This window comes from Quatrionicoccus australiensis (genome assembly GCF_020510425.1).
In the GTDB taxonomy this organism is placed as follows: Bacteria; Pseudomonadota; Gammaproteobacteria; order Burkholderiales; family Rhodocyclaceae; genus Azonexus; species Azonexus australiensis_A.
Genome location: NZ_JAHBAH010000002.1, coordinates 57,672 through 113,870, shown reverse-complemented (window position 1 = coordinate 113,870; position 56,199 = coordinate 57,672). Strand labels below are relative to the sequence as shown.

The 56,199-nt window shown below is 57.8% G+C and carries 52 protein-coding genes and 4 pseudogenes (2 of these 56 running past the window's edge); 29 read left to right on the top strand and 27 right to left on the bottom strand.

The features are described from left to right. The 8 genes and pseudogenes from KIG99_RS20485 to KIG99_RS20450 form a co-directional block, all read left to right on the top strand. Positions 1–640 carry the 3' portion of a radical SAM/SPASM domain-containing protein gene (locus tag KIG99_RS20485; RefSeq protein ID WP_226461957.1) on the top strand. The gene continues 797 nt to the left of window position 1, outside the view, so the window shows 640 of its 1,437 coding nt (coding positions 798–1,437); the start codon falls outside the window, past its left edge; its stop codon occupies positions 638–640. Beyond that, positions 630–1,994, top strand: coding sequence for a radical SAM/SPASM domain-containing protein (locus tag KIG99_RS20480; protein ID WP_226461956.1), 1,365 nt, complete (start codon positions 630–632; stop codon positions 1,992–1,994). Before KIG99_RS20485 ends, KIG99_RS20480 begins: the two co-directional genes overlap by 11 nt. Beyond that, the gene (locus KIG99_RS20475; protein ID WP_226461955.1) at positions 1,987–3,105 is read left to right on the top strand and encodes a radical SAM/SPASM domain-containing protein; all 1,119 of its coding nucleotides are present in this window, start codon (positions 1,987–1,989) and stop codon (positions 3,103–3,105) included. The genes KIG99_RS20480 and KIG99_RS20475 overlap by 8 nt, the downstream gene beginning before the upstream one ends. 2 nt (positions 3,106–3,107) lie before the next feature. Next, on the top strand, positions 3,108–3,845 hold the full coding sequence (locus KIG99_RS20470) for an ABC transporter ATP-binding protein (protein ID WP_226461954.1): 738 nt from the start codon (positions 3,108–3,110) through the stop codon (positions 3,843–3,845). Then, entirely contained in the window at positions 3,842–4,603 is a 762-nt protein-coding gene (locus KIG99_RS20465; protein ID WP_226461953.1) for an ABC transporter permease, read from the top strand. Before KIG99_RS20470 ends, KIG99_RS20465 begins: the two co-directional genes overlap by 4 nt. A gap of 17 nt (positions 4,604–4,620) precedes the next feature. Then, a complete protein-coding gene (locus KIG99_RS20460) occupies positions 4,621–6,516 on the top strand; it encodes a TonB-dependent receptor (protein WP_226461952.1) in 1,896 nt (631 codons plus the stop codon). A 17-nt stretch (positions 6,517–6,533) separates the two neighbouring features. Beyond that, on the top strand, positions 6,534–7,883 hold the full coding sequence (locus KIG99_RS20455; RefSeq protein WP_226461951.1) for a virginiamycin B lyase family protein: 1,350 nt from the start codon (positions 6,534–6,536) through the stop codon (positions 7,881–7,883). Between the two features lie 45 nt (positions 7,884–7,928). Continuing rightward, positions 7,929–8,113: pseudogene (locus KIG99_RS20450) on the top strand (nucleotide-binding protein); the annotation flags it as partial. A 202-nt stretch (positions 8,114–8,315) separates the two neighbouring features. Here the strand turns inward: KIG99_RS20450 and KIG99_RS20445 are convergent. Continuing rightward, on the bottom strand, positions 8,316–9,218 hold the full coding sequence (locus tag KIG99_RS20445) for a LysR family transcriptional regulator (RefSeq protein WP_226461950.1): 903 nt from the start codon (positions 9,216–9,218) through the stop codon (positions 8,316–8,318). A 332-nt stretch (positions 9,219–9,550) separates the two neighbouring features. Between KIG99_RS20445 and gdhA the strand changes: the two genes are divergently transcribed. The 4 genes from gdhA to KIG99_RS20425 are packed head-to-tail and all read left to right on the top strand — an operon-like array spanning position 9,551 to position 12,171. Then, positions 9,551–10,894, top strand: coding sequence for an NADP-specific glutamate dehydrogenase (gdhA, locus tag KIG99_RS20440; RefSeq protein ID WP_226461949.1), 1,344 nt, complete (start codon positions 9,551–9,553; stop codon positions 10,892–10,894). A gap of 28 nt (positions 10,895–10,922) precedes the next feature. Further along, on the top strand, positions 10,923–11,153 hold the full coding sequence (locus KIG99_RS20435) for a YdcH family protein (protein WP_226461948.1): 231 nt from the start codon (positions 10,923–10,925) through the stop codon (positions 11,151–11,153). Between the two features lie 7 nt (positions 11,154–11,160). Beyond that, positions 11,161–11,418 (top strand): hypothetical protein, encoded by a 258-nt coding sequence (locus KIG99_RS20430; RefSeq protein WP_226461947.1) that lies wholly within the window; start codon positions 11,161–11,163, stop codon positions 11,416–11,418. A gap of 9 nt (positions 11,419–11,427) precedes the next feature. Next, a complete protein-coding gene (locus tag KIG99_RS20425; RefSeq protein WP_226461946.1) occupies positions 11,428–12,171 on the top strand; it encodes a Crp/Fnr family transcriptional regulator in 744 nt (247 codons plus the stop codon). On the opposite strand, the gene KIG99_RS20420 is transcribed toward KIG99_RS20425, so the two are convergent. Next, positions 12,128–13,030 (bottom strand): LysR family transcriptional regulator, encoded by a 903-nt coding sequence (locus KIG99_RS20420; protein WP_226461945.1) that lies wholly within the window; start codon positions 13,028–13,030, stop codon positions 12,128–12,130. The genes KIG99_RS20425 and KIG99_RS20420 overlap by 44 nt on opposite strands. Positions 13,031–13,141: 111 nt before the next feature. On the opposite strand from KIG99_RS20420, the gene rnk reads away from it, so the two are divergent. The 3 genes from rnk (at position 13,142) to KIG99_RS20405 (ending at position 14,319) form a co-directional block, all read left to right on the top strand. Further along, positions 13,142–13,552: a nucleoside diphosphate kinase regulator gene (gene rnk, locus KIG99_RS20415; RefSeq protein ID WP_226461944.1), complete on the top strand. Its 411-nt coding sequence runs from the start codon at positions 13,142–13,144 to the stop codon at positions 13,550–13,552. An 86-nt stretch (positions 13,553–13,638) separates the two neighbouring features. Further along, the gene (locus tag KIG99_RS20410; RefSeq protein WP_226461943.1) at positions 13,639–13,836 is read left to right on the top strand and encodes a hypothetical protein; all 198 of its coding nucleotides are present in this window, start codon (positions 13,639–13,641) and stop codon (positions 13,834–13,836) included. Between the two features lie 174 nt (positions 13,837–14,010). Next, entirely contained in the window at positions 14,011–14,319 is a 309-nt protein-coding gene (locus KIG99_RS20405; RefSeq protein WP_264180625.1) for a DMT family transporter, read from the top strand. Positions 14,320–15,650: 1,331 nt separating this feature from the next. Here the strand turns inward: KIG99_RS20405 and KIG99_RS20400 are convergent. After that, on the bottom strand, positions 15,651–15,926 hold the full coding sequence (locus KIG99_RS20400; RefSeq protein ID WP_226461942.1) for a type II toxin-antitoxin system RelE/ParE family toxin: 276 nt from the start codon (positions 15,924–15,926) through the stop codon (positions 15,651–15,653). Next, positions 15,923–16,375 (bottom strand): antitoxin PaaA2 family protein, encoded by a 453-nt coding sequence (locus KIG99_RS20395; protein ID WP_226461941.1) that lies wholly within the window; start codon positions 16,373–16,375, stop codon positions 15,923–15,925. The genes KIG99_RS20400 and KIG99_RS20395 overlap by 4 nt, the downstream gene beginning before the upstream one ends. Positions 16,376–16,492: 117 nt before the next feature. On the opposite strand from KIG99_RS20395, the pseudogene KIG99_RS20390 reads away from it, so the two are divergent. The 6 genes and pseudogenes from KIG99_RS20390 to KIG99_RS20825 all read left to right on the top strand — a co-directional run. Further along, positions 16,493–16,568 (top strand): annotated as a pseudogene (locus KIG99_RS20390) (transposase); the annotation flags it as partial. Positions 16,569–17,302: 734 nt separating this feature from the next. Next, positions 17,303–17,437, top strand: coding sequence for a hypothetical protein (locus tag KIG99_RS20715; RefSeq protein ID WP_264180624.1), 135 nt, complete (start codon positions 17,303–17,305; stop codon positions 17,435–17,437). Positions 17,438–17,657: 220 nt separating this feature from the next. Continuing rightward, positions 17,658–18,005: a type II toxin-antitoxin system RelE/ParE family toxin gene (locus tag KIG99_RS20385; RefSeq protein ID WP_226461940.1), complete on the top strand. Its 348-nt coding sequence runs from the start codon at positions 17,658–17,660 to the stop codon at positions 18,003–18,005. Beyond that, positions 18,002–18,334: a helix-turn-helix domain-containing protein gene (locus KIG99_RS20380; protein WP_226461939.1), complete on the top strand. Its 333-nt coding sequence runs from the start codon at positions 18,002–18,004 to the stop codon at positions 18,332–18,334. The genes KIG99_RS20385 and KIG99_RS20380 overlap by 4 nt, the downstream gene beginning before the upstream one ends. Positions 18,335–18,553: 219 nt before the next feature. Further along, positions 18,554–18,742 (top strand): annotated as a pseudogene (locus KIG99_RS20375) (transposase); the annotation flags it as partial. 367 nt (positions 18,743–19,109) lie between these two features. Next, positions 19,110–21,020 (top strand): tyrosine-type recombinase/integrase, encoded by a 1,911-nt coding sequence (locus tag KIG99_RS20825; RefSeq protein ID WP_319002425.1) that lies wholly within the window; start codon positions 19,110–19,112, stop codon positions 21,018–21,020. Here KIG99_RS20825 and KIG99_RS20360 read toward each other — a convergent pair. The 5 genes from KIG99_RS20360 to KIG99_RS20340 form a co-directional block, all read right to left on the bottom strand. Next, entirely contained in the window at positions 20,948–21,334 is a 387-nt protein-coding gene (locus KIG99_RS20360) for a hypothetical protein (RefSeq protein WP_226461938.1), read from the bottom strand. The genes KIG99_RS20825 and KIG99_RS20360 overlap by 73 nt on opposite strands. 1 nt (position 21,335) lies before the next feature. After that, positions 21,336–21,554, bottom strand: coding sequence for a hypothetical protein (locus tag KIG99_RS20955; RefSeq protein WP_455431262.1), 219 nt, complete (start codon positions 21,552–21,554; stop codon positions 21,336–21,338). A 431-nt stretch (positions 21,555–21,985) separates the two neighbouring features. Then, a complete protein-coding gene (locus KIG99_RS20350) occupies positions 21,986–22,969 on the bottom strand; it encodes a ParB/RepB/Spo0J family partition protein (protein WP_226461936.1) in 984 nt (327 codons plus the stop codon). A gap of 11 nt (positions 22,970–22,980) precedes the next feature. Then, the gene (locus KIG99_RS20345) at positions 22,981–24,060 is read right to left on the bottom strand and encodes a ParA family protein (RefSeq protein WP_226461935.1); all 1,080 of its coding nucleotides are present in this window, start codon (positions 24,058–24,060) and stop codon (positions 22,981–22,983) included. 114 nt (positions 24,061–24,174) lie between these two features. Continuing rightward, complete coding sequence (locus KIG99_RS20340) at positions 24,175–25,509, bottom strand: replication initiation protein (RefSeq protein WP_226461934.1); 1,335 nt, start codon at positions 25,507–25,509, stop codon at positions 24,175–24,177. Positions 25,510–26,533: 1,024 nt separating this feature from the next. Here KIG99_RS20340 and KIG99_RS20335 point away from each other — a divergent pair. Next, positions 26,534–27,334: a hypothetical protein gene (locus KIG99_RS20335; RefSeq protein ID WP_226461933.1), complete on the top strand. Its 801-nt coding sequence runs from the start codon at positions 26,534–26,536 to the stop codon at positions 27,332–27,334. Positions 27,335–27,541: 207 nt separating this feature from the next. Here the strand turns inward: KIG99_RS20335 and KIG99_RS20330 are convergent, their stop codons facing one another. The 3 genes from KIG99_RS20330 to KIG99_RS20320 form a co-directional block, all read right to left on the bottom strand. Beyond that, complete coding sequence (locus KIG99_RS20330) at positions 27,542–27,871, bottom strand: hypothetical protein (protein WP_226461932.1); 330 nt, start codon at positions 27,869–27,871, stop codon at positions 27,542–27,544. A gap of 190 nt (positions 27,872–28,061) precedes the next feature. Beyond that, positions 28,062–29,327: a hypothetical protein gene (locus tag KIG99_RS20325; protein WP_226461931.1), complete on the bottom strand. Its 1,266-nt coding sequence runs from the start codon at positions 29,325–29,327 to the stop codon at positions 28,062–28,064. Positions 29,328–29,354: 27 nt separating this feature from the next. Next, positions 29,355–30,560, bottom strand: coding sequence for a Fic family protein (locus KIG99_RS20320; RefSeq protein ID WP_226461930.1), 1,206 nt, complete (start codon positions 30,558–30,560; stop codon positions 29,355–29,357). Between the two features lie 758 nt (positions 30,561–31,318). On the opposite strand from KIG99_RS20320, the gene KIG99_RS20315 reads away from it, so the two are divergent. After that, positions 31,319–37,366 (top strand): ATP-binding protein, encoded by a 6,048-nt coding sequence (locus KIG99_RS20315; RefSeq protein ID WP_226461929.1) that lies wholly within the window; start codon positions 31,319–31,321, stop codon positions 37,364–37,366. A gap of 246 nt (positions 37,367–37,612) precedes the next feature. Here the strand turns inward: KIG99_RS20315 and KIG99_RS20925 are convergent, their stop codons facing one another. From KIG99_RS20925 to KIG99_RS20915, 6 genes and pseudogenes are all read right to left on the bottom strand, one after another. Continuing rightward, a complete protein-coding gene (locus KIG99_RS20925; protein ID WP_226461991.1) occupies positions 37,613–37,711 on the bottom strand; it encodes an SEC-C metal-binding domain-containing protein in 99 nt (32 codons plus the stop codon). Between the two features lie 1,237 nt (positions 37,712–38,948). Next, the gene (locus KIG99_RS20305; protein WP_226461928.1) at positions 38,949–42,209 is read right to left on the bottom strand and encodes a hypothetical protein; all 3,261 of its coding nucleotides are present in this window, start codon (positions 42,207–42,209) and stop codon (positions 38,949–38,951) included. A gap of 11 nt (positions 42,210–42,220) precedes the next feature. After that, positions 42,221–44,275, bottom strand: a complete 2,055-nt coding sequence (locus KIG99_RS20300; RefSeq protein WP_226461927.1) for an N-6 DNA methylase — start codon at positions 44,273–44,275, stop codon at positions 42,221–42,223. 4 nt (positions 44,276–44,279) lie between these two features. Further along, positions 44,280–45,839 carry a hypothetical protein gene (locus tag KIG99_RS20295; protein ID WP_226461996.1) on the bottom strand — a complete coding sequence of 520 codons (1,560 nt, stop codon included), beginning with the start codon at positions 45,837–45,839 and terminating at the stop codon, positions 44,280–44,282. 42 nt (positions 45,840–45,881) lie between these two features. Then, positions 45,882–46,100, bottom strand: a pseudogene (locus KIG99_RS20920) (DNA methyltransferase); the annotation flags it as partial. A 148-nt stretch (positions 46,101–46,248) separates the two neighbouring features. Further along, positions 46,249–46,404: a DUF4113 domain-containing protein gene (locus KIG99_RS20915; protein ID WP_404817914.1), complete on the bottom strand. Its 156-nt coding sequence runs from the start codon at positions 46,402–46,404 to the stop codon at positions 46,249–46,251. Between the two features lie 355 nt (positions 46,405–46,759). Between KIG99_RS20915 and KIG99_RS20280 the strand changes: the two genes are divergently transcribed. The 6 genes from KIG99_RS20280 (at position 46,760) to copK (ending at position 52,118) form a co-directional block, all read left to right on the top strand. Continuing rightward, the gene (locus KIG99_RS20280; protein ID WP_226461926.1) at positions 46,760–47,437 is read left to right on the top strand and encodes a LuxR C-terminal-related transcriptional regulator; all 678 of its coding nucleotides are present in this window, start codon (positions 46,760–46,762) and stop codon (positions 47,435–47,437) included. Next, complete coding sequence (gene gmtX / locus KIG99_RS20275) at positions 47,398–48,006, top strand: gamma-mobile-trio protein GmtX (RefSeq protein WP_264180623.1); 609 nt, start codon at positions 47,398–47,400, stop codon at positions 48,004–48,006. Before KIG99_RS20280 ends, gmtX begins: the two co-directional genes overlap by 40 nt. Next, the gene (locus KIG99_RS20270) at positions 48,003–48,473 is read left to right on the top strand and encodes a VPA1267 family protein (RefSeq protein WP_226461924.1); all 471 of its coding nucleotides are present in this window, start codon (positions 48,003–48,005) and stop codon (positions 48,471–48,473) included. Before gmtX ends, KIG99_RS20270 begins: the two co-directional genes overlap by 4 nt. Next, the gene (locus tag KIG99_RS20265) at positions 48,470–50,743 is read left to right on the top strand and encodes an AAA family ATPase (protein ID WP_226461923.1); all 2,274 of its coding nucleotides are present in this window, start codon (positions 48,470–48,472) and stop codon (positions 50,741–50,743) included. Before KIG99_RS20270 ends, KIG99_RS20265 begins: the two co-directional genes overlap by 4 nt. Before the next feature lie 590 nt (positions 50,744–51,333). After that, a complete protein-coding gene (locus tag KIG99_RS20260; RefSeq protein ID WP_027458812.1) occupies positions 51,334–51,726 on the top strand; it encodes a CzcE family metal-binding protein in 393 nt (130 codons plus the stop codon). 113 nt (positions 51,727–51,839) lie between these two features. Beyond that, the gene (gene copK / locus KIG99_RS20255) at positions 51,840–52,118 is read left to right on the top strand and encodes a periplasmic Cu(I)/Cu(II)-binding protein CopK (protein WP_027458813.1); all 279 of its coding nucleotides are present in this window, start codon (positions 51,840–51,842) and stop codon (positions 52,116–52,118) included. Positions 52,119–52,127: 9 nt separating this feature from the next. Here the strand turns inward: copK and KIG99_RS20250 are convergent, their stop codons facing one another. From KIG99_RS20250 to KIG99_RS20210, 9 genes are all read right to left on the bottom strand, one after another. Continuing rightward, positions 52,128–53,435: an HD-GYP domain-containing protein gene (locus tag KIG99_RS20250; RefSeq protein WP_027458814.1), complete on the bottom strand. Its 1,308-nt coding sequence runs from the start codon at positions 53,433–53,435 to the stop codon at positions 52,128–52,130. Continuing rightward, entirely contained in the window at positions 53,432–53,980 is a 549-nt protein-coding gene (gene flgB / locus KIG99_RS20245) for a flagellar basal body rod protein FlgB (protein WP_226461922.1), read from the bottom strand. The genes KIG99_RS20250 and flgB overlap by 4 nt, the downstream gene beginning before the upstream one ends. 125 nt (positions 53,981–54,105) lie before the next feature. After that, a complete protein-coding gene (locus KIG99_RS20240) occupies positions 54,106–54,348 on the bottom strand; it encodes a hypothetical protein (RefSeq protein ID WP_027458823.1) in 243 nt (80 codons plus the stop codon). 44 nt (positions 54,349–54,392) lie between these two features. Then, entirely contained in the window at positions 54,393–54,641 is a 249-nt protein-coding gene (locus KIG99_RS20235; protein WP_027458824.1) for a hypothetical protein, read from the bottom strand. A 76-nt stretch (positions 54,642–54,717) separates the two neighbouring features. Continuing rightward, entirely contained in the window at positions 54,718–54,975 is a 258-nt protein-coding gene (locus tag KIG99_RS20230) for a hypothetical protein (protein ID WP_226461921.1), read from the bottom strand. A gap of 5 nt (positions 54,976–54,980) precedes the next feature. Further along, complete coding sequence (locus KIG99_RS20225; RefSeq protein WP_027458825.1) at positions 54,981–55,277, bottom strand: hypothetical protein; 297 nt, start codon at positions 55,275–55,277, stop codon at positions 54,981–54,983. Positions 55,278–55,422: 145 nt separating this feature from the next. Continuing rightward, complete coding sequence (locus tag KIG99_RS20220; protein ID WP_226461920.1) at positions 55,423–55,680, bottom strand: hypothetical protein; 258 nt, start codon at positions 55,678–55,680, stop codon at positions 55,423–55,425. A gap of 56 nt (positions 55,681–55,736) precedes the next feature. Next, the gene (locus KIG99_RS20215; protein ID WP_027458827.1) at positions 55,737–56,126 is read right to left on the bottom strand and encodes a c-type cytochrome; all 390 of its coding nucleotides are present in this window, start codon (positions 56,124–56,126) and stop codon (positions 55,737–55,739) included. Then, on the bottom strand, positions 56,123–56,199 hold the end of the coding sequence (locus KIG99_RS20210) for an efflux RND transporter permease subunit (RefSeq protein WP_226461919.1). Its footprint extends 3,058 nt past the window's final position; the window shows 77 of its 3,135 coding nt (coding positions 3,059–3,135); its start codon lies off the right edge, out of view; the stop codon is at positions 56,123–56,125. Before KIG99_RS20210 ends, KIG99_RS20215 begins: the two co-directional genes overlap by 4 nt.

Genomic DNA, 56,199 nt, shown 5'->3' with positions numbered 1-56,199 from the left:
TATCGGCATTGTCGATGTCGACGCGCCCAAGGATGGCCCGCTTTATATCGGCGATGCCGACTACCAGCGTTTCCTGAAACAGGTTGTGGACATCAACCGACGCGGTCTCGCCAGCATCATGGATGGCGAAGCGCCGGTGGCTTTCGAGTATCCCTTCTACATCCTCTATTACTTTGTTTCCCGCCGCCATGCCTACTATCACTGCAATGCCGGGACCAACCTGCTGGCGGTGACGGCTGAGGGGGATGTCTATCCTTGCCACCGCTTCGTCGGCCTGGAGGATTTCAATATGGGCAACGTCAGCGATCCCGAACTGAAGTCCAGCGAACGTTACCAGGGCATCCGCCAACAGTTCATAGATGCCACGGTGGACAATCGCGAGGGCTGTCGCGACTGCTGGGCGCGCTACCTGTGCGGCGGTTCATGCGCCAAGTTCTCATTCTCCGAGCATGGCAGTATCTCGCCACCGGTAGCGCGCCATTGCCAATACATCAAGACCGTCGTCGAGGAACTGCTGCCCGATCTGGTGGCCTTGATGGAGCAACCGGAACAGCGCAGCAAACTGGTCACTCGGTTGGGCAATGCGATCCGTGGTGGTGCAGCGGATAGCCGGGCGCAGGGCGAAGTGCATGGCGCCTGATTGCCATGTCATCGTCGAGGCCGGCATCGTCTATTTTCCCGAGAGTGGCAAGTTCTATGCCGTGCCGCAAGGCATCGGCGAACGCCTGAAATCCTGGCTGGCCGGGCATGGCGAGGTGCCACCGGAGGCGGCTGCCATGCTCGCGGCGGAGGCGGGCAGGGGGAAAGCCGATCTGCCGCCCGTTGGAGGTGATGAAGGCGAGGTGCGCAGCCTGTGTTTGTACACCGCCCACGATTGCAATCTGGCTTGCACATATTGCTACAACCAGCGCGGGCGGGCGGTGGCGCCGTTGGCCATGATGTCCTTCGCCACCGCCAAGGCGGCGATTGACCGCTTCTTCTGGCGACCGGGCGTGCTCTATGCCATTGCGCTGTATGGCGGCGAACCCCTGCTGAACGTCGGCCTGATCGAACCCCTGGTCGACTACGCCGAACGTTTGCGGCGGGAACGGGATATTCGCATCGACTTCAGCCTGACCACCAACGGCACGGTCATGAACCGCGAGATACTGGCCTTGCTGGATCGTCATTTCGTGGCGGTGACGGTGAGTCTGGACGGCATCAAGGCGGTCAATGACCGGCATCGCCATGCAGAAAAGGGCGAACACAGCGTTCACGACCGGGCGGTGGCGACGATTCGTTTGCTCAAGGAAAACACCGGCTTGCGGGTTACTGTCAAGGGAACGCTGACCGCCCAGGGGGGGGGCCATTATCAGGAATCCCTCGCCTACCTGCGCAGCCTGGGAGCCGACAATGCCGCCCTTACCCCGGCTTTCGGGCCGGCAGAGGCCGATTGGGCGCTGGCCGGCGAGGTGTTCGAGCGTTACGTGGCGATGCAGGCCGGGAACGCTGCGGCGGACCTGGCCGACCTCGACGAAGCCGCCGAACCCTGGCACGAATACACCTTCCAGATCGTCGCCGGCCTGCTGACCAAGCGGCGCCTGCTGCGCCACTGCAACATCGGGCGCGACCTGGCGGTGATGGCCGATGGGGCTATCTATGCCTGCCATGGCTTGGCCGGTCAGTCGGCGTTTGCCATGGGACGGGTGGACGATCCGGCCAGTCCGGATTTCCAGCGCCTGCACGAAGATTTCGCCGGCCTTGATCTGCGTTCGGTCGACGGCTGTCAGCGGTGCTGGGCGCGTTACCTGTGTGGTGGCGGCTGTTATGCCAATGCCTGGTTCCAGAGCGGTTCCGTCCGCCAGCCGGATCGCGGCCATTGCGCTGTTTTCAAGGCCGTGGCCGAGAAGGTGCTGGTGGCCTTTGTCGACACCGTGGGACGGCCTGAGCAGGCGCAAGTGTTGTTGCGCAAGGTGCGCGGCATGATCGGCGCGCCGCCGCCTTCCCATGTCTGAAGTGTTGCGCAATCTCTATCTGGTGGTGGCCCAGGAATGCAATCTGGCCTGCACCTACTGTTACGCCGCCGGAGGCGGCTTCGGCCAGGCGGAACGCCATATGCCGGAGGCCATCATGCGGCGAGGCCTGGAGCGCCTGCTGCCCTTGGCCGGCGAACGGCTGACCCTGTCCTTCTTCGGCGGCGAGCCGCTGCTCAATTTCCCCTTGCTAGAGGAAACCGTTCGCCACGCCAGCCGCCTCGCGGCCGAAAGCGGGCGCGGGCTGTCCTTTGCCCTGACCACCAACGGAACGCTGCTCGATGAAGCGATGCTCGATTTCATCGAAAGGCACATCGCTTACCTGGCGATCAGTCTCGATGGCGATGCCGTGGCGAACAGCGGGCGGGTGTTCCGCGATGGTCGGCCGGCATTCCCGGTTATTCTGGACAATCTCGAACAGCTTCGGCAACGGCGCATCCCGTTTGCCCTGCGGGCCACGGTGACGCCGGCCAATGTCGGGCAGGTGGTGGGAACGGTCGCTTTTCTGTCCACGCTCGGCGCCCAGTCGGTGCGTGTGTTGCCGGCCCAGGGTGTGCACTGGTCGGTGGTCGAGCGGCAGCAACTGAGCCGCGTCATGGTCGAACTCAACCGGCGCGGCCTGCGGGCGCTGCTGGCCGGCGAAACGTCGACGGCTTGCGAGCATGCCCTGCGTCTGGCCGTTCACACGGTGGCTGGTGAAGATGCGGAGCGTCCATGCCTGGCCGGGGGCGGCATCCTGGCCCTGGCTGCCGACGGCATGCTCTACCCGTGCGAACATTTTGTCGGGGTCGATGAATTGGCCATGGGCCATGTCGATGACTATCCCGATGCGCGTTCGCGCCGCATCGTTGCCCGTTTTGCCGCGGCGACCACGGCGGGCCGGCCGCGTTGCCAGGCGTGTGCGGTGCGGGGCGTCTGCGGCGGGCAGTGTTATGCCGAGGCCTCCCTGGCGAACGGCAATATCGAGCTGCCGGCGGCGGATTACTGCGGGCGAATACACGCCACTTTCCGGGCGCTGGCGCCGGATTTGGCGCAAGGCATGGCCGATGTCGAGCAGGCCGGTCGTCTGCGCAGGGCCATCGGGGTGGAGTAGGAATGTCACCCGCTATCGTTGTCGACAATCTGGGGGTCGTCTATCCCAATGGGCAGCACGCGCTCGACGGTTTGTCGTTGCAAGTGCAAGCGGGGGAAGTATTCGGCTTGCTTGGCGCCAACGGCGCCGGAAAAACCACGCTCATCAAGATTCTGGCCAGCCTGATGCGGCCGAGCCGGGGGATGGTGCGCGTGCTGGGGCTGGATCCCGGCGAGCAGCCGGAAACGATCAAACGCCAGTTGGGCGTGGTACCCCAGGAGAACAACCTCGACGTGGATCTGGATGTGCGTGCTAACCTGGTTTTCCATTGCCGTTATTTCGGCCTGCGCCGGGCTGACATCACGACGCGGGTCGGTCACTGGCTGGAGCAACTCGGCCTCACCGACAAGGCCGCTGCGGAAATCATGCACCTGTCCGGCGGCACCAAGCGCAAGGTGATGCTGGCCAAGGCCTTCCTCACCTCGCCGCGCTTGCTGGTGCTGGATGAGCCGACCAGCGGTCTAGACCCGGAAATCCGGGCGAGCATCTGGCGGCATATCCGCGACTTTCGCGATGGCGGCGGCACGGTTTTCCTGTCTACCCACCACATGGAAGAGGCGGAGCGCCTGTGTGACCGGGTGGCGTTGCTGCGCCGGGGCCGGATTGTCGCCTGCGATACGCCGACGGCGTTGGCGACCGGGCTGAATGGCGGCCTGGAAGCCTTGTTTCAGGAAGCGGCGGGCGCGGAGGATGGGCGATGAGTTTTGTCTGGGCCATGCTGGCCCGCAATTTCGCTGTCGAGTGCCGCTCGTTGCGGGTCAGCTTCACGCGCATGGTGCTGCAACCGGCGATCTATCTCTTCGTGTTCGGCTATGTCGTGGGCCGCATGCTGCCGGCAGGAAATTCCGGCAACTATGCAGCGGTGATGGCGCCGGGGGTGGTGGCGATTTCGCTGATGAGCGCGCCGTATCTGGTGGTCGGCAGTTCCATCCTGTCCGGCTTTTACTTCCGGACCATGGAAGCCTGGCTGCTGTCTCCGGTCGGCGTGCGCGCGCTGTTGCTGGCCCTGCTCGCCAGCGGCACGCTCTACGGCATGGCCAGCGCCGCCGTGGCGGTCGGCCTGATCTGGATCATCCTCGGCATCGTCCCGGAAAACTGGTTGCTGATCGCCTATTTCTGCTTTTTCGGCTCGCTGCTATTTTCGTTGCTGGCGGTGGTGGTGTTGCTGGCACCGGCCACGCCAAAACAGGGGCAGGACATTTTTTCCCTGCTGATGATGCCGATGACTTTTTTCGGCTGTACCTTCTACTCCTTCGCCATGCTGATTCCGCCTTTCGACAGCGTGGCGCTGCTCTTGCCGACCACCTATCTCAGCGAGGGGCTGCGGGCGGCCTATGCGACCGGTGGCGGCAGTCTGCCGACCCACTGGGTGGCGGCGGGACTGGCGGCGACCACACTGCTTCTCGTGCCGCTGGCCGATTGGGTGGCGGCGCGTCGCCTGCGGAATTTCACCTGGTGATGCGGCGGAGCTGGTGCTTGGTTTTTCTGCTGGCGAGCTTGCCGGCGAGTGTGCTGGCGCAGGGCGAAAACACGGCTGAAACCGACGTCTCGGTTATCACCGCCGCCGACATCGCCCGCGAGAAGCCGGCCAGCTTGCTGGAGATGCTGAAGCGGCGAGTCGGGCTGGACGAGAACAACAGCGTCATCAGCATGCGCGGGGTGCGCGGCATTGCCGTGGTGGTCGATGGCTTCGTTTCTTCCGTCAGCGAGTTGTCTGCCTTGCGCCCGGAGCAGGTGGAGCGCATCGAAGTGTTGCGCGGCGCGGCGTCGGCGCGTTTCGGCGCCGAGGCGATGGGCGGGGCGATTGCGGTGACGACGCGGCCGGCCGGCGGTCGGCAGAATCCTGCGGTCAACCTGACGCAGGGGCTGGATTCCCGTGGCGGCAGCTATACCCGGGTGGGCGGCAGCGGCGAACGCGCCGAGCTGGCCTGGGCGCTGCTGGCGGAAAGCCGCGAGGACAAGGGTTTCCGCACCGTGCCGTGCTCGCCTTTTCCCTACCAGATCACAGTGGCCGACGAGCATGGCCGAGGCACTTCCGTGGACGGCAAGCTGGCCTGGAACGGCAGCGATTTTGCCAGTTCGTTGAACCTCAAGCACTCGGACAACCGTTCCTTTTTCGGGCGCCCGAACTGGGCCTTCGACTGGCAAACCGATACTGCCCGCAGCCAGTTTTCCTGGAAGGTGAACGAACGCTGGTCTCTGGAGGCCGCCTTGGGCGAAGATCGTTACGCCACGGCCGGGGTGCGGGATCGCGGTAGCGGTATCGACGCCGCCGGCCTGGCGGCGGACCAGTGGCTGACCCAGAATTCCCGCCAGCGCGAGGCCTCGGCGGCGCTGGTTTGGCAGGACGGCGGCTGGCAGGGGCGGCTGGGCGGCAGCCTGATCGAACTGTCGGAACAATTCAGCGCCAGCGATTACGCCAGCCGCGCTTTGCGCACGCAGGCCGATTCGCTGATCCGCAAGGAGGCGCTGTTCGCTGCCGGTGAAATGCCGCTCGGCGCCGGTCGTCTGGAACTGGGCCTGCGCCGTGACTGGCAACGCTACGTGTCATCACGCGTGGTCGATGCCGGCCCGCCCTGGCAGGAGACGCTGGGCGGCGGTGTGGTCAAGGCGGCGACCAGCCCGAAGATTGCCCTTTCCTGGCCGCTGGGCGAAGCCACCCGCCTGCGCGGCAGCCTGGGCAGCGGCTTTTCGCCGCCGCAGGCGACGCAGTTGTACAACGGCTTTGTCAGCGCCGGCTCGGTGACGCTGGCCAACCCGGCCTTGAAGCCGGAGCGCTCGACCACCGCCGACCTCGCCCTGCTCGGCAACTTGGCCGGCGGCAACGGCGGCATCACCCTGTTTGCGACGCGCTGGCAGGACAAGATCGCCGTGCGCATCCTCGATTACGGTTCGCCGGTGGTGCAGCAGGCGCAAAACGTCGGCGAGGTGCGGGCGTACGGGCTGGAAACGCACTGGTCGCAGCCGCTGGCCGAGCGTTGGCAGCTCAACGCCAATTACACCTACACCCGGACCCGTATCGTCCGCGACCAGTCGGCGCCGCAACTGGTCGGCAACGCGCTGCCGGACATGCCCCGGCACAAGGCAAATTTTGTCCTGAATTACGCGTCGACCGCAGGATTTTCCGCCCGCGCCAAATGGCGCCTGGTCGGCAGCGCCTACACCGACGAAGCGAATACCGTGGTCGATAGCCAGGGCTACCGCTGGAAAAAGGCGGCCTACGACGTGCTCGACCTGGCCACCAGTTGGCGGGCCAAAGGCTGGGAAGCGACGCTGGCGCTGGACAACGTCTTCGACCGCGACTACGTCAGCGGCTTCTTCTGGCATGGCGAACCGCGCACCCTGCGCGGCGAATTCATTTTGCGTTTTTGACTGGCAAGGAGTTGTGCATGCGCAAGCAAGCGATTTTCCCCGTTCTCTTCAGCCTGAGCATGCTGCTGGCGACGCCGGCGCAGGCCTGCCGGCCTTTCGGCTCCTACCAACTGGTGGAGGATAAAACCGGCGGCATCTGGTTCACCGAAGGCGACAACAATGCCGTGTCGCGGCTGGCGCCGGACGGCAGCGTCAAGGCCTATCCGCTGCCGACGAAAAATGCCGAACCCAGCGCCCTGACGCTGGATCGCCGGGGCAACCTCTGGTTTGTCGAAATGGACGGCGGCAAGATCGGTCGTCTGGCACCCGACGGGCGCATTCGGGAATTTCCTACTCGTGACGGCCATCCCGGCATGGTCGCGGTCGACCGCCGGGGTGAAGCGTGGTTCACGCAGATGTCCGGGCATGAAAACGACAGTGACGAACACGCCGGCCATGGCAGCGCGATGCTCGCCAAGGTCGGTCGCATCGACGGTCAGGGAAAGATGCACGATTTTCCCGTGCGCGAGGGCTGGCCGACTTCACTGGCCTTCGACCGCCAGGACCGCGCCTGGGTGACCATCCTCGTGCCGGGACACAATGGAGCGCGGCCCAAAGGGCAACTGGCGACGCTGTCGCACGATGGCCAGTGGACCACCGTGGCGGCGTGGGAGAACAGTTGTCCGAGCAACCTGACGCCGGTCGCCGGCGGCCTCGCCTTCTCCGATCACTGCCGTTTCGTGCTGGGGCGCATCGCCGCCGATGGCAAACTTACCGAGCAGAAACTGCCCGACGCCACCTACATCCAGCAAATGTCGGCGGCAGCGGATGGCGTGCTGTGGTTTTCCGGCGACGAACGCGGCCGTATCGGGCGCATCGCCCCGGATGGCGCCGTCGCCTACCTGCCGGAACGGCCCGATAGCGACGACCAACTAATGGCCGTCAAGGTGCTGCGCAACGGTGACGTGGTGTTTTCCGAGTTCTACAACTACAACATCAACCGCCGCACGAAGAACGGCGACTACGTCGAACACCTGGTCAATATCGAGGAACGGCGGGGCAGCCGCGAAGTGCGCGACGGTGAAGTCTGCTACGTGCAGTTCGCCTCACGCATCGCCGGCAAGGCCGAGATGGACCAGAAACGCGCCGCGGAAGTGCGCAGCGGCCAGTTCAAACCCGACGGTGCTGGCACGGAAAAACTGGTCGAACAAAAATGCCTGGCCTGCCACGACGCACGCCGTCTGCTACTGTCGCGGCGCAGCGACTGGACGCCGAGCCTGACACGCATGCACTCCTACCGCCAGCTACGCGGTGTGGAGTCGCTAACGCAGGAGGAGACAACACGGCTGGTGCGTTATTTAAATGGTTATTACGGCTTGGCACGGTGAACTAAGGGCAATGTGATAATGCGCCTCCCGTTTCACGAGGCCGCCATGACCGGTTCTGCCCTGATAGTGCAAGGCACCACTTCCAACGCTGGCAAATCGACGCTGGTCGCTGCCCTGTGCCACTTTCTCAAGCGGTGCGGGATTTTCGTGGCGTCGTTCAAGCCGCAGAACATGCCCTTGAACTCGGCGGTGACGGTGGATGGTGGCTGATTTGGCGGGCGCAAGCGCTACCCCCCCCAGATCGCGCCCGGTTGAGCGGCAGCTAATTGCTGCATTGCCGTCGGATGCCGACCGCCAGCCCAAGGTCGGCTTTGGCCGAGGTGCTGCCATTTGTTGCTGACAGAGATATTTTAGAGGCAGGAAATAACTGTTTTATGGACTCAAGCTAAGTTTCAGACCTGTTTTTTCAGTCTCCAAGCTGCTACTTCTATATTAAAGATCCCAATACGGTGTAGGTCCAAAACGATCTAGAAGGAACTCAATAAACGCGCGGACTTTTAAAGGCAAATGCCGATTCGGCAGATGAACGGCAAAAATAAAACGCTCGGTTGGCACATAGCCTGGCAAGACCTCGACCAGGCGGCCTTCCTGCAGATCCTTGCCGACGATAAAGGTCGGCAGCAGAGCCAGCCCGAGGCCGCCGAGCACGGCCTGGGAAAGTGCCTCGTCGTCATTGATGCGCAGGCTACCGGTGACCGGGATCGAGACATTGCCGTTGTCGCCCTTGAGATGCCAGACCCCTTGGGTATCCATGAAGCTGTAGTCCAGACAATTGTGCTGGCCAAGATCCTCGGGATTTAGCGGAATTCCCCGGCGGGCAAGGTAGGACGGGCTGGCGCAGATCTTTCGACGGATCGGGGCCAATTGACGGGCAACGAGATTCTGTCCGGGTTCGCGGGTAATACGCAGGGCGATGTCATACCCCTCATCGGCCAGGTCGACCAGTCGGTCGCTGATGGTCAGATCGACGTTCAGGTCGGGATAGCGGACCATGAACTCCGGCAAGGCGGAGGCCACATGCATCGTACTGAACGCCACGGGAGCACTGATCTTCAGTTTCCCGCGCGGCTCCTGGTGCAGACGGGAAATCGTCGTGTCGGCCAAGCTCAGTTCTTCCAGTATCCGGTCGCAGTGCTCGAAATACGCTTCGCCGACATCGGTCAGGCTAAGGCTGCGCGTGCTCCGGTGTAGCAGCCGGACGCCCAGATCGCTCTCCAGCCGGGCAATCGCCTTGCTCACCCGCGACTTGGAGACATCGAGTCGTCGAGCCGCCGCGGAAAAGCTCCTGACCTTGACCACGTGGGCGAAGAACAGCATGTCATTGATATCGTGCATGGCGCCCACCAACTGTTATCAAAATAGAAACAGTTTTGTTCAAAAAGGATGGCTTATCAAGCACCGTATCCAACCCTATCATCAAAGCCTTCAAAAACGGCCGAGCCACCTTATCAACACGACGCCCAAACATGACCAGACCAGCTCGTTCGGCATGGTCGTTGGGACCCCCAGCTGAGTCCGCTCACGTGTCACCTTAATTCTACGCCCCAAACCGGGGCGCCGATTGTCGCCGTTCGAATATCAATCAAGGAGGGGTTTGCCAAGGTACGACGGCATGGGCTTAACCCGATTTCAAAAAATTCATCAAGCAATCAGACAGGGAAGAGACAATGCGTTACCGGAATTTTGAGGACTTCATCCAGCACGTGGCCAGCCGGAATCCGGGGCAGCCTGAATTCCTGCAAGCGGTCAGCGAAGTCATCGAAAGCTTGTGGCCGTACATCGCACGCCATTCGAAATATGCCGAACACGGGCTGCTCGACCGCCTGATCGAACCGGAACGGATCATCATGTTCCGCGTCGCCTGGGTCGACGACCATGGCGAGGTTCAGGTCAATCGCGGCTACCGCATCCAGCACTCCTCGGCCATCGGCCCCTACAAGGGCGGCATCCGCTTCCACCATTCGGTCAACCTTTCGATCCTCAAGTTCCTGGCTTTCGAGCAGACCTTCAAGAATGCCCTGACCACCTTGCCGATGGGCGGTGGCAAGGGCGGCTCCGACTTCGATCCGAAGGGGCGCAGTCCGGGCGAGGTGATGCGTTTCTGCCAGGCATTCGTCAGCGAGCTGTTCCGCCATGTTGGCTCCGATACCGACGTTCCGGCCGGCGACATCGGTGTCGGCGGACGTGAAGTCGGCTTCATGGCCGGCATGATGAAGAAGCTCTCCAATCGCGCCGACTGCGTGTTTACCGGCAAGGGCCTGAGTTTCGGCGGCTCGCTGATCCGTCCCGAAGCGACTGGCTACGGCACGGTCTATTTCGCGGAGCAGATGCTCAAGCAGCGCGGCCGCAGTTTCGAGGGGCTGCGCGTCAGCGTTTCCGGCGCCGGCAATGTGGCCCAGTATTCAGTCGAGAAAGCCATGGCCCTTGGCGCCAAGGTCGTCACGGTGTCAGATTCGAGTGGAACTGTCGTCGACGAAAGCGGCTTCACGCCGGAAAAACTGGCCGAACTGATGGAGGTGAAAAACCATCTTTACGGCCGCGTCAGCGATTACGCCAAGCGGGTCGGTGCCGCCTTCCACCCGGGCTTGCGCCCGTGGCATGTGCCGGTCGATGTCGCCCTGCCGTGCGCGACGCAGAACGAAGTGGACGGCGAAGATGCCAGGATGCTGGTCAAGAACGGCGTGATCTGCGTCGCCGAGGGTGCCAACATGCCATCGACGGCCGATGCCGTGAAGATCTTCGAAGGCAACGGGGTGCTCTACGCCCCAGGCAAGGCCAGCAATGCCGGCGGCGTGGCCACTTCCGGCCTGGAAATGAGCCAGAACGCCATGCGTCTTTCTTGGCAGCGCGACGAGGTTGATGCCCGCCTGCACGAAATCATGTGCAACATCCATGAAGCCTGCCTGAACTATGGTCGCGATGCAGGCGGCAAGATCAGCTACGTCAATGGCGCCAACATTGCCGGCTTCGTCAAGGTGGCCGATGCCATGCTCGCCCAGGGCGTAATTTAAAACCATTTCAATACCGAAGGAGCTCCCCATGTTTCCTGAATATCGCGACCTGATTTCCGAATTAAAGACCAGCGACAGGTACTTCCAGTCCCTGTTCGAGAAGCACAACACGCTTGATCAGCGGATCAAGAACATTGAGTCCCGGCTGGAGTCCGGCACGCCCGATGAGATTGAGGTCCTGAAAAAGAAAAAGTTGGCGATTAAGGACGAGCTATACGGGCTGCTCCAGAAGATCAGCCTCAGTCGCGTCAAACCCTGAAGACAGCATGCAAGGCTTCCGCAGCAATACGATCGCCCCTGGTTATCGACGGTACGAGAGGTACCCCGTCAGCTGTGAAATAGATGGCGAGATCATCACCGGCAACTACTGGATTGCCGGGATGATTCTTGTCGTTTCGACTGCAACGGGGGGCACAAGCCGGCAACTAGCCAACAGCAAGCCGGCAGATTTGGCAAAAATCCTGCTGAAAAGACTTCTGCTGACTAACCGCGAACGCAGATTTGCTGCCGTCCAGGCGCCGTAAGAACCCCGTATGCGCGATCTTCAGAGGGTCAATATCGAAACGCACCTCAAGAATAGCGCCATCTTCAATGAACTCGGTGAGGAGGCCATCGCCCAGATCGCCAAGGTCGCCCGCGAGGTACGCTGTGACAGGGGATTCACCATCTTTCATCGCGGGGATTCCTGCACCGGGTTTCATATCGTCGTTTTCGGGCAGGTCAAGCTGTCGTTCACCTCGGCCCAGGGCGTCGAGAAAATCCTAGAAATAGTTCAACAAGGCCAAAGCTTTGGCGAAGCCATGATGTTCCTGGAGAAACCCTACGCTGTTTCGGCCCAGGCACTCAACAGCTGTTTGCTGTTGCACATCTCGAAATCGGCAGTCTTCAGCGAAATGGAGCGTAATCACGGCATCATGCGCAAAATGATCGGCAGCCTGGCACACCAGACACATCACTTGATGCTTGATGTCGAAGGCTACACCCTGCTCACCGGCAAACAGCGCATCATCAGCTACCTGCTCGATCAGCTGAAGAATGGCGAGCCGGGCAGTGAAACAGTGTCTATCGACCTTTCGGTCAGCAAAGGCGCCATCGCCTCACGGCTAAATCTGACCAAGGAGCATTTCTCGCGCATCCTGCATGAACTGAGTGATCTCGACCTGATTCGGGTCGATGGGCGGCACCTGACGATTCCCAGCATGAAACGATTGAGCATCTACCAATTCGAACAGCCTAGCGGTCCCAGTACGGCTCCTCGCCAATATGGGAAATCATGAAATCAATGAATACCCTGACCTTACTGGGCAGGTGGCGTGTCGGCAAATACATTGCATAGACATAGCGCTCGACCGGGATGTACTCGGATAAAACAGCCTGCAAGTTGCCACTTTGCAGATCCTTGCCAATGATGAAAGTCGGCAACAGGCCTACCCCTAGCCCACCGAGGACGGCTTGCGATAGCGCCTCGTCGTCATCGACATGCAACGGGCCATTGACCGGTACGGCAATCTCACCTTCCGGTCCGGTAAAGCGCCAGCGCCCTGGCTCTCCAGAGCGCGTGTAGTCCAGACAGTTGTGAGCAACCAGATCGGCGGGAGTCTGAGGAATACCCTTCCTACGAAAGTAATCCGGTGTCGCGCACAACTTCCGGCGGACCGGTGCCAGCGGACGTGCCACGAGATTCAACTGGGGGTCGCCGGTAACATGGATAGCTACGTCATATCCCTCCTCGGCCAGGTTCACCCAGCGGTCGGTGATGCTGAGGTCTATCTTGAGTCCCGGATGGAGCGGCAAAAATTTGGCGAGGGCGGGCGCGACATGCAGCGTGCCGAAAGCAACCGACGCGCTGACGCGAAGAACCCCCCTCGCTTCGCTGTTCAGGCTGCCGACCAGTTGTTCCGCTTCCGTTGCTTCCTCAAGGATACGGGAACAATGCTCTGCAATCGCGGCGCCGATTTCAGTCAGGCTGAGGTAGCGGGTTGTCCGGTTCAGCAGGTGAGCGCCAAGCGATTTTTCCAACTTGGCAACAGCCTTGCTGACCGCCGACCGCGAGCACCCCATCCGCCGCGCCGCTTCCGAAAAACTACCTGCCTCGACCACACGGGCGAAAACTGCCATCAGATTCAAATCAGCCATTGATGCTTTCGCTCCCTTGATAAACCCCAATCATTGTTGCCTGATCGGCTACATTGTGATGCCATTTTTCTGCCTAGTCTGATGGTGAGGCGAGTATTAACATTCCCTCACATGACACATCAAAATTTTGCTTTAGCCCAGAAAATACCCAGCAAATCCGACGGATTTGAAACTCCAATTGTCGGCACAGCAGACTATCTGCGCTTACGTCAATATGTAATGAGCGACAAATTGGCAGACGAGCTGGATCGAGCGATTGTAGTCGAAACAGAACAGGTCCCAGAGGACGTGGTTCGCATGCACGCCCGTTGCACTTATATCGACTGCCGTATCGGAACACAACGAGAGATCGAATTGGTTTATCCGGATGAATCAGACCCGGCGATGGGCAAAATCTCCGTGTTGACACCAGTGGGTAGTGCGTTGATCGGACTCCGGGTGGGGCAGGAAATTGCCTGGGAGTTTCCCGATGGTTCCATGCGCTACCTAAAGGTCGCAAGCGTTACCCAGAGTGCTGAATAGCCCTCCCAACCGCATAGTACTGTTTGATATGGCCAGGGCCAGCGGCAGACTATGTCAATGATGTTTTATAACAACGGAGAAGTCCAATGGAAGCATTTTTCACTACTATCGCAGAGACACAAAAGAACGCCTTGGAGGCGGCTGCATGTTTTAGCGATAACTGCTTGATCGCAGCCGAGCGGATTACCCAACTCAATATCGAGGTAGCCCGTATTGCATTTGAGCAATCCGCAGAGATGGCTCTTCATTGCTGGGAGTACAGTCTTTCAAAGGCAAGACCGTGATTGGCTGGGTGTCTCAAGCCGTTGGAGCAATATTTTCTCGCGTGTTGCATACTCACCAAAGCTTAGCTTGGTGAGTGTGCTGTTCGGGTCGCCGTACGAGATGTTCGATGACTCCACCTGGAAAGAAACGATTGCCGACCCACTACATCATTGGAGATACGTTCTAGGAGTTGGTTGTATTTGCTGCTGGCTGGACTGCTGGAAATTGGATGGCCTGTCGGGTTGAAATGGGCGCAAGAGCCTGCAACTCGTTGGCAGGGTATCGCGGTAGCACTGGTGTTTATGGCAGCCAGCGGATTTTTCCTCTGGCTAGCTCAACGTCACATCCCTATGGGGACGGCGTATGCTGTTTGGACCGGGATAGGCGCTGCCGGAACCTTTTTAGTGGGTGTGCTATTTTTTGGTGATCCGTCCTCAGTAATGAGATACATCGGAGTGCTGCTTATCGTAGCTGGCGTGGCAACATTGAAGCTTGCTCACTGACCTCCTGCGCTCGGATGCTCGTGACGGGTAATAGTGAGAGCAAGCAGAATTGTTAGGCTGGTATTCGACGTGATGCACACTTGAACGGCAGTTCACCGCCGCATTCCCGCCTGAATCTGTTCGGAGTGCCAACGTCAGCATTGGCCGAACAGTGGAAGGTCCAAAAAAAAGCCTGGCAAATGCCGGGCTTTGTTTATCTACTGTCCGACAGATTATATTGTTTCCGATCACAAACAGATCGTGCCGGTGTCGATTAACGATGGCGGTTTTCAATAAAAAGTCATTATCATCAATTGGTTACAATTGCCTATGCGAGACCTTCACCGATTAACGATGGTGGTTTTCGTCAAATTTGCATCAGGAGCGATCACGAAATAAGCGCAACAAGCCGATCGTGCCGGTGCAGATTAACGATGGCGGTTTTCAATAAATAGTCATTATCATCAATTGGTTACAATTAACTATACGAGACCTTCACCGATTAACGATGGCGGTTTTCGTCAAATTTGCATCAGGAGCGATCACGAAATAAGCGCAACAAGCCGATCGTGCCGGTGCAGATTAACGATGGCGGTTTTCAATAAATAGTCATTATCATCAATTGGTTACAATTAACTATACGAGACCTTCACCGATTAACGATGGCGGTTTTCGTCAAATTTGCATCAGGAGCGATCACGAAATAAGCGCAACAAGCCGATCGTGCCGGTGCAGATTAACGATGGCGGTTTTCAATAAATAGTCATTATCATCAATTGGTTACAATTAACTATACGAGACCTTCACCGATTAACGATGGCGGTTTTCGTCAAATTTGCATCAGGAGCGATCACGAAATAAGCGCAACAAGCCGATCGTGCCGGTGCAGATTAACGATGGCGGTTTTCAATAAATAGTCATTATTACCAATCGGTTATAGCTAATTCGAGCTTATCGTTCTCGGCATTTATATCCTTCAACCTCTTGGCATACGGTGAGTACAAACAGCATCGGCCCCATAGCTCACAGAATCTCCCTGTGCACTTAAACGGAAGGCAACTCATCCATCAAGCTGAAGAAGATGAGATCCTCTCTAGTTGACGGCCGACCGGGGATCGTACGAAACCTTAACAAAAGATGTAACCACTCTGATGCGTTGAATAAATTCGGCCTGTCCACCGTCGCCACCGGAATATGTTTGTTTCCCGTCACTTGGCTATGCCCAAGAACACCGCCAAACAACGCTCTTCCTCCAGTGCATCACACGAGATAACCAACCAATATCGCATCTTAGAAGCATGCACTTTTGCGGACATTTTTTGCCCAAAGCCCCGAAAAGGAAAAACAGCCTGTTACGGCCACTGGCGAGCGGCGTGAAGCACCCGCAAGATAGTGACCTCGGCCGACATCTCGCGATAGACCACAACATAGTTGGGCCGAATTACCATTTCTCGTGTGCCCTTCATTCGGCCTGGCTTGTAGAGCTTGGGATGACTGACCAGGACATTGGTTTTGGCCTCGATTTCCTCGTCCAGTTCCAGCGCCGCGCCGGGGTTGTCCAAGGCTATGTAATCCATGATTGCCGCCCGGTCCTCGTAGGCCATCGGTCGCCAGACCAGGCGAATCATTTATCGGCGGCCTGCTTGAGTGCTTTCCGGCGAACCGCAAAATCGGCCGATACTTGATGACCAGGGAGGCTGGGCCGCGGATCGTCAATGGCATCCTGCACCTGGGCACGAAACCACTTATCGTAAGCGGCTGCCTCGTGGGCGCGTTTCATGCGCTCGGAAGAATCTGCCCTAGCGCTCTTGGTCACGTCGCCTGCGCTGTAGTTGCTGGCATCGAGCAGGTCGACGCGAACAATGTGCAATTCGTTCTTGAGGTAGTTCATGCAGGTGTCCAGGCTGCTCCAGGTGCGCGGTTTGTCAGTACGCTGCACGCCGAGCGGCTTTTCGGTCATGCCGAGTTTGAGCATGACCGACCAGCCACCCGGCAAACCAATGATGGAAGCACCCATGATGGCGCTGGCTTCGACCAGGCGCCGGGCCATGGCGGTGTCAATCGTATGTGTGCTCATGAAAAACCTTGCGGTAGTGATGGACAAGCAATAGATAGTAGTGTGCGGATCATTTAATAAATCTGCAAGCGCAGATTTAAACCATCACGGGAAATCCCCCGGCTATGCCGGGGTGGCAAAGGGCACCTGATGTCAGATCATGTTCACATGCTGATTGCGATACCGCCGAAGTATGCGGTGTCACAGGTAGTGCCTCAGCTGCAAAGCGCTTCGCTTGTGCCAGCTGCCCAAATTTCATGATGGCTGGCGCAAGGTCATTCCAGACATTCAAGGCCGCCGGACTATACAACCGCCATTGTTCGGCAATCCAGACTCGCGTTCGCGGATGGAGTACGGCCACGATAGCGGCAACTATTACAGCCATCTTCAACCAAGGAGGAAGACGACTGATAACGGTTGCAATAGCAGATAAAAGCGCTTGAATTGCACCAATCGCAACCGTGCCCAGCATAACCCCTGAGATACGAATACCCACATCCATGACGGATGCCCGCGCGTATTCGCGCATGGTCATAATGAATTCGGGGTATCCGGAAAAAGTTGTTGGTTTTGATTTTTACGGCCATCGGCCAGCAACTTCATTCTCCGGAAATTCTTGTGGGTTTGGCGATGACTACCCTGTGTAGTGCATCTCTCCCTGCGTAGTTGAACGCCGGCATATCTCCCGGTATGATGACTTTGCTTTCAGGTGCATTGAGCACCTTGCAAGGTGAGCTGTCACCGGGCTATTGCGGCCATCACAGCCTGTCAAAATTGAGCACGACTTTTTGTAGGGTCGTGGTCTGCCAATACAAGTTGTAACGTCACTGTTTCGTCAGAAACGAAAGCTCAAGAGCTATACAGCTTGAGGGCGCAAATCTCAAAACCCTGCGGGTACGCTATGCCCGCATAGGGTATGGCTCCGCGTATTTTTAAGGAGTTATTCAAGTGTCACTTTCCTCTTTGGGCGGGACGCTAAAAGTCCGCATTGCTTACGTTCAAGCCAAGTTTACCAATCTCTTGATGCCGTCTGACGCTTCTTCTGAAGAAATGTATGACGTAATGAGGGATGCTGAAGAATGAGGGCTTTGCTATTACCGGAATGATGAGCACGAGCCGCCTGCGCTGTTCCGGGATGAGCCGGCTCTGTTGCAAGCCTGGCAGTACGGCTACAACTTTGCTGCTGAGTCTGCGGAAATGGCCAAATGCAGTTCTTGCAACGACGGCACGGGCAATCCCTGTCCGTGCCATGGCTGACCTTGCATCGCGTACAAAATTTGATACACTAATGTAAGGGAGGCATATGAGCGAGAAACCGATTGACTGGCGAGGGTCTTCGCTGCGAGACATCAAGGATGACGACATCTTCACACCTAATGCTCGCAAGGAGGCAGGACACCAGCTTAGTCAGGTTCAGGCAGGGCTTGAACCCGACGACTGGAAGCCGTTCGATGTGGTTGGTGCGGGAACGAAAGAAATCCGCATCAATCTCGACGACGGTTGGTTCCGCGTAATGTACGTCGCCAAGTTTCCGGAAGCGGTTTATGTGTTGCACTGCTTCAAGAAGAAGACGACTTCAACCAGCAAACATGACAAGGACATTACGGCCGCTCGCTACAAGGCTGTTATCCAGGAAAGGAGTAAGAAATGAGCATCGAGACCAAATCCATGCACATTACCCCTGTCGGCGGCAACGTGTTCGCAGACTTGGGGTTCGAACCGAAAGAAGCGGCAGCGCTGAAGGCTGAATCGCAACGAATCATCTCCGAAAAGCTGTCCATCAAAGATTCCTTGATGACCGAACTGGCGGGATGGATTGAAGCGAAGAAGCTCAAGCAAGCTGAAGCGGCGGAGATTCTTGGCGTGACACGTCCGCGTGTTTCCGACGTAATCAACAAGAAGGCCATTAAATTCACCATTGACGCATTGGTGGACATGCTGGCAAGGACAGGCAAGCACGTTCAGTTGTCTGTCCAGTAATTCTCACCAACCCCCGCGCAGTTCTGCTGCCGGGGGTTTTTTACATCTGAAATCCGCAAAATGACTGGCATCCTGAACCTCCCCGGCCTCCGAGAACTTGACCGGAAGGAGCTTGAGGACGAATACCACATCAAAGCCGAGCCAGCGGCCATATCCCGCCTCTGTCCGCATTGCGGCGAGCTCCACATGGCACTGGGAGAGGTGCTCATAGCGATCAATATAAACAGTAAAAGTGCGATCCACATAGCCAGAGTGTACGGAGAGCGAATGCGCAATTTTGTCGTTCAGTACTTCTGGGCAAGAGGATATTTCGTGTCGACGGTTGGGCGAGATGAAGGGGTGATTCGGAAGTGCATCCGAGATCAAGAGAAGGAGGACGAGCGGTTGGATCAGTTCAATCTCGTGTGACCGATGGGGCGCCAGAGGATGGCGCCAAGAATTCGGGGCCGCGTTAGAGTCCCCGCATAGCCGCTTTGAGCGGCTCACATAATTAAGGCCACCGGCTCTACCGGGGGATTGTTACTCTGGCGCTCGACTTCTAGACATAACGCCAGTTTATGGGCGGCGCCTGCCTATCCATTAGCTTCAGCTTATTTTTACCATTTCGGGGCATTGGGCAAAAGCAGCCTAAGACCCCCTAGTTAATTCGCCATGGATCAAAGTACATAATTTATATGCTTGATTATTGTTATTATCAGGCGTTTATATTTTTATGTTTTTCCTGTATTCTCATTACGTTGCAAGAACTTCTTAACATCGATTCAATGGCTTACTGATGACCGACCGGAAAATCAACGGCGCACACTTTGCCTTTTATCGTGGCTGGCTTGAAGGTTTGAACCTTGCTGACCTTGGCGAACGCTACCTGGTCACCGGGCGTGATCTTCCTCGCGCAAAGCAAACGTTGCGTTGGTTGCAGGACGAACTGTATTCGGCAGCTCGTAAATCAAAGCCACCACTGGCGCGACTGCTCAAGCTTTCTCCATCTCAAATCCAGCGCATCGAAACCCAGCCAACGGTCAGCCTTAATGATTTTCAGGCCGAGGTCGATCCGGACTTTTTCTACACAGAAGCTGAGCTGGTCGAGCTTTTCGAAGAGCGCTACGGTTCCGCAACAGACAAATCCATTTCCCGTAAAGCTCACCGCAACGAGCGATTGATCCGAAAACTGCGCGATACGGTGACTTGGCTGGAAGACTGGATTGCTGAAGATCCGAAGCAAGATGATCCTGTGGACGCCTGGTTGGAGAAAGCAATTGCAGAGCGTCTGATCGCCGCTGACTTAGGGGATTTGCGCAAATTGGCAGACAGCATGAAGAAGCGTGGGCAGCTTTGGTACCGGAAGGTGCCGAAAGTCGGACCTGTCGCAGCCCAGCGTATCCAGCGCTGGATGGCGGAGAACAAGCTCATGCTGTCGGAAAACCTTCCTGTTATTACCAAGCCAAATCCACGGTTGATGCCTCTCGAAGCAGACATTGTTCCCATGGAGCGGTTGATGCTCCCGAACGATCTGAGCGGGATTTCCGGATCAAACCGTTGTTATTCGAACAAAATGGAAGCCCGAGACGACTTTGACGCCATAAATACGTGGCTAAGGAGCATTGGCTCGAAGGAACACACAGTCCGCAGTTATCGAGGGCAGGCTGAACGCTTCCTGCTTTGGATGGTCTTCGAGCGTCAAAAAGCCCTCTCCTCCGCAACTATAGAAGATTGCATCAGCTATCGGGATTTCCTCGACTCTCTGGAGGAAGGGAAGCTCTGGTTCTGGAACCTGCCCCGAGAACGTTGGATCGGTGCCCGCTCCACGCCTCGATGGTGTGACGACTGGAAACCCTTTGCCGGACCGTTGTCACCTACCAGTCAGAAGCAGGCAATCTCAACTCTAACAACGATGTGCGAATGGCTCGTTCGTCAGAAATATTTGGATTCCAACCCGTGGGATGGCGTTTCCTGTAACTACTCACCTGAAGCGAAAATTCGCGCAGATCACAGCCTCACGATGGAGCAATGGCATACAGTCATTGCAGCCACAAATGAGATGGATCGCAGTGAAAAGTTTCACCGGCTCTACCTTGCATTGGTGTTTGCCTATGGCCTGGGTCTGCGTCTTTCTGAAATTACCGAAGCCCGCATAGCTTTGCATAAAGAATATCCAGGTAAGCCTAATCCCGGCATCAAACGTGCGCTTGATGGAAACGGCTGGGACATCGAGGTGCTTGGCAAGCGAAACAAGCTCCGGACTGTGCCGATTCCGAATGCAGTCATGGCAGCTATGTCCCATTACGGAGAGGTGATTGGCCTTGGTCGTGATGTTGCATCATGGCCTGAAGGACAACGGATTTTCCTGACCCTTGGCGATGGCTCATGGCGGGTCAAGAAAAAAGACTTCTACGAACGGCAGCCAATGTCCGAGTCCCAGATCTACCGGATGTTCAAAGCCCATTTCAAGATTGCTGCCTCAAAAATGGAAACAGCGATGGATGCCGGGCACTTGATCCAGGCTTCAACGCATTGGCTGCGCCACACGCACGCCACGCACGCATTGGAAGCCGGAGCAGAGATCCATGAGGTGCAGGAGAACCTCGGGCATAGCAGCGTCGCCGTTACCGCGATCTACACCCATGCAAGTAGAAAACGGCGGAAATCCGCCGTTGAGAAACTGATGGCCTTTGCCCAGCTGTCTTGAGAAAAACCGCTAATCAACATTAATTTGGCATGATGGACAAGATCCCGGACGAGACCTGAGTTGCCAAAGGTGTCGATCAGCCCGCGAGGCTTGTTTCGATTGGCTTTGCAAAAAAGCGTTGATTCAGCCAGATCGGCTGAAAAGCTAACCACATCTGGCTTCTTCGGACTTTTTCCAAACAACTCAACAACCATTACATTCAGACGCGCCTCTTCGGCATAAAGGCGATCGCTATCTCTCTTTGCCTCGGCTTCCTCACGGGCGATATCCCTAAGTTCATTGGCCTGAGTGGCACCAAGAGTCTTTGGGGTCACTTCAAGTGATCGCTTTTGCACCAACCGAGAAAACATCGAAGCCAATTCGGAAGCCAACGAGTTGGCGAGACACGCCCAGAACCTGCCCGATCTCACTATTCGTTTTGCAGAACTCGCGATCCTTTAGGAGCTTTGCATGCTTGTAGCGCTCGTAATCCGACAGCTCTTTGCGTACGAAGTTATCGGAGGTCAGCGCACATGCCGCCTGAGCATCGGTCATTTTGCGAACAACAACCGGCACACTGGAATGGCCGAGACGACGGCACGCCTCAAGGCGATGGTGGCCAGCAATAACTTCGTGGATGCTAGAGTCTAGCGCTCAAACAACGATTGGGCTGATAACGCCAGACTGGGCGACACTGGCCATCAACGTTTCGATGTAGTCGGTGTCAGCCACGGCTCGCACTTGGTACGGAGAAGGGCGAATGCAGGAAACTGCCATCTCGGTAACGGCTGTTTTGGCAGTGCTAGAGTCTAGCGCGGCCTTGGTCTTGGCGACAGTAGCATGAGTGCTAGAGTCTAGCGCCTCAGGAGTTGACGCTTCATTGCTAGAGTCTAGCGCGGCAGCAGCCGGTGCATCCGGCATCGCATCGACCATTCCGGTCAGCCTTGCCAACCTTGCTTCAACAAAAACGCCCCGTAGGGCGTTAGCTATTGAGTAATCAAGCTGTCCAGGTTGTCTTCAATCAGCTTCTTGAGCTTCTCGACATCCAGGCCTTCAGCCTGAATTTTTGCTTCGCGGTCAGTGTAGGTCAGCTTGATTGGCGAGCGCAAACCGGGCTTCTGGATTTTGATTTCTTGGCGGCGCTGCATACGAACCGACGCAGATCTAAACTTCGACTCGACCCATTGGCGAATCTGGTTCTGACGCAGCTTTTCCTCAGCCAGCAGAGCAATCGCCTCGGTGAAAACATCCGGTTCCTCACGGGCGATATCCCTAAGTTCATTGGCTTGAGTGGCACCAAGAATCTTGGGGTTCACTTCGAGGATCGCTTTTGCACCAGCCGGGAAATCATCGAAACCAAAGAGGAAGCCAACGAGTTGGCGAGACACGCCCAGAACCTGCCCGATCTCACTGTTCGTTTTGCAGAACTCGTGATCCTTTAGGAGCTTTGCATGCTTGTAGCGCTCGTAATCCGACAGTTCTTTGCGTACGAAGTTATCGGAGGTCAGCGCACATGCCGCCTGAGCATCGGTCATTTTGCGAACAACAACCGGCACACTGGAATGGCCGAGACGACGGCATGCCTCAAGGCGATGGTGGCCAGCAATAACTTCGTGGATGCTAGAGTCTAGCGCTCGAACAACGATTGGGCTGATAACGCCAGACTGGGCGACACTGGCCATCAACGTTTCGATGTAGTCGGTGTCAGCCACGGCTCGCACTTGGTACGGAGAAGGGCGAATGCAGGAAACTGCCATCTCGGTAACGGCTGTTTTGGCAGTGCTAGAGTCTAGCGCGGCCTTGGTCTTGGCGACAGTAGCATGAGTGCTAGAGTCTAGCGCCTCAGGAGTTGACGCTTCATTGCTAGAGTCTAGCGCGGCAGCAGCCGGTGCATCCGGCATCGCATCGACCACCTTCTGGTCAGCCTTGCCAACCTTGCCGCTACCAATCAAACCGCTGAGCTTAGCCATGGCAATCTCCCTTAGTTGCCGCGTGTAGATGGAATCGACTCGTCGAATCCGGCAAGCGTAATCTTGTATCGACCTAGAAGCGACTTGGCCAGATCAAGCATGGCCTTTGCACCAGGAGAGCTTTGGTCTTGCTCAACAACGGCTCCTTTGCATTCACCACCGGGCAGCGCTTGCTGACGATGAAAACCAGAGAATTGCTGGATCACGTTCTCATTGAGCTGGTGCGGATACTTAGCAACCAACACCTCCAGCGCTTCCTTCGATTGCTTGTAGATCGCAGAATAACCGTTAGCGACAATCTCAACGTCTGAAGCATGGTTCGGGTAAGCAGCATTGATCTCATCGACATTACCAAGAAGGATCGGCAAGGCCTTGAGATTTTCGCGATCGAGCCAACACACAGCGAGCTGCGTACGGGTAGCTACCATGATATTCATCGAGAGAAGCGACGTACCGGGAGCAGAGTCGACAACGATTACGTCGTATTGCTCAAAGAAGTCCTTATTGCTTACCAGAAGGCGATCGAACACAGTCTCACGTTGCATCTGGTTCATCAACCAGCCATCTGCGTTAGTCAGGGTGATATCAGCGGGAATGATGTCCAGCATACCTTCCGAAAAGACATTGCGAACTGCTGAGGCAACGTCAACATGGCCCTTGTTTCCAACAAACTGCTCCATCAGGTGCCCGATGTGCGTGATGTCCTCGGAGGAGGCGTCAATTCCCATCATGTTGGTCAGGGAGGCTTGAGGATCAGCGTCGATCATCAGGGTCTTGTAGCCCATGAACGAGAACGCAGTTCCTAGATTGGCAGCAACAGTTGTCTTACCTGTTCCGCCCTTGGCCATGCGGCAATTCACAACCGGTGGGGGCTTACGATTGACCGACGATTCTTCGTTTTCGTACTGGGCAAGCTTTAGCTTTCGTACATCCGCAGGACGATATACATGCCGAGCGCCATCGCCCGTCTCTTTTCCTGTCAGTTTTTTCAGTATGTGGAGAGAGATGGAAGGCCACACCAAAGCATCACAAACAAACTTTCCACGGAAAGTCGGGTCGCGGAGAGCGCTAACTGCTTGTGTTTCCGACATATTTTAACCCCATTGCGAATAACAATGGCTGTCATGCTATATGACATCCATCACGATAACAATAGGATATTGCGATTATTTAATATTGTTGTTGAAAAATCGAAACAACACGGTTTAAGCGCCCGATAGAGCAAAAGCCTCTACCAACCAGCCGTTGAATGTTGCCGAGACCAGTTGTGTCTTGAGTCCGGACTTCCGAAAAGACGTAAGCGCAGGGCCTTTTAGCGTCTCTATGAAGCGACTGAGTAGTTCCTGTTGTTCCTGTTCGGAAAGTGCCTCAAACCGGTCCCTAGCCTCGTTTGCAAGGCTTCTGCGAAGATTTTGTTCCTCTTCTGCTGCTGCATTTGTCTCGGCAACCTTCTTGGCCACCTTCTCTGCTTGCTTGGTGCTAGCCTCTTTCTGAGCCTTTCGACCGTCACCGTAGCGGTTTTTGAGGGCTGTCTTGAGGTACGCAGCCGGAGAATCGAGTTGAGGCAAGTTGGGCTTCGATACTCGCTCTTCGACAACTTCGAGGTTGGCCTTCAGCTCATCTTCGCCGTGCTTGGAAATGAGTTTTTCCGCCTCGGAGGTTGAGACGCCAAGGGCTGTAATGCGAGACAGCAGCGTGTTATCGATCGGCGGCGGATCGAGGTCAAAGCTGCCCTGCTTGGCCAGCTCAACGGTAAATTGCAGATCCTTGATCCAGCGCCCTTCCTTGAACTCAATCAGCTCGATGCGAAGATCGGTGACCGAATTGATTTCATCAACAGCCTTCTTGATAACGTCGCGCTTGAAATATTTGTATTCCGGGTGCGTTGCTCCATCCGCGGCCCCGGTGAGAATCCTCCACCACCACTGCCAGGTCTCGCGATTGGTAACTCCTGACGGGTTCGTGGAATAGCGCTTGGTGATCTCGTACAGAACCAGACCACCAATTGTCCGTAGGCTAGCGACGTAGTTGATCGGAAGCACCGTGTAGTTGCTTTTCGGATTGAGAAGCAACTCTTTGACGCCAACCGGAAGCGAAAAGCCGACGATTAGTTTTCCTCCTCGCTTTTTCTGACCGGTGGACAGCGCCTCGTTGGTTGAGTGGACCATGTTGTCGATCGTAAAGCTGGGGATCAGCACGTCGGACGTAATGCCGCCGTTTTCTGTCTGTCGAATAATCTTGACCGATTGCAGCTCATCGAGGCTTTCGCGCAACAACTCGTAGTCTCGCGAGTTAAATTTTGCGTCCTTGACGATCTTGGACACTTCAACCCAGTATTTACCTTCAGCGTCCTCTTCTCCGCGCATACGCTGTGCGTAGTACAGCAAGACGTTGATCATCTTCCGGCTCAGCAGCGACAAGTGCCCGGATTGGACTCGATAGCCAATCTCTGTATTGTGCTTTCTGACCTCGCGAGCGCGATCTGCGACAACTACTGCTGTCGCCTTTTCGGTACCGGAAGTGTTTGGGTTTTGAGCCATGATTTAGCATCATGCACTATAGGTGAGTTTGGTGCAATCACCTGAGATCAAGCGCATTTCACTTATAACTCACCTATCAATATTTCCTTTATCCCTCACCTTAAAGGTGCGCCAATATCATTTCCTTTTTGGCTCACCCAAGAATGTTTCCTGTACAGCTCACCTAGACACAGGAACCGCGCTCATTTCCTGGATCGCTCACTTTAAGTCGCTGATTTCCCGTGGGCCTCACCTAAATTTCCTTGATCGCTCACCCAGGAACATTCATTTTCCTGCCAAGCTCACCTTAAAGTCATTCATTTCCTGTAGCGCTCACCAAAACGCTCTGGAAGCCTTGTGCCACAAGGGTTTGAGCTAGCTTAATCTTGTTTACTTAAGCTTGTTAACTCAATAAAGCACTCAATAGGGGAGTGTTTTTTTGTTGTTTCCTTAAAAGCTCACCTCAAGCAGCTTGCAAAGCTACTAAGCGAACTCTCTTATTTCCCGTATCGCTCACCTATATCGCCATAATTATGTTCAGGTGAGCCTTTTCGTGAATTTGTATGTAAGTGCTTACTGTTTTATTAACAACCGTCAATATTGAAATCTACCACCAGCACTCTCTCCACCCACAGGGATAGGTGAGCATCTACGGGAAACAATATCGGTAGATGGCTTAGCAAAGAACGCACGTTTGACGGCTAAATCGCTCCTTAGTAGACATACACGAGTCCATCCAACCAAGTAGTACATGCCGTCCTCTACCTGGGCAACGAGCTGTTATTGAGCCTGATTAGCAGTTATTCGAATGGATTGTAGATGACATCGCCAACTCCAGTTGATGACGACATGGCTGTCTTGACACTCCTATCCTGGAAAGCATAATGGACGAAGGCATCACGGATTGCCTGCCGCCCGTAACGGCGAAACCTGATGGGTTCCGGAACGAAGATTTCCCTCTCTCCATGTTCATAACCTTGGCGTTATACGTGGCGTAGAAAGCGGGCTTACTACCTTGTCACCGCCATAGTTTATGGAATGGATCATGTCGATTGAACAAGCCAAAAAGCAGGCGAAAAACCTTCGCCGTCTTTTCCCTGCCTTCCTCGCAGAACACCCCGAAGGGGGCAAACTTGCCGATTTTCAGGAACTGATTGCCAGAACTCACGGGTATCCTAGCTTTCACGCAATGTCGGAAGCTCACAAGGGAACAGATCAGAAACGGCCAGACTCTCCCGGACTCGGAGCATTGTTTGTTGCCTACCAAGGCGTTGAGTCCTGGCCCATATACGACCTTAATGGCAACGCTAAGAGGCCCAAAAAGATGGCCTATGGCCAATTAGGCTTAAACGTTACCGGATATTCTGGGGAAAATATCCTAGACAAGGTGACGGACCAATTCGACGAGGCTTGCGATATGGAAGGCGGGCTCACGGGCGACTTTGACGACTACTCGCCGACGTCGCTCAACAAACTGCTTCGTCTCGCCGACAAACTTACCAAGCAGGAACCGGCGTTCCTCGACGGATTTGCCTTTCGGGTTGGAGCCTACGTCCATATCGGGCAGAACAAAAAGGCCATCAGTCTCGCGGAGCCGCTGGTTGCATCGATCTTCGAGATGATTGCCAAGTGCACCGACGAGCACAAGGCCAAGGAATTGCTGATGCCGTACGCGTGCCTATCCAACCGGCCATTTCACCGCCTGGCACACGGGCTGGTACTGGGTTATCTCGCTGAGCGCGATACAGACAAAGGGGTTTCGTTGGCCAAACGCATGTTTTCGCTCTGGCCAAACGACAACATCGGATTTCGCTTCATCATTGCAGATCCCTACGGCAACGATTGAATTTTCGGGGAGATCCAATGACGCATGTCCCGAAGTTCCGAAAATCATTCAAGATTGACCCTGAGGATAACTATAGGTCCCTTAAGTGCCGAGATCGTCAGGCTGCCCTTGGCCGAACTTGCCTGGTGGCATTTCCATTGTTGCTATGTCGAATTGGTCTGGAGCCAGATATTTACCGGTCAGCATTGATGAGAAGACATGGTTAACTCAGGTGATATTCTGCACAGGGCATTCCGTACCGCTCAGAAATCTAGAAGTTCTGCGCAATGTTCGGGAGGTTTCGTATCGGCCATGGCGATCGATATTGGCGCGGGCTACCAATTCCATCGGCTTGAGCAGGTTGACGTACAGCCCGTCGGCGATCCGGTCCATCCCGGCACCGACCAATTTCGAGACCGTCCTCAGGTTTCCTGACAAGGCCATGCTACTCGTCTTCCCCCACAAGGCGTACGCCTTCCATGCCGGCGTAGTGAGCAGGTGAATCCAGAACTCGCGCAGGATCTGCTTTCCGGTCCATTTCCAACTTTCGAAATGCATCGGCTTGGCCCCGGAAAAAACTGAATGTTATCCCGCTTCTCCGGTCGGTATTCGTAACGTTGGTCGGGTTCGACTCGTTCCGGTCGCCGTACGACATGTACGTCCGGCCGCAACTCATAAAGGCGATTTTCGGCATCGATGCCGATTACGCGGCTATTCAAAGGATCCGGGCTAACTAGCCCGGAATCCTTCAGCCTCGCTTGCCCGGATCCTCGGGGACGTCGAAAACGAGAACGGTGAGCGTGAGTTCCCGGTTCGTATCGCCAGGATGGTGGAAGACGTAGCGGTATCCGCTTTCGTGCTTCCATTCCGTCGTCCGTTTCCGGTTCGGGTGGGATTCCGTCCGTTCCCGGACGCCGGCGAGGACGGTCGAGGCCGCCGTTCCCCGGTTAAAAACCAGGATCGCTACCTTCGCGTCGCGCCAGGACGAGTACCCGAGCAGTTGGTCGATCGTCTCCTGGTAGTGTTTCGGGCCCTTCCAGAACTTGCATTCGGCGATGAAGACGTTACGACCGTTTTCCCGGAGGAGAATGTCCGTTTTTCCGCCGTAATTGAAAGTCTCGCCTGTCGCCCGCCCTTCGAAATGGCCGTTAAGCTGCACGAGGAAGTGGTCCCGGAGTGCTTCCTCGCCCATGTGGGAGAAGGACGAAGGGCTTCGCTCCATGACCTGGACCATGTTCTGGACCACTTCCAGCACGTGCTCGTAGTGTTCCGTTTCAAGGATCGGCTCCGGTTCGTACGGAAGGGACGCGGCAGCCGGAAGCTTCGGGACCGCCCTTTTGCGGACGTCTGGGACCGCGTACGTCGCGGGAGCGCCGTCACGTCTTTTTAAAGGGATGCCCAAGGCGGCGGCACGGCCCTGGTTCGCCAGTACGCGTTGTCTGCGGTCGGATACTGCTTGGGTAGCCGCGCCCGGTAAGGACGCGTTGAAACCCGCCAGGTCGTTTCGGATCCAGCCTAGGTGCTCGTCCACGGCGGCGAGCGTGCTGTCGATTTCGCCGCGCAGGTTCCGGTCTCCCGAGTCGTGGGGGATTTCGATCACGAGAAACAGCGATCCGCCGCGCACGGTGGCGCGGGGAGGGGAGAAGTTGAAAGTGCTCGCCCGGGCGTACATCAGTTCCGCGTCGCCGTCGATCGGCACTTCGACGTCGATCCGCTGGCCAGGAACTAGGCAAGGTCGGCTGCGGTCCGAAACGTGCCGGCGCTGGTCGTGTCGAACATCTATCCGTGTTTCCGTTTCCGCTGCCGACCAAGCGTCGCGAATGAGGCTTGGCGCGCGGAGGCGGTACTTTTCGGCAAGGTATTGGGCCAGGTCCGCCGGAGAAGTGTTGAGCAGGCGGTTCGGATCCATGGCGTTGACCTCAGCGCGCATGGCGGCCGTTTGACTGCCCATGATCGCGTGGAGATCGTGCGTGGAAAACAGGAGGCCTGAGCTTTTTTCGACGTATTTGATCATGGCTCGCCCTTGGGTTAATGCCGGCAATTACGCCGCGACGTCGGTGCCGGCGTCGAGGATGTCGAGGAAGGCTCCGTACGCGAAGACCCGGCCGCGCTGCTTGCCGGTCACCTCGTGGACGATTCCGAGCCCTTCGAGGCCCTCGAACGCCTTGTTGACCGTCGGGGCGCTCAGGCCCGTTTTCCGCTGCGCCTGCGCGGCGTTCAGGAACGGGTGGATCTGCAACAGTTCGTGGATGCGGAGCATCGAATTGGTCTGGTCGCCGGCGGCGGCGATCCGCTCGCGGTCGCTCCGGAAGAGGGAGACGATGCCCATGGCGCTTTCGTAGGCGTTGTTGGCGGTGTAGGCGACGCCCTCGAGGAAAAACTCCAGCCAGGTTTCCCAGTTTCCTTTCACGCGGACCTCCTGCAGGAGCCGGTAATAGTCCTCCCGCCGGGTTTTCAGGTAGAGGCTTAGGTAGAGCAGCGGTTCGCGCAGCACCCCTTTATCGACCAGGAAGAGCGCGATCAGCAGGCGTCCGAGGCGTCCGTTGCCGTCGAGGAAAGGATGGATCGTTTCGAACTGGACGTGGAGCAGGCCGGCTTTCACGAGCGGCGGGATGGGCCGCGAGTCGTCCTGCATGAAGCGCTCCAGGTCGCTCAGGCATGCATCCATTTCGTTGACCGGCGGCGGGACGAACTGGGCGTTGCCCGGACGGGTTCCGCCAAGCCAGTTCTGCGAGCGGCGGAATTCGCCAGGATCCTTGTTTTCACCGCGCCCCTTCTGGAGCAGGCGCGCGTGCATCTCCCGCAGCAGCCGCAGGCACAGCGGCAGGCCCTTGGGATCTTTCAGGCGTTCGAGGCCGTACATCATCGCGTCGACGTAGTTCGAAACTTCCGTGATGTCGTCGAGTGGCTTGCCTGCCAGCGCCTCGTTCTCGTAACGGAGCAGCTCGTCGAGCGTGGACTGCGTTCCCTCGATCTGGGAAGAAAGTACGGCTTCCTTTCGGACGTACATGTAGAGGAATAGGGCCTTGTCCGGTAGCAGCATGGCCACGCCGTCCAGCCGCCCGACGGCCCGGTCAGCCTCGCTCAGGCGGTTCAGCAGCTCGTCGGAGAGGACCAGGGGCGGCGACGGGGGAAGCGGCTGCGGCACGTAGGCGTTCATGGTTTCGTTGAAAGCGACGGTCATGACGAGGCGCCCGATCCGCGTGGCGTTCGGGTCTTGGGACTGGTCGGTCTGAGTGGTGGGCATGGGCGCTTAGTTAAGGCCGCTTAATTAATGGCGGAGACTAATTAAATTTATAAGGGTTTATTTTACTAAAGCAAGAAATTGTGCGGTGGAATTTGTAGGCCACGCGCGCTAAACCCGCCCGTTCGGTTTTTTGGCCGCCTCCGCGGTTTCGTTCGGGTTTGCCAGCGGGGCTGACATTGCTTAGTTGTGCGCCCAACACTGCGTTGCAGTCGACCGGCCAAAAGCTGCGCTTTTGCCCGTCGGCTGAACTTCAACGTTCCTGAACGTTCGGTTTTCAAGATGGCCTATGACGGCTTTGGGCTGAGAACGCATTCATCGAAAGAGAAAGCTGCCGTTCGCCCGGCTTTGGTACTGACCGGCAGGTATTCGGCCCACTGCGGACCGCCGCGTAGCAATCCCTGAACGGCCGGATTGGCCGAGATCCGGTCTCATGCGAGCAGCAACAGACAGCACCTCGGCCAAAGCGGCCGGTGGCGACCTCAATGGAAAATGGCCGGTGCTGAGTACAGACCGGCCATTGCCATTTTCAGACTGGGCATGACAGCTTCTTCATCTTGGTTACGTCGGGTCGATCTGAGTCATTCACGATCGACCTCGCCAATGACCGCTTCGATCGGCACAGGCCAGACTTCGTTTGAGAACGGCGTTCGATAACTCAGCAGCATGTATCCTCTAGTGCTGGATGCCCCAGGTGATGCTGAAGCAGTTTTTTCTCCCGGTTGGCGTCAACTACCGAATCCATTTCTATTGCTCCGAAAATGTCCAAGAAACCGAATCCATCCACCGCTGCAGCTCCTGCAACTGCGCCGGCGGAAGGCGAACGCCGAGCACTCCGTGGATATATCGGCCAGTATGAGCGGGCGGGTGCTGCCATCTACGCCGCGCTCGAGCGCGACGAGCTGCTTTGGGTCGGCGTGGCCGATCGCAACGCGGGCATCGCCGACGACTTAGTGCTCGGCTTCGATGGATTGGTGGTCGGCCACCAGTTCAAGACGTCCAAGTTCCCGAGCACCTTCACTGTTGAGACGCTGTTAACTGGCGCAAACGGCCTCATGAAGCCGCTGGTTCACGCTTGGCAGTGCCTGCGCAATGGCAACTCGGGAAGCGGTGTCGAGATCCGCCTTGTCGTCAACGACTTCCCTTCGATTACCGACAAGCCAGGCGGTGGTACGCCGGCCCACAGTGCGGCCTTTCTAGAAGAGCTCCGGCAGCATCCGAGTCGCCCGCTCAAAGATTGGTACACGTCCGAATGGAGTCGGCTAGTTGACCACCTGCGTCGTGAGGCTGGACTGAGCGATGGCGGCTTCGAACAGTTCTTGAACTGCCTTCGGGTGGTGTGCGGTGCCGCGGCCGACTTCATCCAGTCCCATAAGCTGAACGCAGAGCAGGCGCGACAGGCATCTGAGATTGCCAGCGTGCTGCCCAAGCTGGTCGCCGATGCACGCGACAAGGACAGGTGGACGCGTGACGAGTTGCTTCGTGAGCTTGGCTGGCGCGACCCGGCCAAGACGCTCCTCATCCACCGGTTCCCGGTCGGAGCCTACGTACAGCGCAACCGCGACACCGAGCTCAAGCTGCTGGCCGCGCTGCATGCCGCCGACCAGGGCTACGTCTCGCTCATAGGCCCACCTGGCTCCGGGAAATCTACCCTCTTGCAGGTCGCACTGGCCACTGAAGCAAATGTCCGGTGCGTCCGCTACCTAGCGTTCGTGCCGGGTGCCGCCCAAGGCGTGGGTCGCGGTGAGGCTGACAACTTCCTAACCGACATCGCTACACAGCTGCGTAACAGCGGCTTGATTGGGCTGCGGCTTCGCGATGACTCGCTGCACGAGAGGCGTGAACAGTTCGGCGTTCTGATGCGCCAGGCTGGTGAACGCTTCGACCGCGACTGTATCAGGACAATCATCGTCGTCGACGGGCTCGACCATGTGCCCCGCGAAGAGAGGCCGACCAACTCGCTGCTGGGCGAACTGCCTCTTCCCGCGGCCATCCCGAAAGGCGTTGTGTTCGTCCTCGGCACGCAGCGGTTAGATCTCGTCAATCTAAAACCCGCCGTCAAGGAACAGGCGGAGAAGAACGAGCGGCTGGTATTTATGGGGCCCCTCAGCCGCGAGGATGTCGCTCGGATGGCGGACGCGCTTGGTCTGCCTGACGAGATTCCGCGATTGGACCTGAGCAATCTCACGCATGGCCATCCGTTGGCGACCCGCTACTTGATTCAGGCGCTGCTGCACGCTGACGATGTCGGCCGCAAGCACCTTCTCAGTGGCGGGATGCCGTTCGACGGCGATATTGAGACTGTGTACGCCGCAGCCTGGCGCGAGATTGCGAGCGACAACGATGCAATGGACGTACTGGGCTTTATCGCCCGCGCCGAGGCCCCCCTGGACCTGCGGCTGCTGGCCACGGTGGTCAAGGAGTCTGCGATTGAGCGGGCCCTCGTCGTTGCACGGCACCTGCTTCGGAGTTCACCCCAGGGGTGGAGTGTCTTCCACAACAGCTTCAGGCTGTTCGTCATCGCTCAACCGCGGATCCGCCTCGGAAGCCTCGACGCTGAGTACTCCCCGCGGGTGTATCGCGACCTTGCCCAATTGGCGACGAATGCGCCACCCGAATCAGCGCAGCGCTGGCTTGAGCTGCGCTACCGCGCCCGTGCCGGCGACGTGGCCGATGTACTTGCACTAGCGGTGCCTGCTCGCTTCAGGCAGCAACTGGCTGACGGGCGTTCTATTGCCGAGATCCACGCCGATATCCAGCTAGCTCTGCTGGCAGTGCGTGGAACGCACGATGCGACCGTCTTCACACGCCTGCTGCTGTGTTGTGACGAAGTGGGCCGGCGCGAAACAGCCCTTGAGTACGCCAACCAGCTTCCGCTGGCGATGCTGGCAGTCGGGGACATTGATGCCGCCCTCTCCTTTGTGCAGTATTTCCCCAGCCAGGGCTACGAGGTTGTCGACGCTCTGTTGGCGCGAGGCGATTTCGAGCGCGCGAAGGAGCTGTTTGAAAGCCTTGAGCCGCTAGCGCAGCTCCATACGTCCAAGTTCCAGAACCACGGCCTCAATCACAACATCGAGGAATTTGAAAGGTGGGCAAGGCGCGCCGTTAACTTCCGAGACAGCGAGCAGATCCAGACAGCGATTGACCACCTCGCCGCGGAGGGGCTACACCAGCCCGAAAAGTTAGATCCAGAAACTGTCGCCTCGCTGCGCCAGCATTTGAGGAGAGAAGCCGCAGAGGCGATGCTCCTTCGGAAGGTTGATGCTGATCCACAAGAACTCTGCAGCGATCTCGGTGTAGCCGGTGAAGACAAGCCGTCTGTAATGGTTCACGCAGGGCTTGTGGCAAGTCGGCGTGGCGACGTCGCGCAAGCGCTTTCCCTGTTTGATGCCGCCGCCGTCCTTCCTGGCTTCGGAAACGTGCCCAATGGCTACCGTCGCCGTATGGCACTGATTGCATTCCAAGCTGGCCGTTGTGACCTTGCCGAGGCCCTGTTCGACAAGTTGGCCGCACCGATGATCTCAATGTGCGATGACGAGACGGACTTGGCTGGGCTGGGTGATCTGGTCGGCGCGGTGATGCATCACGCGAAACTTTGCACGTTGCTCAACAAGCCGATACCAAACGCGACACTGTCGAAGCACTCCTTCCTTCATCTGTTCCAGCACCACGCCTCGAAGATAGGTGTGCTTCTAGCTCGCGCCGCCATCGACAACGCGACCGTGCCAGCTGGCAGCATCCAGGAGGAAGCCCGCGTTGCGCTAAGATACGCCCTGCGTCTGACATCAGACGGCGGCAACGAGTCATATCGCATCCAGCAGGCCTTCAAAGCGGTCCCCGTGCTCGCGCAAGCGCTGCTGACGCTTGGCGCCAAGTGTGGCGAGGATGAATACCGCGCCGTACTTCGAGAAGTTGATGCAGCCATCGCCTCATCCACGCTGGGGGGTACTGCGTACCTGCGACGCAGATTGGCCGTCGATGCGTATCGGGTTGACGGTGACCGTGTGAGGGCCGTCGACCGGCTAAACGACCTCGCGACGGAGCTTCAAGAGAGCACGCCGAGCGAGCAGATCGACGGGTTGGCAGATTTGGCCATCGCGTTGGCTGCGGTCGGGGATGTGGAACGGGCAAAACAGTTGCTGGCGACAGTTCCCGAGCAATGCCTTGGCTACGCGCTGGCACCCAAAAAGGACCCACAGTACGCAATCTGGCGGGACATTCTGGTCCTTGCGAACACCGCTGACCCGGAGAACCGTGTCAAGCGGGTCTCAAACTTGATGCGCCAGGTCGGTGGCATGACCGAAACGGAAGGGGCGGCGGCCGCGCATCGCCTGACGATGTCGCTCATTGAGGAAGCGATGCAAGTCGGGCCTCGCTTCGGCTTCGAGGTTTCAGAGACACTGGCGGCTTGGCATCTGATTGGCTGGCCGAACCGCGTTGACCTACTTATGTCGGGGATGGTCCGGCGAAGCCCCGAATTTGTCTTGCCTTGCACGGCAGTCTGGTGTGGGCTATGCCTGCCGTTCTACATGGAGCCGCATTACCGAGATCCGTACCATGTCGGCGACTTCATCGACGTCGCAGCCGACGCTGCAGGCCCCGGCCAGATTGAGCCTCTCTCGCTAATGCTATTTGGAGCGATCGAGGTCGCCAGCAGAGCACACGAGAGGGTCGGACTGCTCAAACGCCTTCGCACCGCTGCTGGAAAACATGGGTTCTCATCCGCCGAGCTCGACGCCGCTGTCGCTCGGTGGGCATCAGAAGCGCCGGAACCGCGGCACTCATTCACGCCCAGCAAGTACGACTCAGAGGTTACTCTCGAGGAGCTTGAGCGCGCGTTTGAAGCGGATGGCGACGAACTAAACTACAACGCCCCGTACCGTTTCAGAGATCTGGCCGAGACAGCTCCGCTTTCTCTGGTGCAGAGGATGTTTGAGCGCTGGCAGGTCTTGCAGGAAAACGCGCGCTGCCGCTTCCTAATGGTGAAGCGGTTGGCTGCGGCGGGAGATGTCAAGTACGCCAAAAAGCTGATGCAAGGCTACGAGACAAGCAAGGACCCTTGGAGTTCCTGGAGCCAGTGGATGGGTGGCGGCAAGTTCCTCTACTTTGAGGCGAAGCAGCTTTTGGAGGGACCAGCCACGTCCCCCGCCGCCTTCGAGAACATCGTCGATTCAGTGACGGCGGGCCAGGAGAGCACTCAGTCGCTGCTGACAGACCTGGATTCGATATTGCCAGTAATCAGCGCGACACCGGACTGGCCGGCCATCTGGTCGTTGCTTGAGGAGCAGATGGCCGGCACTCGCGAGTTCCAACTGGGACGGCCCTTCCAGCCGAGTGAGCTTCCGCTCGGCGACACCGATCTTCTGGAGGACTTGCTGCACTTTGCCTATCGGCTGCCTGTTGCAGAAGTTCAGCGACACGCACGTAATTGCACGCTGCGATTGGCAAGGCAAGCCAGACACGGTCAAGCTTTGTTCAAGTCCCTTATGCGGCGACTTCTAACCGGTGAATCCGATGCCCCCTTGCAGGCGCTTGGAACGCTGCTGGCTGCTGACAGCGCGGACCTTGCACCCGAGCTAGGCACCGCCGTGGCTGCGTTGGTCAGCCATCGCGACATCGCGGTGGCAGAGTCAGCTGCGCTCTTGTCGCATCGGTGGGGGTGGGCTGTCTCCTTGGATGCGATGCCACTGCCGCTCTTCTATAGCCTCGAACTCGAGCCCCCTTCAGAGAGCGATCCTGCGTTCAGGGACGAGAGAACTGGTGCAATGCGCGTCGAGTCGACGCTTGGCTGGACCCAGATCTTGAGCTCGACGGCACGGCACATTGCGAAGGTGGCAGGCATTGACGAGATGACAGTCCGCCGCCGCGCGGCGATGTTCATCCAAGATTGGGGAGGACTTGAGGCGTTCGGGCCCTCTGGCGTCAATAGGCTTGAGGCTCAGCTTCGCGTCCTCGACATGCAGATCACTTACCAGAAGCCTCATGCCTACATTGCCATTGCCGCCCTTCGCCACGTAGCGGGCGAACTGCGGCTGGCCGGCAAGCTGACCGGCCGCGACAGGTCGACGCTGCTGGAGTGTTTGGGTTGCCCGCTTCCCCCTCGGCCGCTGAAGCTCCCGCGAGTGCGTCCCGAATGGATTCGAATGCCGCTGATTGACCGAAGTGCCGGTTGGTCCGAGCGAGAGCAGAAGTGGGTTGGTGAGGTCGACAGCGACGTTGCGCCTTTCCCTGAATCCCACTACGGCCAGGTCGTGGCCGAGGTGTCGCTCTTCAAGATTTTTAGGCCGCGCCTATCGGAGCACCGCCTCTACCGTTTTAGAGCACCCTCGGTACAGACTGACGGTGGAGACTTCGACGACTGCTATACCAAGCTTCCAATTGCTGTTTGGCTAGGTCAGTACCTCGCACTTGACGATGAATTGGCACCAACGCTGGTAAGGCGAGTTGTTTGCTCTGTGGACATGGGCTTCGACGCAGCAGCCTATACTTTCGTGTTGTGCCCGAACTGGGTGATGAGGCTTCGCTGGCACGCGCATGACAACGAACCGAGCGTCTTCCTCGACGCGAGCGGAGATGTAGTTGCGAAACTCCATTGGTGGCGTGACGCTGGACCGGTTGATATCGATGAGGAGTCTCTGTGGGGCGAGGGTTGCTACCTCGTTCTTACGCCGGTAGGCCTCAAACAGATCACCACTGCCCGTGGGAAGCTGGACCTGGACATCAACGTGTTCGCAAGCAGGCAGATCAAGCGGCCAAGCAGCTACGGACAATCTCTCTTGAAAACGGCGAAGAACGGCTACTCGCTCTAAGCCATGCACATTCAGCGGCGATGCTAGGCGAGAGAGCTCACGCTGGCTTGAGCCGGCCGTTCCGGAGGACTGCTTCCGGCCGGGGGGGCTAGCGTTCGTAGTGCCTCAACGACCGACCGCTCCCGACCCAATGCGGAAGTCGGCAGCTTGGGAAAGCGGACGTTCGCCGCGGAGCTAACCGGCCTGTGCGGTTTTCCGCTCAGGTCCGGTGGAGTGATGGGTTCAGCCTAAGCACGGGTAGACCTGCTAGTGATACTTAAGCATCTGTTCAATGGTTGCGCGATGGCATTTTCGAAACTTCTTTCCGCTGCCGCATGGGCATTTTGTTGTGTTGTCGCTTGTCATGAGTATTAGTTTCAGCGACAGTCGCTGCTTTTCTTTTGCTAGGCGTTCTAGTGCCACGGCGTCCTCTCCTTGGACCATCACTGGCCCAGAAGACACCGGATATTTGATTTTGATTGTGTGTTCAGCGGCGTCCACATCAATCAACCGAAGAACCTCTGGCCGCGTAGAGAGGGGAACTCGTTTCGCGGGCATTCTTGCCATTGGATCGTCGAAGTCGAAATAAATTCTCGGATCAGGCAAGAACAGAAGCCTGCTGTCACCATACTTGGATGGGGTTACACAGCGTAGGCGATCCTCGTTCTTAACAACAGCGTGACCAATGCAGTCGATGAGTACTCCATCCCACACGCACACTTCCCACCCGAGCACCAGTTCACCCGGGTTTTCGGCCAGGAATTGCCGGACGTTGAATGTGCATTTGTTAATTCTCGCGCCTTCGAAAGGGCGCCGTTCAACAAATATAGGGGTTCCCCCTGGAACTAGACGCGTGCATCCGGCTGAAATGGCCGGCGTCACCTGGTCGGGTGATCTTGTCGTGACAAGCGTTAGCGGCTGCATGGTCAATAGGCCCAACGTTGAAAATCACCGGACGAAGGCAAGCGCAGCTTGCCGGAGGTCCGGTGAATTGGAATGTTAGGCAGCCTTTGCTTTGGATGCACGCTGAATCTCGAGAGCACGTTGACGGCCAGAAGATGTAAGGGAACCCTCGGATGGATAAGCCAAGTCTCCATAAAGGCGTCACACCACCAAGCCGCTCATCGACAAGTTCCTCAAGCGAGAGCCCGCCGCGTAAATGGGGGTTCTAAGCCGGAGACCTTTGACAAGCCCTTGCAGGAAGTCATTCTTACGGACTCAAATCGCAAGACTCGCGCACCTGATCAAACCGGTTTGTCTCCATGGCCAGCAGTAGCTGGCCCAAGAAAAGGGAAAACATCATGTCCGTACTCAACAAGACGGCCATCCTTCCACCCTACAACCTGGCGACCAGCCGCTGTCGCGTTGGCAGCAGCACGTTGACCAGCAAGCCGAGCTGTGTACAACAGTGTATTCAAAGGAAGGTTGGTGAGCTTTTTCTTCACACAGACGAGACTACCTTTGCTCCTCTTTGTCGTCAAACTACGCCGTCCATGCCGGCGTGACGAGCAGGTGAATCCAGAACTCGCGCAGGATCTGCTTTCCGGTCCATTTCCAACTTTCGAAACGCATCGATCGGTTTGCCCCCGGAAAAAACTGAATGTTAGACGCCGTACAAGTTCCGGCAGGCGAGGTGGTAATCGGCGTATCCGGGCAAAGTCTGGATTTTCCTTCGGATTTTCCTGCGCCTTTGGGCGAGGGAAAGATTCGGATCCAAAAGGGCAGCCAACGCGGGATCTCCGGATTTCGCTGCGCGCCACTCGCCGATGAGGACCTTCGTCTTGTCGACCACGTCAGCGTGTGCCGCGTCCGATGGGTCGAACTTCGGGGTCACGCCGAACGGCAGCGTATGGACGTGCCGGGCGCCGAACTGGCCCCGGGGTTGGAATTCCTTGATTACGTCGTTGAGCGCTTCGCTGTTGAGCAGTCCGGTAAGGTAGATCGCTTCGTCTTCGGTTTCGACTCCGGCACAGTAGAGCGTCTGGTCGATGATGAGCTTGCCGTTGGCGTTGACCGACGCCGCCGGAACGTAACCGGAACACGGATTATCTCCGCCTGCACCGGTGAATACCAGCCAGCCCGAAGAGGGGACCGACTGGTTCGCGAGCTTCCGTCTGGCCGTGTCGATTTTCGCGAAGAACTCCGCGGGACCGGTGCCGGCGCCCGCAGCTGCGAAAATCCGGTCGAAGGCCTGCTTCGCTGTCGGTTGGGTCGCCAGCCTCGTGGAGGTCACCGGCGTCCAGGCGCCGGAAGGGTTCCGTTCGATCGGAAGGAAGCCCTTGGCCGGAGAAACGACGTCGAATGCCGTAAGGTGGTTCGACATGAGCACGTCGAACACGTAGTGGTCGGGAACGACGCAGGACGGCAACGCGAAATCCTTGCTCTTATGGGCGCCCGTTACGAGGTATTTCAATTTGCTCGCCTGGCGGTCGATCGGCCCGAGCGAAAACTTGCCTCCGGCGAGAGGGGCGGTTTCGTGGAAAACGAGCGTCCTCGGCATCACGTCGGCACCTTGGCGGAAATCCGCCGGCTGGAAGAATCCGCGACCTCCGGTACCAACGGTCGGCTTGTCGCTCCACGCGATACGGCTGCCCTGGACGATTTCCCTGAACGAAGAACCGGAGTTGCCGCCCGGGAAAACCGTTTTCCCCCGAATCGGCGCAACCGCGAACGATGCCCGGCGTTCCTTTTTGGCGAACAGCACTATCGCTTCGTTCTTGAAAGTCCCTTTTTCAACCCGCCAAAGCTCTTCCACGGCGAGCAGCACGGGCCGGCCGCCGTTCATGAACGCGCCTGTCCGGAACGGGTTGTGGTGGTGTCCGCTCAGAACCGTTTCGGGCAGGACGCACCCGATCGCACCGGACGGGCGGAGATAGCGTTCCGCTGCGTGGAGCAGGAATATCGTCGCGAGTTCGATGTGGAGGTGCGAAGGCCCCGGCGGCTTGATCCCGTAAGCTTCGGCCCGTTTCCGGAGGACCGCCTTATAGGGGTTGTCCGCGATCTTGCTTAGCGCGAGCCAGGGCGGATTGGAAACGACCCCGTTGAAAAGACCGGTAACGAGCCCCGGCCTGTAGCTGTTCCGGAGAACGAAGGCCCAGATTCCGTTCCGTCCGTCGCGTTGCAGGGTGTCCAAAGCGTCGACCAGTTCGCTACAGAACGCGAGTGCCGATGCTTTCCCGTCGGCAGTCAGCGACAAACCGGCGTTCTGTTCGGACTCGTCGAGAAGGGCGGCGAGATCTTCCTCGGAATACGACGGGGAGGGTTCCGCGGCGCTGGCCATGGCCACAGAATACCCTCCGTTGAGAAGCGCGTCGAAAAGGGCGCGGTGCTCGGGGGAGACGAGGAACGATGGAAGGACGACGGTGCGGTCGTCGAGAACGAGCTCGTATCGGTCGGAACCGGTTTCCTCGTCCACCTTTTTCGATAGTGGGGTGGCGGCGAAGAGGGAATCCGCGTGGTAAATGGGAATCGAAACTTGGAAGGAGCCGAAAGGCTCCAGGCTGTCTCGGGCCGCAACGACCCAGCCGACTTTCGCGAGCATCACCGCCAGCGGGTCTATGTCGAATCCCGTAATCGAATGCGCGAGACGGGTTACGTAGGCGGCGTCCTTCGGAGCCCCGGAAGCCGAGAGCCGACGCTCGGCGAGCTTGACGGCTTCGACGATCATCGCGCCAGATCCGCAGCACATGTCGACAAGCCGGGGATCTTCGTTTTCAGGAAGGGATTCGAACGTACGGCCGACGACTTCGGCAGCCAGCCATGCGGGCGTCCATTCCTGTCCCAACAGCAGCCGCTGCGAGCGTTTTGCAAGTTGAGCCATCGTGCCGCCGAAAAGATCCTCGGAGGGAGGGGAGTTAAAATCGTAGGCTCGCAAGTCGTCCTGGATGTCTATCGCTACGGGTACCAGGGCGGAAACGTGGGGTTCTTCGTTCAGCCAACCGAAATAGTCATATTCGACCAGGTTGGCGAGGCCTTTGATCTTGAAATGGGCACCATCCAGTATCGTCCGGATTTCCGAGTCGTCGCTCACGAGGGCGCGTTTTTCGATAACGTTCGCGCAGAGAAGCTTGGCCAAGGTAAGGAGATAGAGCTCCCTGACATAGACTTCGCGGTCGAAGCCTCCGGCGGCGCCGTTGTCGCCCAAATAGGCTACGAAGTCCTTCCAAAGCTTTTCGATGAGGCCGGCGTACTTCCGATTGGATGCGAATGCGCCGTCGACGAGGGAGCGTATCGGGTCGATGTGTCGATCGCAGAACGCGCTTTCGAAGCCGAGATCTCGCGCCAGGGTTTCGGCACCGAGCGGCCTTGCCCCTTCGCGGCCAAGGTAACGGAGCAAGAATTCAACCAACGAAACTGCGGTGCGATCGTCAGGGACCGTGACGTTGAGGGACCCGATTTCCTCAAGTTCCAAATGTTCGCGTCCGTAGACGGTCTTCGCTGCCGGATCCGTTTCCGCTATCGAAGTTATCCTGTAAGCCCGCCAACGCACCGTATCGGAGAGGACGCCTATCACTAAGTCCGGTGGGGAACCCCGGTTCAGGAGGCCGGCACAGTAGTCCTTGACTTGGTCGAGGCCGTGGTCGAACAGGGTGTTTCGCGACAGGTCCTTCTCGTATTCGATAGCTGTAAGCCCGACCAGCGCGTCGACGAACCCGCTGGACGTTTTTCCGTCCTTGGAGAAACGGACGTGCTGTTCGGCTCCCCGTCCGTGGTACTCGACCCACCACGGCAATTTGGGAAACATCCGCTGCAGGTGGGCTTCGAAACGCTGTTGAATCACGCGCTCGGATTCCCCGTCAGAGATGAGCGCGAGGGCGTCCGCCATGCAGGCTTTGACGGCGGCGATATCGTAATTGTTTTTCATTCGGTCAGCTTTTATTGATGTTTCGCGCTCTTCCGGCCGATCCGTTCGCGCCGTAGGCGTGAATTCTCCATGATTTGCTCCAGTTCGGCATATTCCTTTTTCATGGCCAGCCGGCCGAGAAGGGATGAGACGACGAGCTCGTCTATGTTCCGGAGGACGTCTTCCCCGCCGGCCAAGGCCGCCCCTAGAACGGAAAGCCGATTCCAACCCGCGACGTCCAATTCGGGAATTGGAAGGCGGCGAATATGGGCCGCCTCTATTTTCAACGCTCCTCCGCCCATCACCGAGGCGGACTCCTCCAGGGCGGACCGACACCAGGACGAATTGAGCAGCGCCAACAGGGACCAGGCGTTGGCCAGAGAGCCTTGCGGACAGGTTAGAGTGGAGAAGTTCGCGTCTACGACCGGCCGGCCGGGACCGTTCAGGTACGTTTTCGGCGAACTGCCGTTCACTCGCGGAATAAGCAGATCCGGCCTGTGCCGGTTTGCGAAGTCGGGCAGCATGTACCAGAAACGGGGCGGCGTTTCCGTCGCCGGGGAACCTTTCCTGACGTTCGGAGAAACTGCGGATAGCTCGGGAATTTTTTTACCGTCGAAATCCAAGGCGGCGGCCGTTCGGATGTGGCAGGCCAATGCCGGGGGCATTTCCCGGTACGGAGAATTTCCGCGATCTTCCGGGAGCGCGTACGATTGCAACGCCAACACCGCGCCGCGGAGGGCATCGGAATCCACCTGGTAGCCATCGGGCAATTCGGCCTGTTTCCTCAAAGCCGGAACCAGCGCGTCAGATGGGACTTCGAAAACCGCCCCGCCGAACTGGGCGCCAGAGCGGACCCAGGCGAATCCGCGCCGTGCGGTTCGGTTTTCCACATCGACGTAGAAAAATCCGTTCGCTCCCGTTCGGAGACCTTGGCCGACTTTGACTCCCTGGTCCTCGAGCGTCGTCAGCATTCCCGTCGCCTGGGTTCCGGCCATCCAAACCTCAAGCGCGTGGGGCAGACTATGGCCGGAAACGGTATTCGGGCCGAGAGTGGGTTCCGCTATCGCAAGCCATTTCTGTCTGGTGCATCGGGATAGGGCGTTGTCCGCCAATCGCGAGACGGGCACGCGCTCGGCTTCGATGTGGGCGGTATGGAGGCTCCTTTTCGAAAGTGACAAATCGCGAAGCAATTCGGCGAATTGCCATTCGGGGTCGCCAACGGAACCCTTATGTAATCGCTCGACGAGGCTTTCGGATCCCGCCGCCCCTGACGAGAGACGCACTCTCAAGAAAGTTTCCGCCACGTCCCGATCGAACGCGCCGTCCCTGCGAGGAACGCGTTCGGCGACGAGCAGCGATGTTTTTACCTGCGCGTCCGAAAACCATGCCGCGTCGGCGTCTTCCACGACGTACTTTATGCGAAACCACCTGAGCAGCAGGTATTGGACGATCGCAGAATATTCCCGGCTCAACCAGGACTCGGGCAAGACGACTGCGATTTTGCCACCCGGTGCGCATAGGGCCGCGCACAGTATCCATGCCGGAACGGCGAGGTCTGCCAGTCCGGAATATCCGTTTACCAGATCGGAAAACAGGCGACGGTCTTCGGGATCTAGGCTCGAAGCGGTCTTGACGAATTCGATCAGCCCGGACCGTATCCCCCTGGACGAGGGGAGGGGAAAGTCATTCCCCGCCGCCTTGGCGAGTGATTGGTAGCGAACGTACGGCGGATTCGTAATGACGAGGTCCCATTCGGAGGCCTTCAGGCGGGCCAGGGTTTTCGGATCGAACGCGTTGCCCTGAACGGTTTGGGACCAAGGCGCGCGGGCGGCACATGTTTCCGCCGCGATTGGGTCGATTTCCACCGCGGCGAATTCCGCGGTAGTGGCGCCGTACTCCCGGCAAGCGACGAGCATGTCGCCGCTGCCTGCCATAGGGTCGATGATCGATCGGGCGGAGTCGGCATTCGAAATCGCCGCCAGCAAACGGGCGAGCGGCATGCCGGTAAAATACTGGCCGAGGCGCTTGCGCCTCGCTGTTTCGTCAGTGAACCCTTCGCTGAGTGCTAAGTTTCTCTTGGCGTTCATGGGCCTAATTCCTTAGTGCCGAGTCCGCCCGATCATAGAATTCCTTCGCGCCCATCTCGACTTCCATCCCAAGTTCGAGACAGCGCGACACGAAGCGTGAATAGAGCCTCTGCCTATCGCGTTCCGTTTCGCTTCCGGATTCCGAAGTCCGGAAAATTTCCTCGATCACGTCGTCGGTGGATTTCGCCGGCCCGGACGCGCGATCCGCGCATTTGCTCAGAAGGATGAGCGGATCCCCTTTTACCGATACGGATGAAACCACCTGCTTGAAACTGGCCTGCAGCTTGTCTAGGACGCTCGTCGCGCGGACGCCGAAACCGGCCGTGCCATAGGCGGTCGAGAGTGCCCGCCATACCGACGAGCTCGCGGAGTGGAAAACGACCGTGGCGACGGCCTCGGGTTTCAATACGCGGTAAATCTCTCCGAAGACCTTGGACATCATCGACGAATAGTCCGACACGCTCTTCCCTTGGGCGCCGCTGACGATGATTTCCTCGTTCCGGTCTGTGGTTCGGCCGAGCCAAATCTCGTTGATCTGGTTTATCTCCGCGTAGGGGATGTAGTCGCCAAATGGGGGATCGGTGAAGACGTAATCAACGCTCCCGTCCGGCAGGGCCAGGGAAGCGCTGCTGGCGTTGGTGACGCGGACTTTACTGCCGCTGCCGGAAACGGTCTGGAACGCTTTTTTCAGGGCCGAAGCTTTTCTCCTGAGGCCCTCGAACACGTTCTTTTCCACGGGAAGCCCGCTGACGTAGAGGACTCCGCTTTGCGCTCCCGTTAGTACGAGGTCGGTCTGTCCGGCCTTGACCACAACCCTCGTCATGAGCGTCGAGTGCGAAGAGTTGTAACTGAGGACGACGAGCTTCAGGGCGTCGCGTACGCTTTCTGGAAACGTCCCGACCAGTTCCCACAAGATCGATACCGCACGGAAGTTCCGGGCTGTATAGAAATGGTGCAGATGGGTGATTCCCGTGTGGTATCCCGCGCGGTACAGGTCTCCGCGGAAAATCTCCGCGAGCGGTGCCGACGAGGGTAGCGATGAGGTTTCCGAGACGAGAAAAATCTCGTCGTCCGCCGGAGTCGGGTCCCTGTTCCAATTCCTCGCCGAAGAACGTCCGTAAACTTGGGCTGGTACGCGTTTTTTCCTCTCGATTTCGCGCCCGAGCAGCGGGTCGAACCACTTTTCTACGGCTCTGGTGCACGAGTCGATCTGCTTCGAGACACCGCAACCGCTGCATTCAAAGGAGCTGTCCAGTCGCAACGGGGAACGTCGTATTGCGGCCTTCCAATATGAGGTTTCCTGCCCGCAGTTCGGACAAACGAGGACGTCGGACCAGATGACGTGCCGAATTTTGCCTGGGATTCCTTCAGGATCGAGAGCTTCGTACCCCGCCCCGAAGGCTTCTTCGGCTGCGGCTATGAGTTTCTTTGCGGCTTTGTCGAAATCTTCGGGATCGGGCGGGGCGCATAAGGTCGACGCGACGAAAGAACCGAGCGTGCTCAGCTCGTAAATTTCCGCATTCCGAGGACCCCAGGTTGGCGCAACGCCGAGCTCGGCGGCCATGCGTAGCATTTCGTCCGTAGGTTTGTCGCAAAGCAGGGCTGCGAGTCCGGTGGTTCCGCTCCCGCCGAAAACGTCAAGTACCACCGCGCCCGGGCGGGTATGGGTCGCGATGAAGACGGCAATCGCTTCCGGTGAGATTTTCGTAGGGTACGAGAAGGCGTTGTATAGCGGGCCGGACCGCGACGACGGTAGCGGCTTTGCGTAGAGCGCCTCAAGCGAGTCGAGCGCGTTGTCGCGAGGGGGGGGGGTGCTTATCGCCATCGGCGGGTCGGTCTTTCATGTAAATCGTATTGCCGAGTATCGGTTTTTTGTGCGGATTCGCAAGTCGCGATCACATTTCGATGGCAAACGGAGGATGGTAAGCGAAGTGCCTCCGCACCGCCAATCAATCGGAACCGGAAATGGAGTGTCATCCCGCTCTCACCGGAGGCAGCTCCGACCATTCCGTGGTGTACCGGGGTGACAGATTGCCCCTTTTCATCCGCCAGGCCTTGTTGACGCCTTCGGCCGCCACGCGCATGGTTCCCCGGCCCCACCGGCAGTTGATCGCGTCCATCACGGCCATTAGGCGTCCCGAACGGCCGTGACTTTCCGGGGTGAAGAGTGACGCCTGCGCCATCGACCGGGGCCGGATATCCGAAAGCATGCAGCCGGCCTTCTGGTACGCGAAACCGGGTCGGTAGATTCGCGTCAGGATCCGAATCGCCCAGCGTACGCGACGGGGGGGCATCGATCCGATCATCGTCCAGCGACTCATGCACCATTGCTCGCCAGATAGTCAGATTGTATATACCCAAGCCGAATTTAATGAGGCGCAGGACACGCTGCGCAAGGGCGTAGAGACCTTGCGTCAAAATAACCTGATGGTTCCATCGCAGCAATTAGCGCTGACAAGCGAACTTGATAACTGAGGGACAAAGTTGAAAAGCAAGCTAACGCAGGCGCAAAAGGACGAAATTCAGAGACGAGCGGCGGATGGTGAGATACGTACTGTTATCGCAAAAACGATGGGTATTGCCGTCCACCTTGTCTATGACCGCGCGCCGAAAGTGCCGCCACGTGTTACGCGTGAGCAGAAAATGGAGATCGTAAGACGCGTCGAAAGTGGCGAGACAAAGAACGCTCTCGCGAAGGAGTTCGGCCTATCCAAAGTAACCGTTCAGGATTACACCAAGCACGTCATTCGAAAACTGCCCGAAGTGCCACAAGAGGTCAGAAAGGAAATCATACGCCGCGCAATTGAGGGTGAATCAGCAAAAACGATCGCTCGCGAATTAGGCTACAGCGTCGGAACAGTTGACTATCACATCAAAAATGTCGCCAGCGACTACCAACTTTCTGATGAGCAAACGGCAGCAATATGGCATGCGCGCCAGACTGGTAAGAAATACGGGCAGATTGCCGAGCAACTGAAACTTCCACGACGGGTTATCTATGCGGCATTAGGGATATACAGAAAGAAGAGCACTGATGACGCCCTTCGCGCTCAGGCGATACGCGCTATGGAAATCGTCGCGACAAGGAAGAGAAGCTGCGCAAGATCCATGAGCTGTGCTCATTGGAATACAGCCGGCACAGCCAGGGCGCCCGCGACCTGAGCATAGCCAACATGGCCCGCGTTGCTGAGAGCCATGGACTCTTCAAGGCGCGCACGATCTACAACAAGCAGTCGGAAGACTACGCAGCACTGATCAAGGCGTGGGAAGCCTACAACGGTCCCAAGCCGTCGAAAGCGGTCAAGGCCCAGCTTGCACCAGCTGACAAGCATGCCTTCCTCAAGAAGATTGAAGACCCGGCCGTCCGTAGCCTTTGTCAGATGGCGATCATTGAGCGCGACAAGATTCGCGCCGAACTCAACATGCTCAAGAGCGTGACAGTCGTTCCCATCGACATGAGGCCGTTGGGGGCTGAGATTGCTAAGGGATCAACGAATGTAGCGATAATCGAACCGGCAGCGCAACTCACCGATTCCGAACGCAATGCTCTCGCTGCCGCCATCGATCCCAAGTCCCTGGCTCAGCAAAAGCTGCGTATCGGCGATACCGGGGAGATCGTAGATGAACGCGGGCGCTTCGTCTTCAATCCGGGCTTCGCCACCGCCATCGCCAAAATCCTCGGCAGGAGTGACAGAACGCCAATGCTGGAAGTGAAGGGAAAGCGGGTATGAGCCAATCCAACCAATCCGGCCAGCAACTCGCACGTGACAACCTCGCCAAGTTCCAATCGTGGATCGCTGAGCGCGAGGTCACCAACGACTGGCACGACTACCTGCGAGGCGACAAGCTCAACCGCAGCGAGATTGCCGCCGAATGCGACTTCTCCCTGTCGGTCATGCGTCAGAACCCGGCCGTCAAGGAGGCTCTGGAGGCCCTGGAGAGTCGATTGACAACCCTTGGCCTCACCCAACCCCTAAGAACCGCTCCTGACGCTTCCAATGAGGCCGCAGCCGCCTCCGAGAAAGTCATCGACAAGCGGATCATGGCCGCCAAGGGTCGCGCGGAAGCGCGGGTCAAGGCGCTGGAAGAACAGAACGCCAGCCTCAAGGCCGAAGTCGCCAGCTTGCGTGAGCGGTTGCGCCGCTTCGAGCATCTGGATGCTCACCTTTCTCGTACCGGAAGGCTGCTGCCCGCATGAACGCCCGGCTCACCCCGCCGATGGTGAATGTCAGCCTGCGCATCACGTCGATCCGCAGTCGCGGCAAGGCCGGTGGTGCCGTGTTCGCCGGCGTGACCGATGGCGCAGAGCACTACGCCGTCGTCTCCGACTACCGCCTCCTTCCGGATGCTAGCCTGATAGAGAAGGGTCAGGTTTGGCTCATCGAGGGGCCGGTGACGATGCGCAGCGCGACCGTCGGCAGTACCGCCATCCTCCGGCATGAGCAGGTCATCAACGCCACCGCCGCCGAGATGCTGCGACCCACCGGGCGCAACATGATCGATTGGATCGCCAACTGCCCCGACTGTGCCGGGATCGGGCAGGTCAAGGCCAGACGGCTGTATGACCGCTTCGGTCCCGATCTGGCTGACCTCATTGAAGACCGCGACCTGGAGGCCCTGACCCAGATCATCAGCGCGGAAGCCGCTGAGCTGCTATGCAACGCCTTCGACAAGTTCAAGGTTGCCAATGCCCTGCTCTGGCTGGATCGCGCGGGCATGAGCCGCAAGATGGGCCAGAGCGTCGTCAGCTACTGGAAGGGCGAGGCGCAGGAGAAGATCGAGGCCAACCCCTATGCCCTGATCTCCTTCGAGGCCGACTGGAAGAAAGTCGATACCTTTGTCCGCACCCGCCTCGGCATCGCCGAAGACGATCCCCGCCGCCTCGCCGGAGCGGTCGAGGACGTGCTGTACGGCAGCATGAGGCACGGCCACACCTGCCTCCCCGAGAGCGAGGCCCGCACACGCCTGTCCCGGCTTCTGGACAGCGCTGAGCTGGCCGAGCGGGCGCTGAATCCTTTGCCACAAAATGATCCCCAATCGGAGGATGTATCTGGCATTCCATTTCACCGCATTGACGGCCTCCTGCAAGCCCATGGCGCATGGTTGATCGAAAGCTACGTTGCCCGTCGCCTGCACGAAATGGTCGCGGGCGAGGATGAATCAGGACAGTCCGGCCTCTTCGCGCAGATCGCCCCCCACCCCAGGGGCATTGAACAAGTCATTGACGACTATGAGGCCACGCACGGAATCACCCTGTCCGAGGAACAGCGCCTCGCTGTGCGTACCTCGGCCGCCAATCATCTGAGCCTGATCTTGGGTGGAGCCGGCACCGGCAAGACCACCGTGCTCAAGGCGCTGTATGAAGCACTGGGGGATCAGCGTGAGAATATGCCGATCTATCAGCTTGCCTTGGCCGGCCGTGCCGCCCAGCGCATGGCGGAGGCCACCCAACGCGAGGCCATGACCATCGCCGGCTTTCTTGCCGGGATCGAGCCGGGTTCCATCGAAATCGGTAGCGCAGTCGTCGTCGATGAAGTCTCGATGGTCGATGTGATCCTGATGTATCGGTTGTTGCGCCATATCCCCTCGGGTGTGCGCCTGATTCTCGTCGGCGACCCCAGCCAGCTTCCGCCCATCGGCCCCGGACTCGTCCTGCATGCCTTGGCGGAGCTGCCGAGCATCCCGCAAACCGAACTGAAGGTGGTCAAGCGCCAGAGCAGCGCCAGTGGCATCCCGCAAGTTGCCGCCGCGATCCGCGCCCATCAGGTGCCGGCCTGGGTGGAGTACCAGGGCAAGGGATCAGGGGTGTCCTTCGTGCCCTGCGATGACGCGCGACTTGAGGATACGGTACAGGCCATTTACGAAGACTTGGGCGGCAATGGCACTGACTACGCCGTGCAAATCCTCTCCATCACCAACGCCAACCTGGGCGGGGTGAAGAACCTCAATGTCGCCCTGCACAATCGCTATCAGGCCGATGGCGAGGTGGTCATGGCGCTGGACGCCGAGTACGGCAACGTCGCCGCCAATACGCTCGACCGCATACCTCTGTGCGTGGGCGATTTAGTCATCTTCACCGAAAACAACTACAAGCTTGGCCTGCGCAATGGCAGTCTCGGGCGCATTGTCGGAGCGTTGCCGGTCAGCGAACCGGATGACCCCTGCTGCCGCTGCATGTTTGAAGGCGGTGAGTACCTGCTTGACTCCACCCAGGTCCAGACTCTCAGCCACAGCTACAGCATCACGGTGCACAAGAGTCAGGGGAGCCAGTTCACGCGGGTGATCGTGCCGATCCGCAAGTCTCGCTTGCTTGACCAAACCCTGATCTACACAGCAGTCACCCGGGGCGTCGATCAGGTGGTGCTGGTGGGAGATCTGGATGCTACGAACGCCTCCATCAAAGCCCCAGCCACCGCCGCTCGTCGGAATGTGATGTTGCCGAGATTGCTGACCAAGGGACTGAAATGAGCGACGGGCTGTCAAGGGACCGTGGAATAAATAGGAGGGGCCCGCTTGCGGGAGGAAGCCTGTTTATGCCGCGAAAGCCCTTGACTGAACGACGCGACCCAACGCTCCCGGCTGCTGGGGTGGGTTGGTTTTTAACCCGCCCCGGCTGCCCCACGGCGAGTGCGGGGTTTGGGGCAGCGCCCCAAGGTCCGGGTACGGCCACAACCGGACTTTCAGTCTGTTCGGGTTGCGGCCATTCAACGGGCTGCTCCACTTTAAAAGCTGCCGGATCGCCAATTCGAGCTTCTCGGCCAATCCGGCCGTTCGAATCACTTCACTCTTCGGTCAGCAAACTGCTGGTTACCTGCCGCGCAGTAAGCAGAAGCGAGGAACGGCAGCATTTATATCTAACAAACTCTGCTTCGACAGAAAAACCAAGTAACGTTGGTGCGAAAGCGACGGGCACCTCTCTCCCTGACCATTTCCGGCGAAAAGCTTTCAAAAATGTAACGCGGGGGTCAGCGTCCTGTTGGTATCGGACTCCTAAGATGACATCACGGTTGGACGAAATGAGTCCGACACGATTAACCCGATGTCACAAGGAGAGAACCATGAAAACGAAATTTTCCCAATTAGCCCTGATCGCTGCGATCAGCCTCGCTGCAGCTGGAACGAGCTACGCTCACGAGGATTATTCCGAGGCCGGCACCAACCATTGGCTGAGCCACGTTTCAGAAACCAAGAGCGCACCGACGGCAAATCAACTGGCTTCGTTTGGTTACACGGCCACGAAAAACGCCGACCGAGAGGTCACTCTGTCCAGCGGTAGCAAATATCTGAACGTCACGCGTCTGGAGACCATCAAGATCAACGTCGCTGGCAAGAGCGTCGTCTGGACCTTCGACACGCTGGGGACCGCGCCGTTTCCACTTTCCAAGATCATATCGGGAGCCGACGGCATCACCGTCTACGTGACCGAAAACCCTGCCTATCAGGGCGGCTGATCAACCTGACGGCTAGGTGATGCAATTGTCACCCAGCCGTTGGCAAATTGTCAGGATCGAATCCTTAATATTGATATCGCAGTACAACAGCACCTATTCATGAGGAGATGAAAATGTTCAAGAAGATGCTCGCAATCGTGGCCCTGAGTTCCCTGGGTGTTACCGCCTACGCAGTTGATGCTTCTCAAGTCGAGAAGTCCATTGAGTTGAAGGACGGTTCGACTGTTTATATTTTCAAAGACGGCAAGATGGGTATGGAAGACAAATATGGTCGCGCAACCTATATGGAATCTGGCCATGTGATGGAAACCAAGGACGGCAAAAAAATCATCATGAACGGAAACGAAATCTGGCGTGTTGACGAATTGCTGCACAAATACCATCGCGGTTAATTTCCCGCATCACTCGAATTCGGCGGCTCCTTTGGGAGCCGTTTTCATTTTGAAGTACCGTTCAAGCATCGCCTTCAATTCCTGACTCCATTGGGCATGATCTCTGGATTGGCCTTGTGCGTATAGCACCGGAGCAACCTGCCGGAAAACGGCATGAATCTTTGGATCGAAATGCTGGTCATCTTCCCGTTCCATGATGCTCAACGTCTCTTCCAATGACAAGGCTGGTTTATACGGGCGAACAGAGGTCAATGCGTCGAACACGTCGACCAGGGCAAAAATCCGTGCGGCCAACGGTATTGCCTCGCCAATGAGCCCATCCGGATACCCTTTCCCGTCGAAGCGTTCGTGATGATGCCGGATGGTCTTCTCTGCGCCAGCCAGCCAGGGATTGCCGGCGACGATCTCGATGCCGAGCATGGCGTGGGTCTTCATGACCTGAAATTCTTCGCTGGTCAGCCGTCCCGGTTTCAACAGAATCTGATCCGGAATGCCGATTTTTCCAACGTCGTGCAGAAAGGCGCCCAGCACCAGTTCGGCAATGGTTTCCTTGCCAACACCCAGTGCTTCGGCAAGTGAGACCGCATAGCAGGTAACCCGGTAGTTATGGGCGTCGGTATCTGCGTCACGCTTGGCGATGGCGTTTCCAAGGGAGCGCAGCAGCGAAAGATTGGATTCCAGGAGTCGAGACGACAATGCCACCGTTTGGCCCAGCAATCCCGACATTAACGGGTAAAGCAACAGCGCTGCCGCGAATACTGATATCGAGGCCGTCAGCGCAGCCCCGCGAATCTGTTGTTCTCTCTCTTGCAGTGCCGAGCGGGACACCAGGCTGATTCCCTCGACATAGCCTGCAAGACGGCCATCACTGGTGGTCATCGGCAGAATGACCTGAACCAGTTCTTCGCCAGCCACCGAAAATCGTTTGCTATGGCTGCCTGGAGCTGGCGGCCATGGATGGCGCTGTTGTCGGGCGATCTCTTTCAGCGACTCGGGGAGTGACCGCCAAGCATCAAACACCATCTCCGTATTGGGCGAAAAAACTCGAATCCCGACAAACTCATCGGTCAGCAACTGCGAAATCGCGGAATGGCTATCTCCTTTATCCCCGCCGACCGCCATTTGCATGGCGGGCGACTCGAAATGCCTGACCCCCGCTATGGCGCGTTCAAGGGTGCGCTGCTCTACGCGATACGATTCGACCCAGTAGGCAAGACCTCCCGCGAGACTGCCAACCAGGAGCGCACCTATACCGAGGCGCCGCGCCAACATGCGGCGCAATTGCCGGTGTGTCTGGGGCAGTTGAATAGCGTTCATTTCAGATTCTGTAGCAGTTCCATGAAGTGCTTGAAGTGGCCGCTGACGCGATCGAGTGAGAATTGGTGCATTAACGAATTTTCAGCCATTTTCTGTCGTTCGACATCCATTTCCACCGTGTTGCCATCAGTAGCCGCTTGGTAAGGTACGTGATACTTTAGTGGGAATGGTGATGTTTGCCCGGTGCCCGAGAGATGTCCGGTAGCCGTGCTCGTCAATGGCAACGATGAGGAGGCACCTTGAACGATTTTGGCAGCCTCTTCAATGTCAATATCAACGGCCTTATAACCTGGAGTATCGGCATTGGCGATGTTCGAGGCCAGGAGTTGCTGCCGATAGACACGAACACCCAGCATTTTCTGCTGAAAATTGTGACCGGCATGACCGCCTTGTCCAACTGTGAAGTGATTGGGATGGGCTGACGCCGTGCTGGAGGCCATTCCGGAAGAATGCCCAGTGTGCCCAACTACCCCGGCACCTTGTCCGCCATGATTGCCATGACTGACCACTGGGTTGTTTGCCTGCTGAACAATCGCCTGATTCAAGGCCTCGGAAAACCCTCCGTTGTTGGCCCCCCCCGAGGACGCACTATGTCCCTCGTGCCCTCCTTGAACAGAAGTAGATGGGGGAATTGCCGGTGGGATAGGAGGGGCTCCAGCCATGACACTGATTACTCGTTCATGATCAGGATGGCCTTCACCGGATCAATCTGGCCGACGCCATGCCATTTCAGATCGCTGTTTGCTACGGCCGGCTTTGCCAGGCATCCATGATTGCATTCGATGATCCAGCGTTTCTGAAGCACCGTTCGACAATAGTTGTAGGTCAGCAGCTTCGGGTCACTGCCGACCGCAAGCGCCAGCGTGCGACATACACATCGATCGCCGTGCTCTGCCGGTTTGTGGATATCCATGACTGAAATGCCGAGGCCTCGATTCCGAGGCCTTTACTGGGCAGTTACTTTCCATCTCGCGGATGGAAATGTTTGCTCTTGTCCTTGGCTGCGTTCGGCTTGTCAGCCTTTGCATCCGGCATGCTTTGCGGCATTCCGGTTTTTTCCTGGACATGGGAATGTGGCTTGGAAGCAGCCTTGTCAGCCTGTCCTTCGGCAGCCTTCGGCGCAGCGGCCTTTTCGTCGGCGAAGACGACGCCGGTCATCGTGGTGCCAGCAAACAGAACGGCGGCAATGAGGGAGGAAACTTTCATGATCTTGACTCCTGAGTTTTGGGGATTTCAACGGTCCGAATCGAATGGACAGATTCAGTTTGTGCTTCTGTCACTGTCAATAGGATGACTTGTTGATTACATTGTTGTCAGGAAGTGTGGCCAAATACGGATTCACCAAATACCCGATTGCGTCGGCAAGCGCATCACGCAATTGCCGTTCGCAACACCCCATCAAAATTCCGTCCTCCAGTGCATCCTGGGCCATCTGGCGAAGTTCATCCAGGTTCTCATTGAGTACCTTGATTTTTTCCGTACAGGCAATGACCTTGCCGGAAGAGTCTTGCCAGCGCACCGACCCCGACGAACTCATCATCGAGTTCACTTTGTCGAATGTTGGGCTAGTACCTGCAAAACCCGGTGCTGGTACTCCATGCTGTCGAGGGTGTATGCCTTCCAATACTCGATGGATAAATTGCCGACTGCAGCCCACCATGCCCCGCTTTGCCCAGGATCATCCAGAGACAGCGATGAAGTTTGCTCAAGGAGTTCCTTGAGCGGGGAAAACTGCGTGGAAACCATCTTTTCCAAACAATCGAGATTCACGCCAACCAACTGGGAAACCAAATGGAAGTCGGGGGATGTGTTGAAAATTGCGAACGAATTGTGTGCGGACATGATTTTCTCCCTGCGGCACGATCAAGGCCCATTGCCTCGTAGGGGGAGTTTGCCTGTGGGTAGCTGTCGCACCCATAACGGGAACATTACAACTCGGTCACTGTTTCGTCAGCTTGTTGCCGTGCTGTTCACTGGGAGCGATTATCTATTGAGTCTGGGCACTTAGCCCCAGAAAGACCTGTTGCCTCCGCTCGAATTCGCCTGCGGAAACCTGCCACTGTGGGTTATGGGGGGAGTTCAGTTCGACAGCGACAATCCGACGCACATAAGCCAGCGCGGATGCCTTGCCTCGCGTAAGCCGCAACAGATCCGGCATTGCCGCATCGAAGGCATCGCGATGATGGTCTCTCAGATCGGTGGTGAGCACCACAAGAATGGCAACGGCATCCTCAAACGGTCGCATTGAATCGTCTTCTTTGGACAGTTTCCCCCCTGATAGTGCTTTGTTTGAAGCATCCGCTATTGGATGCCAACCTTCCGCTGCTCAGCCCGCACATAGGCGGTGACGTGGGCGACGTCGTCCGGCGTCACCCCTTTCACCGGAGCCATGTCGCCAAACTTCCAGTGATGGGCCCGCACACCGTTGGCCACGGCCAACTGGAACGCCGCATCGGCATGATGTGACGGCTCATAGATCTTGTGCAGCAGGGGCGGTCCCTTTTCCGATCCCTTCAAGTCGCCGCCATGACAGCCCGCACAGTGATTGGCGAACAGCGCCTTGCCCGTGCCGGGATTGGGCATTAGGCCGGGACTGGGTTTGGGAATGCTCCAGCCTTGAGCCTGGGCAAGGCTTGGCAGCATGGCCACAACAAGAGCCACAGGAATCCAATGCGAAAGCTTGTGTCTCATTGCTCCATCCCCCGTTTCATTCGCCACTGCTTGACCAGGGCGTAGATGGCGGGGATGACTGCGAGCGTCAGCA

What these genes read in the sequence shown, in the direction of transcription:
- KIG99_RS20295 (WP_226461996.1), bottom strand. Translation starts at nt 45,839, where the DNA reads ATGGCCGCCGAGCTCGGCGTTGCGCCAACCTGGGGTCCTCGGAATGCG.
- KIG99_RS20340 (WP_226461934.1), bottom strand. Translation starts at nt 25,509, where the DNA reads ATGGCTCAAAACCCAAACACTTCCGGTACCGAAAAGGCGACAGCAGTA.
- KIG99_RS20230 (WP_226461921.1), bottom strand. Translation starts at nt 54,975, where the DNA reads ATGATGAGTTCGTCGGGGTCGGTGCGCTGGCAAGACTCTTCCGGCAAG.
- KIG99_RS20925 (WP_226461991.1), bottom strand. Translation starts at nt 37,711, where the DNA reads ATGACAAGCGACAACACAACAAAATGCCCATGCGGCAGCGGAAAGAAG.
- KIG99_RS20470 (WP_226461954.1), top strand. Translation starts at nt 3,108, where the DNA reads ATGTCACCCGCTATCGTTGTCGACAATCTGGGGGTCGTCTATCCCAAT.
- KIG99_RS20350 (WP_226461936.1), bottom strand. Translation starts at nt 22,969, where the DNA reads ATGGCTAAGCTCAGCGGTTTGATTGGTAGCGGCAAGGTTGGCAAGGCT.
- KIG99_RS20455 (WP_226461951.1), top strand. Translation starts at nt 6,534, where the DNA reads ATGCGCAAGCAAGCGATTTTCCCCGTTCTCTTCAGCCTGAGCATGCTG.
- gdhA (WP_226461949.1), top strand. Translation starts at nt 9,551, where the DNA reads ATGCGTTACCGGAATTTTGAGGACTTCATCCAGCACGTGGCCAGCCGG.
- KIG99_RS20270 (WP_226461924.1), top strand. Translation starts at nt 48,003, where the DNA reads ATGAGCCAATCCAACCAATCCGGCCAGCAACTCGCACGTGACAACCTC.
- KIG99_RS20395 (WP_226461941.1), bottom strand. Translation starts at nt 16,375, where the DNA reads ATGAGCACACATACGATTGACACCGCCATGGCCCGGCGCCTGGTCGAA.
- KIG99_RS20435 (WP_226461948.1), top strand. Translation starts at nt 10,923, where the DNA reads ATGTTTCCTGAATATCGCGACCTGATTTCCGAATTAAAGACCAGCGAC.
- KIG99_RS20315 (WP_226461929.1), top strand. Translation starts at nt 31,319, where the DNA reads ATGTCCAAGAAACCGAATCCATCCACCGCTGCAGCTCCTGCAACTGCG.
- KIG99_RS20335 (WP_226461933.1), top strand. Translation starts at nt 26,534, where the DNA reads ATGTCGATTGAACAAGCCAAAAAGCAGGCGAAAAACCTTCGCCGTCTT.
- KIG99_RS20915 (WP_404817914.1), bottom strand. Translation starts at nt 46,404, where the DNA reads ATGGCCGTGATGGACGCGATCAACTGCCGGTGGGGCCGGGGAACCATG.
- KIG99_RS20480 (WP_226461956.1), top strand. Translation starts at nt 630, where the DNA reads ATGGCGCCTGATTGCCATGTCATCGTCGAGGCCGGCATCGTCTATTTT.
- KIG99_RS20305 (WP_226461928.1), bottom strand. Translation starts at nt 42,209, where the DNA reads ATGAAAAACAATTACGATATCGCCGCCGTCAAAGCCTGCATGGCGGAC.
- copK (WP_027458813.1), top strand. Translation starts at nt 51,840, where the DNA reads ATGTTCAAGAAGATGCTCGCAATCGTGGCCCTGAGTTCCCTGGGTGTT.
- KIG99_RS20235 (WP_027458824.1), bottom strand. Translation starts at nt 54,641, where the DNA reads ATGAAAGTTTCCTCCCTCATTGCCGCCGTTCTGTTTGCTGGCACCACG.
- KIG99_RS20345 (WP_226461935.1), bottom strand. Translation starts at nt 24,060, where the DNA reads ATGTCGGAAACACAAGCAGTTAGCGCTCTCCGCGACCCGACTTTCCGT.
- KIG99_RS20430 (WP_226461947.1), top strand. Translation starts at nt 11,161, where the DNA reads ATGCAAGGCTTCCGCAGCAATACGATCGCCCCTGGTTATCGACGGTAC.
- KIG99_RS20215 (WP_027458827.1), bottom strand. Translation starts at nt 56,126, where the DNA reads ATGAGACACAAGCTTTCGCATTGGATTCCTGTGGCTCTTGTTGTGGCC.
- KIG99_RS20385 (WP_226461940.1), top strand. Translation starts at nt 17,658, where the DNA reads ATGAGCGAGAAACCGATTGACTGGCGAGGGTCTTCGCTGCGAGACATC.
- KIG99_RS20325 (WP_226461931.1), bottom strand. Translation starts at nt 29,327, where the DNA reads ATGATCAAATACGTCGAAAAAAGCTCAGGCCTCCTGTTTTCCACGCAC.
- rnk (WP_226461944.1), top strand. Translation starts at nt 13,142, where the DNA reads ATGACACATCAAAATTTTGCTTTAGCCCAGAAAATACCCAGCAAATCC.
- KIG99_RS20400 (WP_226461942.1), bottom strand. Translation starts at nt 15,926, where the DNA reads ATGATTCGCCTGGTCTGGCGACCGATGGCCTACGAGGACCGGGCGGCA.
- KIG99_RS20475 (WP_226461955.1), top strand. Translation starts at nt 1,987, where the DNA reads ATGTCTGAAGTGTTGCGCAATCTCTATCTGGTGGTGGCCCAGGAATGC.
- KIG99_RS20445 (WP_226461950.1), bottom strand. Translation starts at nt 9,218, where the DNA reads ATGCACGATATCAATGACATGCTGTTCTTCGCCCACGTGGTCAAGGTC.
- KIG99_RS20260 (WP_027458812.1), top strand. Translation starts at nt 51,334, where the DNA reads ATGAAAACGAAATTTTCCCAATTAGCCCTGATCGCTGCGATCAGCCTC.
- KIG99_RS20300 (WP_226461927.1), bottom strand. Translation starts at nt 44,275, where the DNA reads ATGAACGCCAAGAGAAACTTAGCACTCAGCGAAGGGTTCACTGACGAA.
- KIG99_RS20240 (WP_027458823.1), bottom strand. Translation starts at nt 54,348, where the DNA reads ATGGATATCCACAAACCGGCAGAGCACGGCGATCGATGTGTATGTCGC.
- KIG99_RS20320 (WP_226461930.1), bottom strand. Translation starts at nt 30,560, where the DNA reads ATGCCCACCACTCAGACCGACCAGTCCCAAGACCCGAACGCCACGCGG.
- KIG99_RS20265 (WP_226461923.1), top strand. Translation starts at nt 48,470, where the DNA reads ATGAACGCCCGGCTCACCCCGCCGATGGTGAATGTCAGCCTGCGCATC.
- KIG99_RS20330 (WP_226461932.1), bottom strand. Translation starts at nt 27,871, where the DNA reads ATGCATTTCGAAAGTTGGAAATGGACCGGAAAGCAGATCCTGCGCGAG.
- KIG99_RS20380 (WP_226461939.1), top strand. Translation starts at nt 18,002, where the DNA reads ATGAGCATCGAGACCAAATCCATGCACATTACCCCTGTCGGCGGCAAC.
- KIG99_RS20225 (WP_027458825.1), bottom strand. Translation starts at nt 55,277, where the DNA reads ATGTCCGCACACAATTCGTTCGCAATTTTCAACACATCCCCCGACTTC.
- KIG99_RS20825 (WP_319002425.1), top strand. Translation starts at nt 19,110, where the DNA reads ATGACCGACCGGAAAATCAACGGCGCACACTTTGCCTTTTATCGTGGC.
- KIG99_RS20220 (WP_226461920.1), bottom strand. Translation starts at nt 55,680, where the DNA reads ATGCGACCGTTTGAGGATGCCGTTGCCATTCTTGTGGTGCTCACCACC.
- KIG99_RS20420 (WP_226461945.1), bottom strand. Translation starts at nt 13,030, where the DNA reads ATGGCTGATTTGAATCTGATGGCAGTTTTCGCCCGTGTGGTCGAGGCA.
- KIG99_RS20250 (WP_027458814.1), bottom strand. Translation starts at nt 53,435, where the DNA reads ATGAACGCTATTCAACTGCCCCAGACACACCGGCAATTGCGCCGCATG.
- KIG99_RS20955 (WP_455431262.1), bottom strand. Translation starts at nt 21,554, where the DNA reads ATGACCGATGCTCAGGCGGCATGTGCGCTGACCTCCGATAACTTCGTA.
- KIG99_RS20465 (WP_226461953.1), top strand. Translation starts at nt 3,842, where the DNA reads ATGAGTTTTGTCTGGGCCATGCTGGCCCGCAATTTCGCTGTCGAGTGC.
- KIG99_RS20425 (WP_226461946.1), top strand. Translation starts at nt 11,428, where the DNA reads ATGCGCGATCTTCAGAGGGTCAATATCGAAACGCACCTCAAGAATAGC.
- KIG99_RS20410 (WP_226461943.1), top strand. Translation starts at nt 13,639, where the DNA reads ATGGAAGCATTTTTCACTACTATCGCAGAGACACAAAAGAACGCCTTG.